Below are 57,671 nucleotides of genomic sequence, written 5' to 3' on the forward strand. Positions count from 1 at the left end.
ATCGCATTATCCGTAGGTGCTGTATCAACAAGGCTCCCTGTGAATGGTTGTTGCATCATATTTGCTAACCTCGACACCATGACCATTACATTAAAAAGAGATAAAGCAGAAGCTAGTAATTTGACACGTGCTCCTGATAAACGTACTGCATATGCAAGCGTTTCAATCGCATGAATGATTAAAATAAATAAAGCAATCATGATTAATTTTTCTGTTATTAAATCCATATAAGTACCTACTCTGAGCTTTCTAACGATTTAATATTGTAACGCTTATTCAATAAAATAGTTCCAATTGAAAAAATGTGCTGTCCACGCCATAAAAGGTAATTATAAAAGGCGAGAGGTTGATTATTTCCAATGTGGAGAAGTGATGAGTGACTACCCTAGCCATAAAGAGTAGTAAACACCTTTGTTTTATTTGAAAAATTTTTCTAAAAAACATTTTAATGGGTTAGAATTGAAGGCTACTTGAATCTTCTTGAATAGCGATACAGATGACCTCTAAACTGATCTGTGTTCGCCCAGAGGAAAGCTGTAACCTGCACGGAAATTTTTCAACACTATGAAAAAACTTACCCTAAGAAAGGGTAAGTTTTTTGTTACTACAGTTGCTTTACCATTAATTTTAATAGATCATCCTTCCTCGGATAATAATTAGCTTAGCTTCCAATTTCCCCTTCGCCTTTTTAAGCCGCTCTTCTAGACCAAATGACAACAGGAATCAATACTAACGACAATAGCCCTCCTGCTAAGGACAACGCTGCATAGCTTGAATTCGCCACTACCATACCTGATAGCGCACCACCTGATGCACCTGCCAATGCCACAAAGACATCCATTTTGCCCTGTGTTTTTGCACGGGTAGAAGGCTCCGTCGCATCAACAATTTGAGCAGTTCCACTAATTAAGCCGAAGTTCCAACCTAATCCCAGTAAAGAAAGTGCCACAATGAGTAACACCATTGAATCACTTGGTGCAAATGCAGCCACTACGCCAGCAAGAAGCAATGTAATACCTGAAGCTATACTCATTGCCGTACGGCCGATTTTATCAACAAGAATACCTGTGACGAGTGATGGCAGATACATAGCACCTACATGAAACCCTATCACAATACCAACCTCGGCTAATCCATGGCCATGATGTTTCATATGTACAGGTGTCATTGTCATGATGGCCACCATGACAATTTGTGTCAGGACCATAACTGTTGCTCCTACCGCTAGGCCTCTTTTATTGCTAGATATAGGCAAGGATGGTGTTTGATTTTCTTTGTTCATTTTTTGCTTATGTGCCTCTATGGCTTTCGCTATTTCTAGCGGGTCAGGACGCAACATAGTAAACAATACAAGCCCCGCCATAATAAAGGCCAAAGCAGATAATAGAAATGGACCCGCTAGAGCTGGAATACCGATAGACAGCGCCACTTTTCCCATCCATTCTACTAAATTCGGACCTAAAACAGCACCAAACGTGGTCATAAGCATGGTTGTACTAATCGCAGTAGCACGTTGCTTATTATTGGCTAAATCTGTCCCAGCGTAGCGTGCCTGTAAATTAGTTGCCGTACCAGCTCCATAGATTAATAGAGAGGCAAACAATAACACAATACTGTTCATTAAAGTAGCTAGAACTACACCTATTGCACCAAGTCCACCCACTATAAAACCTGTTGATAAGCCTATGCGGCGACCATAACGCTGTGATAGTTTTCCTACAATGAAAGCCGCACCCGCAGAGCCTAACGTAAATAATGCAGAGGGTACACCCGCATAGGCATCCGTTCCAAGCATTTGTTGTGCCAGTAGAGCGCCTACAGTAATACCCGCTGCAAGTCCAGCTCCCCCAAAAATTTGGGATAAGCTAACAACTATAAGTACACGCCTATATAGGTTTTTTAGTTTTTCTGGTGACTCAATATAGGACGCAATTGACTGTTGAGATTTTTCAACCATTTTTCAACCTTCCTTCTCTATGTATATAAAACAAGATTACTTGAATTAATGAAGAAGGAACCGTCTCCATCTAGACAGTTCCTTTCTTTTGTTACCACCTTTTTAGACCTCTACCGTATGCCCCAATTGGTGTAATACATAAAGGACATGCTATTAATGTGCATGCATAACGACTTTCTTTTTCTTCGCGTAAAATAAGAAAGACGTGGTTAAACTTAAGCTTATGATTCCGAATACAAGTCCCATACCACTTAAACCAATTAAATCTAGCATCATGCCTGTCGATAAAAGCACGATTTGAAAGACGACCGAATCAATCATGTTGCGGAATGAGAAAAAGCGTCCATGGAACTGTTTTGGTACTTGCTTTTGGAAGATTACCATTGTCGTTGGGAAAAAACAGCCAACTGAAAAGCCAAAAACGCCAAATGCCACTAAAGCGAAAAATGGAATATCTGCCAGTAATAATAGTAGCTCCATTGAGCCGATAATAAAGGCTAATGAAAAAAGCAGTGTACCCATTTGTACACGGTCAGCAATCATTTTTAAACCAGCTGCACCAAGCATAAATCCGATACCTTCCACCGTATACAATAATCCTGAAATTGTGGTAGATTGATGAATTTCAGATATTTTCATAATCACTAAATTAAAAGAGCCTAAAAATAATGTAGGAATTAACATTAAGACAAGCGTCATCAAGACGACTGGATGCTCTTTGATCATCGGTAACACTTCTTTAAAATTCCCTTTTTCTTTGTTTGTCATCGTTTCAGTAGATGCTTCATCCAATTGCAATAAACTAGTAATGACAAACATGCCTAAATAGACAATAAATGAAATAATATATAACCATTTTAACTCAAAAAAACTGAGCATAAATCCAGCAGCGGCTGTACCGATGATCCTTGAAATGGTTCTCGCATTCATTTGCCAAGCATTTAATGTAATTAAATCCTGTTCCTTCGCAATCATGGGAATAATAGATTGCAAGGCAGGCATATAAAATGCTGCTGCTATTTGCAGCGTGATTAAAAATAGAATCATCCAAATGACCGAATTAGTATAAAGTGCGATAAACATAAATAAAACACTGATGATGCGTCCGATACTCGCCATCTGGACAACCGTTTTTTTCTTCGATTGGTCAATGATACGTCCTGCCATTGGACCAACAACTAAGCCTGCTAAAATACCACAAGAAATAATTAATGATTTGTGAAAGTCAGAAGGTACTACCTCTTGCATAAAGGCTAAATTGCCAATAATGCCAGCCCATAAGCCGAGACCTACGACAAATTCACCTAATAAAATAATCCATACGTTTCGATTTCTCCACATGCTGTTCTCCTTGTTGCTATCATAAAATTTATCGTAACAAAATTTTAAATATTCGTACATAAAAATATAGAAAAATTTGCTAGATGCTACTATTCTTTCTCTTTCTAGTTTATCTTAACGAGTATACTATTTTTCCTAGAAGTAGTACTCATTCAAAAGTTTGAACTTGTCCTCAAAAGAAAAAACATCGTTTGATGGGCGTATCAAACGACGTTTTTCATTAAGAAGTTTCTAGTTTATGAACAAGTACTTTTTTCCTACGCTCAACGATTTTTTGACAGATGAACGTCACGATAAAAATGAAGCCGACTGTTGTTGCCATCATACCTGCTATAGAGGTATCCCACAATTTCGCTAAATAATAGCCAATGACGGAAGCAGCAGCTCCAAAGAGCATACTATAGACGAACATTTGCTTAATCGTCTTGCTGATTAAGTAGGAGGTTGCAGCTGGCCCAATCAACATGGCAACCACTAAAATGGCCCCTACACTATCAAAAGCTGCCACTGTTGTAAACGAAATCGATGTCATAAAGCCATAATGAAGAAAGACAACGGGAATCCCAATGGTTGCTGCATACACAGGATCAAACGTCGCAAGCTTCATTTCTTTAAAGAATAGGAGTAGGAACGCAATATTAATGACGAGGACGAGCAAAAGCATCCATACAGCCTTAGGCATTGCCAGCCCAAGCAATGTCCATTTATCCCAAGGAACAAAAGCAATTTCTCCCATTAAAACATGCTCAACATCTAAGTGCACATTGCCTGCAAATAAGGTGATGAGGAGAACACCTGCTGCGAACAGAGATGTAAATACTACGCCTATCGCTGCGTCTTCTTGAATACCAGAAGAATGTAATAATTGCACAAGATAGGCTGTTAAAATCCCTGCAAAGGCGGCACCTACCAACATCCAAAAGCCATTCAATGTTTGGGTAATAAGGTATGCCATCACGATACCAAAGAGCACTGTATGACTGATCGCATCTGCAATCATAGACATTCTACGCAAGATGAGGAAGACCCCTGCAATTCCACAAGTTATCCCAACTAACAGTCCCGTGAATACAACCCAAAATTCGATCATCCTACATCACCCTGCTTTCGAAATTGCATTTTCCTACGATATTTACTAATTTGACCAGCTGGACTTATAAAATACGATAGAAAGAATATACCTGCTGCCACTAAGACAATTATAGGACCCGTCGATAACCCTGTTCGAATCGCACTAATAAAGGTTCCTGTTATGCCAGCGATACCTCCAATCGCGGCACTTAAAATGAGCATTGTGCTCAATTTTTTTGTCCATAGCTTGGCACTGGCAGCAGGAATAATTAATAGCGCTGACATTAAAATAACGCCAACAGCTTGTATACCTGTAACAATTGTCATGACAATTAAAACCGTTAATGTTGCCTTTAAAGCCTCTATTGGTAAGCCAATCCCTTTTGCATAAACAGGATCAAAGATCAGTAGCTTCCATTCCTTATAAAGCAAGAGACTGACCATAATAATGATGGTTGCACTAATAAAGAGCCACATTAAATCTGCCTTGGTCATCGTCGCTGCTTTACCGAAAATAAAATTATTCAGACCACTCTGATTCCCCAGTGGGCTACGGTTAACCACTGTTAAAAATACAACACCAACACCAAAAAATACGGTGAGGACTAATCCAATGGCAGCGTCAGCCTTCATTTTTGAAAATGACACAATCCATTGAATACAATACACAGATAATGCAGATGTAATGCCCGCTCCTAGCATTAAAATTGGCAATTCCTTTTGACCTGTTAGCAGGAACGCAAGGGCAATGCCTGGTAATGCTGCATGCGCAGCAGCATCCCCTACTAGACTCTGTTTTTGTAAGAAGGAGAACGTGCCTGTGATGCCTGCTGCAATCCCAAGTAACATCGTTCCGCTCAGTACCCACAATAAGTTACCGCTTAACATTATGTCCCTCCTTACACATGCTGCATCATGAAAAGTTTACCACCATATGTTTTTTGTAATTGCTCTGGTGTAAAAACATCTTCTGTTGCGCCTGATGCTAAAATCGTTTTGTTTAATAGAATCGTATAGTCAAAGTATTCTTTGACAGTTTGAAGATCGTGATGCACAACAAAAATACTTTTCCCCTGTGCCTTTAAATCCTTTAAGATATCAATAATCGTTTTTTCTGTCGCAGCATCTACTCCTGCAAATGGTTCATCTAAAAAATATATATCTGCATTTTGTGCAAGGGCTCTAGCCAGGAATACACGCTGTTGCTGGCCTCCTGAAAGCTGCCCGATGGAACGCTCTGCAAAATCCTGCATGCCAACACTTGCTAAAGCTTGTCGAGCAACAATTTTATCCTGCTTAGACGGTCTTTTAAATAAGCCTGTATGGCCATAACGCCCCATGAGCACCACATCCAACGCATTTGTTGGGAAATCCCAATCCACCGCATTACGCTGTGGCACATAGCCTACGACCAAACTCTTTGGCTCAAACATCTTCCCTAAAATTTCTACCTTTCCTACTTTATTGGGAAGCTGATTTAAAATGGCCTTTAAGAATGTGGATTTCCCTGCACCATTTGGGCCAATAATGGCAGCTAGATGACCTGTAGGCACTGTTACACAGGCATTTTCCAATACTGTTTTTTTATCATACGCCACTGATAGATTTTCCACTGTTAATGCATACATTTTCTTCACCTACTTTAATGCATCGACGATCGTGTCGATGTTATGTTGATACATACCTATATACGTACCTTCTGTTGTTCCTTCAGCTCCCATAGCATCGGAGAATAATTCCCCACCGATGACAATGTCGTGGCCTTTTTCCTTAGCCCCTTCAATGACAGCTTTCATCGCCTTATCGGACACACTGGATTCTATAAAAAGAGCCTTAATCTTATTTTCTACTAAGAAATCAACCATCTCTTGAACATCTTTCACACCATACTCTGAATCCGTACTTAGTCCTTGTAAGCCACGTACTTCAAATCCCTGACTTCTGCCAAAGTAATTGAATGCATCATGAGCCGTTACTAATATTCTTTGTTGCTGTGGTATTTCATTCACACGCTTTTCTGCGTAGCTTTGTAAATCATCTAGCTTTTTCAAGTACACTGCTTCATTTGTTTGAAAATCTGCTTTAAATTCAGGGTATTCTTCCTGAAGCTGCGTACTGATTGCCTTGACAACACCTTGCCAAAGCTCAATATCAAACCAAATATGCGGATCATGGAGCATGGCATCCGTATCACTGGCAAGCAGTTGCTTTTCATCTAATGTCTCGCCCACTGCCAGGACCGTTTTATCCTTCGCCATTTGTTCAAAAATATCGAGCATTTGTCCTTCTAAATGTAAGCCATTATAAAAAATGACTTCTGCTTTATCCAATTTCGATAAATCACTTTGAGTCGCCTTGTAGAGATGGGGATCTACGCCTGGACCCATCAATGCCGATACCTGTAAATGATCGCCACTGATTACTTTAATCGCATCTGCAATTTGTCCAGTGGTTGCGACCACAATGCCTTCTTTTTCACCCTCTGTTTCTGCTGAACAGCCAAATAATAGAAATGAGAGTGATAATACCATCACGCCTAACCATTGTTTCATTTTCCTACCTCGACTTTCTCATTTTTAAGCAATTGTTTGAAAAAAGTGCTAAACAACAACGTAACCAATCGGCGGACAAGCCGTATATTGTTTGTCATGCCCGCCCTCTAATGGTTTTGAACGCTAATCTCACAGCTTTTTTTCATACAATGCCTTAATTTATATTCATTTTCCTGATAAGCTGGCGCCAGCTCATCCAGAAAAGTATTAACATCATCCCTGCGCCTACTGAATCGGTCAGTTTCCATACGATTGCTAAAATAATTAAAATGACCATTGGAAGAATCGTCAGCTTGAAATCACCTAAATCTTTCATTCATACACTCTTCTTTCTCCACAGATATTTTGTTTCCCTTAGGAAAAATATATGCTTAATGAAAAGAAAATTCAACTACTTTATGAAAATTTCTTTTAAAAAATTTTTTTCTTATGTAAAAATTAGTTTGGCCCAAACAAAAAATCCCCAATGCTAACATTAGAGATTTTTTAATACATAGATTTATGTGAATAAACGTTCATTCTTCTTTTTCTAACGGTTTTCCTATAAATTCAAAGGCATAAATATGTGTTTTCGTTAATTCAATAATATCCTTGATTAAAGCTTCTTCTGATTTTTCATAACCGCTTGCAATCCATTGCATCATCAATCCATAAAAGCCGTAGGAAGTATAATGCTTGAACATGTTCATATTGACAGGCTGCTGATTGATCGTCTCAAATTTAAATTGCTCTTGATAAATTTTTGTAATCGTTAAGGGCATACGAGTATGTAACCCAGGAATCGTGTCTTCCACATTCAGCAGCTCGAAAAACAAACGATGCTTATAAATGTAATGAATAATATTAAAGGATGGTGCCTTCAATTTTGTCGTATATACCTTTTCCCCATATAGGTAGGGTTCACCTACTGCTACTTCCAGACCATTCAGCATCTGTTCTAGTAAATTCTCTGCCAGCTCAAATTTATCTCGAAAATGCACATAAAAGGTACTTCGGTTATAGCCGGCTCGTTCTACAATATCCTTCACTGTAATGGCTTGAAAACCATGTTGTTTCATTAAATCGACAAACGCCTCAAAAAAATGACGGCGGGTTCTTTCTTGTCTTTGTGTCCATTTTGGCAATTTTACTTCCCCCTTTTAGACATTTCAGGGACATATGTCTACTAGTTAGATATTTACTACGACATTAATGATTGTTTCCGTTTTCAGGCGTTTTACAATAAAAGTACACCGTGATTTACACAGTGTGCAAGAAAAATGATTGTTTAAGGGAGTGTCATGTATGGGGAAATTACAAGATAAAGTCGCAATTATTACAGGTGGTGCTTCTGGTATCGGTGCTGCAACCGCTCAATTATTTGTAGCAGAGGGAGCAAAAGTGGTGCTTGTGGACCTAAACGAGGAAAAAGGCCAAGCATTTGCAGCCGAACTACAGGCAACAGGCGCAGAAGCCATGTTCATCAAAGCAAACGTAACGGATGAACAGGAAGTAGCTGCTATTTATCAAACAACGATTGAGGCATTTGGCAAAGTCGATGTCCTTTTTAATAATGCAGGAATTGGTCGTGTTACGCCAACTGAGGAGCTTCCTTATGCGGAATGGCGTCAAACTGTAAATGTAGACTTAGATGGTGTATTTTTAATGGCGCAGGCTGCCATCAAAGAAATGCTAAAAGCGAATGGTGGTACAATCGTTAATACAGCTTCGATGTATGGTTGGGTTGGCTCGCCAGGATCAGCTGCTTATAATGCAGCAAAAGGGGGTGTGATTAATTTAACACGTTCATTAGCATTGGAATTTGCTACGCGAGGTATTCGTGTTAATGCCCTATGTCCAGGCTTTATTGATACACCGATTATCCCAGAAGAAAGTAAGGAACCATTACGTCAGATCACACCTATGCAACGACTAGGACAACCAGAGGAAATGGCAAAAGCTGTTTTATTTATGGCTTGTGACGATTCAACGTTTATGACAGGGAACACATTAACAGTAGATGGTGGCTACACAGCCCAATAATGACGTTTAAAATAATCGCTTCCCGACAAAGGGCAGCGATTATTTTTTTCACTAGAAAAATTTGCAGTTTTTATCCATTTCCTGCAAACTATTACTAAAGCGAGCAAGAAAGGATGAAGACGACGAATGAAAAAATTAATCGGTACATTATTATTTTCTATTCTGATTATCGCTAGTGCAGGCAATGTACAAGCTGCTGGCTTTCGAGATGTATCAGAGGATCATTATGCCTATGAAGCTATTTTATGGGCAGAAGAATATGATATTGTTAATGGCTTTACAGACGGTACATTTAAACCGAATGCTACTATTACTGAACAGCAATTAGCAAAACTATTAGCCAATTTTTATGAGCTCGAAACGCCCATCGACGAATTAAAAAAGCAAACGCTTTCGGCAAACTGGTCGGATGAATTCTATAACCAGCTCGCAAGCTACGGGGTGCCTTTAAATGGCTATTTCGACAACCGAATTCGAGCGGCTACTGTGAAGCGCGGTGTAGTGGCACAGGCTATTGCTCATTTAGCTAGCGGTAAGAAGGGATTAGATCAATCTATTCAGTTTTTACTTGATACCTATATTTCTTCTGGGCTAAATCCACAGTATGAAGATCGTAATTTACAAAAGTTTTATGGCGTGACAAACAACATGACCCGTGCGCAAGTTGTCACGATGCTTTATCGTATGGACGAGCGAAATTATTATGAAATTTCAGCGGATGCACAAGCCATACACGAGAATGCCAACAATGTTTCATTAATGACAAGAGCTAAAAATGCCCAAAGTCAGCTCGATAAATCTTTGCAACAAGCAACACCTGGTAAAAGTGCTTGGGAAGGTGTCTATACGTATTATTACAAATGGGGTAAAGGTGCAAACGATTTTAACCGCCGCGATGCCGTCATTTCTAACGCTACAAGTAACAGCTTCTCTATTGCTTTAACAGCAAATGATGGGACAGCTTCAGGTAACGTCAATGGAACAGCCACGATAACAAGCAGCTCAAAAGCCTTAATGAATAAGTCCTCAAACGGCAATCGCTGTGTCGTTGAATTTGAACGTTTAGCCAATAATGCCCTAAAGGTGTCCGAGATTGATTGTCGTGCTGAACGTAATGAAGGCACCAATTTTTCGGGTACCCTCAAGCAGCAATAATTTTAACAGAGTCTGATTCATTCAGGCTCCTTTTTTTTAATTCCCCAGCGTTTGATACTTCTGCTTGGCAATAGCAATAAAATCGAGGAGGCACGGTTGCAAATGCTTATCTTTATGCCAAGCAATATCTGTATAAATAGGAGCTAGCTTTAATGTGGACGGTATCTCTGTTACATGTCCCAATGTCAGTTCTTTTTCTACGACCATTTTAGGTAAAAACGTCATACCTAGACCTGCAATTACACATTGTTTGATCGCTTCAATACTGGCAAATTCAATCATTTGTAAAGGCCTAACCCCTTCTAGCTGAAGCAATGCTTCTAAATGATTACGATAAGAGCACCCTGTTTCAGTTAACAGTATCGTTTCATGCGCTAGTTGTTGAGCGGATAGCGGCTCCCTTCTTTCGATAGGTGCACTGACAAAAATAAGCTGCTCTTCAATCAATCGCTGTCGCTGTAACATCGATGTTTCCTGGTACGTATCTGTAATAAAGGCAACATCTAGATCCCCTGCCTGTAATAGCTTTTTAGCAATGTCCGTTGTATGCACTGGCTTAAAAATGATTTTCACATGGGGGTGAACCTGTTGAAATTGCTGTAAAATGCTGGGCAATCGATAGACACACTGACTTTCCTGTGCCCCTATCTTCAATAGGACTTGCTCCTGCTCGTTGGATATAGCTTTTTTCATTTCACGGTCTAGCTCAAGCATTTTTTTTGCATAATGCTGTAGACGCTTGCCCTCTTCCGTGAGAATAATGCGCTTGCCAAGCCGCTCAAAAAGTTGAACACCCAACTCTTGTTCTAAAGTTTTGATTTGAGCTGTAATACTCGATTGAGCGTAGTCAAGAAGCTGGGCTGTCTGTGTAAAGCTTAATGTTTCAGCTGCTGTAAAAAACGTTTGAAGCTGCTTAATATCCATCACTTGAACCCCTTTATCTATTTCTTCGATAGTTTATTTTTAAACATTCATCCTTTTCGATAATAAAATCCAATATACACTAGTTTGTAACTGAAAGAAAGAAAGGGCTGCCAAATGTAGTGACTGGCATTTAATCCTTTTATCATATAAAAAGAAACGAATTTGGAGACTTCTTTCATCCAAATACGTTTCTGTGTATACTGCTATAAAAATAGTAAATAATCTAACAGCCAATAAGATCGTCTGATAGTTGGCTCGTTCTTTTCTATACCAGCACCTATTGCAATTCTTTTCTAAGATGGTCAGCTGCAGACAACGCTTTGAGATCTTGAATAATATCGCCTGGCTTGTTTCCTTCTCCTAGAATATACCCCTCAAAGGTTATCCCAACAAAATCAAAAATATGTTGAAATTGCTGAATCATTGGTAACCCCTTTATATAAGGCTCATCTCCACCAACTGCAATAACATACGCTTTTTTAGAAGACATTGAGGCTTTAAAATCAGGATAATTCGGGTCTCTTAAGGTTTGTGACCATCGATCTATAAAGTTCTTCATCGCTCCTGTCATACTATACCAATAAATAGGCGTAGAAAAAATAAGAATATCATGCGGAAGAATACGGTCAATGACGGCATTATAATCATCGCTGACATCTGAGAACCCCTCCTCAGCATGACGCTTATCGATTATTGGCTGAATGACACAATCCTTTAGATAAATTTCTTCAATCATTAGGCCTTGAGTGGCTAATTTTGTTAAAGTCTCTACATTCCCATTCGGACGATTGCCACCGTAAATAACTGCTATTGACATTTAGATGATCCCCGCTTCCTTGAAGTTTTTACTATTGTTCCCGGATACCTATATCTTATTATGTATTTACAATTCGATAAAGATGATTATTTCGATAAAATCAATCGAAAAAAGTGATTTTAAAGGAGATTGCTGTTTTGCCTTCCTTTGGCAAAATGTATAAAGCTATAAACACTTTTTTGGCTGTATTGAGATAGGCTGGGCGTGGCTAAAAATGTGGCCTCTATCCCCTATTCTGTATTAATTATCTTGAGGAAAATCAAAATATCTCTTGTAAGAGAGAAAAATGAATACTGCCAATGCGCGTGATAAAGATATGCTAAAGTTAAGGGAAGCAATAGTTGCTTTATTGACCCAAGCATTAAATTTATTTAATTATTTGACGTAAAATGATGCCTACTATTCTTGTTTTCTAAAAATTTGTCGTACATTGCAAGTTAGTAGTCACTGTTTGCTAGTTACAAGGCGTGATTGAAAAGATACTATATAAACTGTCCCGTTCAAACAAAGCAGGACAAAATTTACGATATGAACAATAAATATACATGATGAAGGAGCCTCATATTGATGATGTTACAGACCTCTAATCGCATTAAAATGCCGTTGGGATTTTGGGAAGGGTTACGTCAAGTAGGGATAGCCCCGCAAGACGTGGTTTGAAAAGCACGACTACCTATTACAATCATTAATGAACCTGTCGTCTCTATAACTCAATATTTTTCAATTTGGCAGGCTTATTCCGATATCATTGACGACACTGCTAAAGGAATCATCAAACTAGCGACTAGCTTTGAACCAACTCATTACCCCCCTACTGTCCTAGTAGCCTACCATGCACGTGATTATCGTGATGCCTTAAAGAGAATGGCACGGTACAAACAACTGTGTCCGCCTGAAAGCTTGCGTATCACTGAGGAGGGTGAGGAATGTACAATCGAACTAGAATGGTCGTATACTGAGCAACCTGGTCCTCCTATGCTTATTGGTATCACACTTGCATTTCTTCTTGAGCTTGGACGTCGGGGGACAGGTCAACCGATCGCAGCAAAGTTCGTTGAATTTTCACATGAAATGGGCGATGTACAGACGCTTGAAGATTATTTCGGTTGCAGTATCCTAATTGGAGCAAAGTGTAACCGGTTGACGATACACCGCGAGGATCTGGATCGTCACTTTGCCTCATATAACTTGGAGTTGCTGGAAATGTTGACCCCTCTTCTGGATCAATCGTTGAATGTGCACCAACATAGCAGCTCCATCACTGAGATGGTTAAATGGATAATAAAACGTAGCTTAGCAGGAGGACGCCCTGACATACAGACAGTCGCGAGCGAGCTAGGAATGAGCGACCGTACCTTGCAGCGCAGGCTTACTAACGAATGCACGAGCTTTAAGTTTTTGTTAACACAAGTTCGACAGGATCAGGCCCGCGAGTATCTAGCAGACCCCTCGCTTGATATTAAAGATGTCGCCTTCTTGATTGGATACGAAGATCAAAACTCATTTTACCGTGCCTTCCACCTATGGGAAGGTGATACGCCTTCAAATTGGCGTTCTAAACATGTAGGAACAAATTAGATAAATATAAAATTTTGAAACACAAGACCAATAGTCAGACTTTCAAAAAAGTTGGCGTTTTTATTTTTACATCCAGAAAATCAAAATAGATAGAGGAGCAATGTAATATGGATATAGGATTGAACAATAAAACAGCTTTAGTGACCGGATCTACAAGAGGTATAGGTAAAGCAATCGCTATCGAACTAGCCAAAGAAGGTGTGAACGTACTAATAAATGGGCGAAATGATGAAGAGGTACAACGCACTGTAAATGAAATTAAATTAGCTTATCCATCTACTTTTCCACAAAATGCTACAGCCAATATTGCTGATATACATCAAAGAGAAGCTTTATTTGAAAAATATCCGTGTATTGACATTTTAATTAACAATATGGGTATCTATGAAATTATGCCATATGAAGATGTTGATGATGATACTTGGGAAAAATACTTCCGTACTAATGTTCTTGCGGCAAATGGATTATCTAAATTTTACTTACCAAAAATGTTGGAAAATGATTTTGGTCGCATTATTTTTATTGCCAGTGAAGAAGCAATTATGCCCTCGGGACAAATGCCTCAATATTGCATGACAAAAACGATGCTATTATCTTTGTCAAAAAGCCTCTCTAAATTAACAATAGGAAAAGAGGTTACAATTAATACAATCATGCCAGGACCAACACTCTCTGAGAATGTGTATCAAATAATTGATGGTATGTTTCCTAACCAAGACATGAGTTTTTCTGAGAAAGAGAGAGAATTTATGATGACAAACCTACCTCAATCAGAAATCCAAAGATTTATCAAACCAATCGAAATAGGGAGAATAACTACATTTGTATGTAGTCCATTTGCATCTGCATTTAAAGGATCACCGATTCGTATGGATGGTGGTATGGTACCGACAATTTTCTAACATTATCCTCGTCCCCATCATGATAAATCGCATGGCTGCATATTGCTCGATGAAGGAGCAGAAGTAGCCTCTTGGAAAATATATTTCCACGACGTAAAAAGATTTACCTAATTACGGTATACAGAATGATAATAAACGACCTAATCGCTTACCGCAATTAGGTCGTTCTACCGTCTATGCTTCTACTGAGATATGCTGGAAGGTTGTCACATCAAATAATCCTGTATCTGTTAGCTTTAAAGTAGGAATAACTGGTAATGCCACAAAAGAAAACGTTAATAAAAAATGGAAATCTAATGTTGGATTAAGCGTCTTTAATGCACTGTGCAAGCCTGCTAGCTGCTCCTTTGCCTGTTGAGCTGGTACATCTGTCATCAAGCCACCAATGGTTAATGGCATCTCCGCTAGAATTTGGCCATCCGCAACGATCACAAAGCCCCCTTGGATTTCCTGAATGCGTGTAAGCGCCAGGACCATATCCTCATCATTTGTTCCTACAACAAGGGCATTATGGGAATCATGAGCTACTGTTGTGGCTACTGCTCCTTTTTGTAGGCCAAAGCCTTTGACAATGCCTAGACCTGTCGTGTGTAACTGATGATGACGTTCGATTACGGCTAATTTTAATAGATCTTGTTCTACAGACGGAACAAAGACCCCTTCCTTTACAGGGACATCCATTATTACATGATTTGTAATCAGCTGATTTGGCACAATCTCCATCACATTCGCCTTTGTACCCTTTGTGAATGCTAGTTGTAGCCTATCCTTTGTAATGGTCGGTAAATGGACAGATTGATAGATATGAGCAGGCACAACTGGCTCTTGTCGATTTGTCAGCATCTCACCATTTTCAGCCACTTTCTGCCCATTTTTCCATACAGCCTTTGCCTGCATCGTCGACAAATCCTCTATTAACACAAAATCTGCCTTATAGCCTGGTGCAAGTACACCTCGATCTAATAAACGATAGCATTCTGCTGTGTTTACCGTTGCTAACTGGATTGCTTGCAATGGTTGCATCCCTTCAGCTATTGCCATGGCGATATCATAATTGATGCTGCCCTCATCGATTAACTCATCCACATATTTATCATCTGTACAAAATCCAAAGCGACGAGCATTGTGTGACTGGACAGCTGGCAATAAGTCACGTAAGTTTTTCGCGGCTGAGCCCTCTCGGATTAGTACATACATCCCCTGCTCTACACGGTCAATCGCTTCTTGAGCCGTTACACACTCATGATCTGTGTGAATACCCGCAGCTCGATAGCCTGTAATTTGTTCGCTTTGTAAGCCTGCACAATGCCCATCAATGACTAAATTTACTTCCTGCGATAACAAAATTTTCTGAAGCATTTCCTCTTGCCCATTTAACACCGCTGGGAAATCCATCACCTCAGCTAATCCACGAACCTGCTCATGTTGTAGAAATGGTGCCAAATCCTTAGCTGTTAGTGTAGCGCCTGCATTTTCAAACTGTGTACCTGGCACACTTGATGGCAGCATCACAAAAATATCCATATCTGCCTTTTGTGCATCATCGAGCATAAATTGAATGCCTTCCGCTCCTGCGACATTGGCGATCTCATGAGGATCTGTCACCACGGTTGTAATACCATGAGGAAGTAAAACGCGACTAAATTCTCCAGGTGTCAACATAGAAGATTCAATATGTATATGACCATCAATTAATCCGGGAATGACATAGCCTCCTGCCGCATCCTCTTCCTGTTTAGCCTGAAACTTATTAGTGCGATCTAGAGCAACAATCATACCATTCTTCACAACGATATCTGCTTTTTGCCATGTTAACGAAAAAACATCCGCAATTTGCGCATTTCTCAGTATAAAATCTGCCTCTAATTTTCCTTGAGATGATAATACATTTTGTGTTAGCTGCTGTAATTTTATCGACATAACCTATACTCCTTTTTCTTTTAAGAACTATCATGCCAAAAAGATACTAATCATTGCAACTATTTATCGTTATGTCAGTAAAAAAACGACCATTGATCAATGGTCGTTCGAAAATTCTAGCTCTTTGGGTGGTTGCCCTTTTTTATTCATCAAGCGCATACGAATAGGCTCAATTTTTAATGTCACCATTTCATCCTGATTGCCAACAAAGATACTTGTAAAAAATTCGGCTAGTTTATTTTTTATCCCTTCTTCATGTACTTCCGTAAGCTTGCCTTCTATTTCCACATACGTATCACCAAAGCCACCATTTTCGTAGCCATATAAAATATGGGTATATGGATTTTTGCGTAGCTCTTCCATTTTTTCTGAATGTTTATTCGTCACTGTATACAACACAAAATCTTCATGCTGGAACGTCATGTAACGTGAGTACGGTTTGCCATTTTCTACAGTTGCCATTGTCCCAATCTTTTCCCGATTTAACACTTCTAAAATTTCATCACGTACAGAAGTCATAGTATCCCATCCTTTCATCTACATATCTATTTTGCCCTCTCCCAAGAAAGCTAACCGTCTTTTTTTGAAAAATGTGAAATGACAATCTTCGGGCATATTGAAAATCTATTGTTATAATAACTGGATGGACAACAGGAATTTTCGAATGAATGAGGGTTAAAAATGAAACAAGCTTTTTTCACGCGCTGTTTGTTTTTCATAACAGGCATTATCGTGCTTTCTTTTGGGATCACATTAACAATTAAAGGCCAACTTTTTGGTGTGGGCTCATGGGATGTACTACATATTGGCTTAACAAAAACATTGGGCTTATCAATCGGTTCATGGTCCATTATTTTGGGACTTGCTATTTTAGCGTTTGATATGCTGATTACGAAAAAGTTCCCTTTACCTGGAACGTTTATCGATATGTTTTTGGCAGGCATTTTTATTGATATTTTCAACTATTGGTTACCTGATATTGATGGTTTTTGGATGCAACTTATATCTTACCTTACAGGGTTAGTGTTACTAGGCTGGGGCTGTGGGATGTATATGGTGGCGAATTTAGGTATTGGACCACGTGATACACTTATGCTGATGATGGTCCATAAGCTTGGCTGGAGTGTGACCCGCTCTCGTACAACAATGGAAGTAACAGTTGCAATTATTGGCTTCCTACTTGGCGGTCCTATAGGCATCGGTACGGTGTTTATGGCATTTGGACTTGGACCAATCGTACAATTTGCCTTATCCTATAACGAAAAATTATTTATGCGATGGACAGGCGTGAAAAGCGCTGTTGTCTAAACTTTAATGACAATGCATTTTTGCATTGTCTTTTTTTACAGTTGAAATATACAGTGCAACTATATATAATCAAACTATATAGTCCAACTGTATATTTGAGGTGAAGATGTGAAAAAACATAAATTATTACCTTTATCCGAAACCATGCATTATATTCTACTGGCCTTACGTGAACCGCTACATGGCTATGCTATGATGCAAAAAATTGAGGAAATGAGTGCTGGTACAGTCCGAATTGCTGCAGGTACGATGTATGGAGCCATTGACAATTTATTGAAATATCATTGGATTACACCTGTTGAAACCCAGGATACAAGACGCAAGGTTTATCAAACGACAGAAGAGGGTCTAGAAATATTAGCCGCAGAGCAACAAAGATTGCAGCGCATTTTATCTTTATACGAGGGAGCTGGCGAACATGATAAAGTTTAAAATCTTTTTTGATATCGAAAAGGAAGAGCGTTGGTTAAACGAAATGTTAGCCAAGGGTTGGATATGCTCCAACATAAACTCGGCAGGTATTTATACATTTCAGCCTACTGAAGATCTTGAACAAGTTATTCGGATTGATTGTCAGCAGGAGCTTCGCAAAGAAAAGAAAGCGACCTATAAGCAATTACATGAGGATTTTGGCTGGCGTATAGTAAAAGAAAAATCATATGATGGCACTTTTTATTGGACAAAAAGTAAAGATGGTAATGATGAATTATTTTCAGATCATGATTCCCACATTGCGAAATATAAACGTTTAATGAAACAAGCAAGCAACTGGGCCATACTGTCATTTATCTTCTTAATGATTTTTTATGCCAACGATAGTTACTACTCCCTTTTCAGTATAAAAAATGCGTATTTTACACCTGGTTTATGGGAGAAAGAAGGGTTTTCTTTCCTTTTTGCCTTTTTATTTGAAACACCCTTTGCCATCGGGCGCTTTATCCCACCATGGCTATTTTTAGTAACTTGTAGTATTTACATCACTTTATATTATCGTTACCGAAAATCGATACAGCAGTTTAACCAATAAACGGTAAGGAGCCACTTACGAAATGTAAGATGGCTCCCTCTTTCTCTATCCTCTTGTTTCATCCGTATTTTGCCCTGTCGCTTCAAGCACTTCAGGTGTATCGTCGACTGTATCATCTTCCTGTACATTTTCAGCAGCTGGTGGTGTGATGGTCACCAGTGTATAGTCATCCTCATGTAAAATTTCAAACGGAAACTGTTGGCGAATATCCCCTACATAAAGAGAAGTGCCAATCGCAACATTCGTGGCATCTATTTCAATGGTTTCTGGAATTTCAGTTGGCTTCACTTTAATGCGAACCTCACGATTAGGCTGAAGCAGGAAGCCTCCTTCTGCCACTCCTACAGCATCACCAATCACGGTTACCGGAATATCGACTTCTAGCTCCTCAGACATATTAATGGACTTGAAATCAACATGCTTTACATTACCCTTCAATGCACAGCGCTGCACTTCTGTTAAAACAGCATTGATGCGCTCTCCTTCCACATCGAGTTGAAAGACACTTTTCGTACCATGTGCAGCCAATATTTTCGCAAAAGCTCTAGCATCTAACGTAATGGCTGTCGGCTCCATTTGAAAACCGTAAACAACACCAGGAATAGCCCCATTTTGTCGAAGCTGTGTTAGTGACGAATGACGCCCTTTTTGACGTTTATTAGCAGTTAGAACCATATTCATCGAAGATTTCCCCTTTCATGGAAACTAGTCTCATAAAAGGTTTTGCCTTTTCCCCTATTTTTTATACCTTTGTCTATAATTAAAAATACCTCTTCGAAATGAACAATATACATTTGCACAGCAGATACATAGATGTTGTACGAAAAGGTAACAAACCTGACTCTGTTTCCGTTTTAGAAAGTGCTATTGTAGATTTAGAACGGTTCATGGATGTTAGAGAATCTAGATACCCAGGCGCTAAAAAATCCCCCTTTCCTTTTTGTTAGCGTCTATGGAGGTGTTGTAAGACCCTTATCTAGAAGAGCTATTCAAAACATCGTAAATAAATATACATCAGCTTTCTTTAGAAACGGTAAAAGTCCACATAAACTTAGACATTCATTTGCAGTAGATTTTACCCGGAGCGGTGGAGACATAATTTTATAAAGGGATCAATTAGGTCACTCAGCTATTAAAACTACTTCCTTATATACGAACATGTCTTCTAAAGATGGTGAAAAAGTGTTAAATGAGATGGATAAAAGAAGATAAATAATAAAAGCCCAAACCTCTGAACTATCAGTGGCTGGGCTTTATGTAAGAATCGCAGAGTAATTTAAATTTACTTGGTATTCTGGTGTAATTCAGTTTAGTCGTCCTACTGTTTTAACACTATTTCTCACACTAATATGTAAAGTAAACTAAATTAGAGCACTACTTGAACTCTATACCTATTAATTTATGTGTATTTTCCCCATATTGAATTGTACATTCATAATTGATTATTAATACTACCAGTCCATTTTTTGGGTTAGTCTGTTTGCAATATATAGTGCTATCACTGTAAATATAAAGGGAATAACTAAATGGACAAAAGGCACTGAGATTTATTTCTCATACCTTTTGTCATTTCTTATGCTTTATATTTATTAGTAATAAACCTTTTATTTTTTTAAATATTTATCCCATAATCTTATCCCTATTAAATATAATTATCACTGCTGTAAGAATAAAGAGGATTCGATATCCTAAAACTATATATTTACTTTCCTTCTTATATTCTTTTGAATTCAAGAAAACTTCTATCACCATAAAAAGAAAATATAAAGTTGCCAGAATATAAAAATTTAGTTTATGCCAACTCAATAATACTAGTAGAATAATACTATACAAAAGCATTCGTAGAAATTGATTTTTCATATTTAGTTCTCCATATATTAATTTAGATACTAATATCCATTAAAACTTGCATAGCGATAGGGATTAATAGTTGCTATATTACCTTTTTGGCTCATAATATTTCCCCACGTCCTAATACTTGTGATTTTTGAAACATTATCTATTATAGACAGACAATCACTATTAGGATGGTGCTAAACTAACCGTTTTAGGTAGTACATTATGGGAATTAATATATAAAAAGAACTATTTGTAAATACATATAAATGATTAAACCATAAATCCTATACCGCCTAAATTTTGATATTATGTATAGTTTGCTTCTAACTAAAAACCCCTTCATTCACACGAAATAGACTGCAAATAAATTGCACTATCGTGTAGATGAATGGGGAGTTCGGTTTTTTAAATTAACCAGGTTTTGTTCAAAATAAATACCTTAATTCTGATGCTTGTCTAAATATTCCTCTATCATCTTTTGTGCGAGCCTACTATCGGTTATGTTCTGCGTTTTCGCTAACTCGAATAGTTGTTGATGATATTCTTTTTCTAAAACAAGTACAACACGTTTGTCATAGCTAATTACATGTAAGACATATCATTATTCGTTAAACAATATTTCAATTCGTCTCTGAACACCTGGGTTTCAATTTTTGATAATTAACTTTGAAATTGAATCTTTAAAAGTTTTGAGCACCTTATCACATATGTGTTTTTAGGCATATTAAAATAGTATCATGATGTTTCTTAGGAAAAGGCATAAAATAGCAAAGAATCCCATTAAAAATAAGTAGTAGCAAGCATAAAAATTTGAGGCTTGTCGACTATAGAGACTGCTAGCAAGTGAACTCCCCTCTACAATTCTTATGATAAAATATGACATAATCATTAAGACTTGGATATTATTTTTTATGAAGTGGTGTCATAATTGATGCCTTGATCAAAGCAGACAAAATTATGTAAAAGGATTTATTAGAAATGGCTATCTTTAAACCAGTGACAATGATAGAGAAATGACTAAAGAAACAGTTCGAATTTATGAAGTTTGGGTAAAAGTACAAGCATGAAATTGTTTTTTTACAATTTCATGCTTGTACTTAAATCTTTGTATTAATATAAAGTGGACATATCTTCCCAGCTATTTCATTCCGTACATGGAAATAATTATCTTCTCTGTGCTCAATGATTTTTGATTTGGTCCAATAGTTCCACCTTAGGTAGTACTAAACTAGCTGTTTATTCAATACTTCAAATAAGTCGTGTAATTTGTTAATTTCATAATGTGGCTTAATTTCACTTGTGTTTTCGATATTACGGATATTAAACCAGCATGTGTCGATACCCGATAGTAAACCGCCTTTAATATCGGATGTCAACGAGTCCCCAATAATCAGCGTTTTATCTTTATCAAAATCATCGATCCGTTCAAAAACATAATCGAAAAATGCTGGCATAGGCTTTTGATAGCCTGTTTGCTCCGAAATAAAAATGTCTTTAAAATGTGGCGCTAGCTTAGCATCCACAAGACGTTTATTTTGTGTAGCCGTGACACCATTTGACACCACATATAAATGATAATGGTTTGCAAGCTGTGCAATTACCTCATAGGCACCTTCTACATAATGGTGGGCCTCACACAAATATTTTTGGAACAGTGCTTCAAAGTAAGCTCCATCGACTTCTATGCCAAATTCCTTAAAGGCAACAGCAAATCGCGTATTATGTAATGTATTTTTTGTTAATTCCCCACGCTCAAAAGCACGCCACATGGACTCATTAATTTCTTTATATCGCGCAATCATCTCTGGAGTAACTGCTATGTTTTCCTCTTTAAACATGCGGTCTAGTGCTGCATTTTCAGCTAAATCAAAATCTAGTAATGTATCATCTACGTCAAACAATAAGATCTCATATTTCGTCATGTTCATTCCCACTTTCTTTGATGCATTGTGACTATTTACTCTATATCATGATAACGTTTTTTATGAAAAATAACAGTAAAATGTCCTATGACAGAATATTAGAACATATAGGCGCTTTATACAGATGCTTATCCGTCCATTGAAACTAGGGAACTTTCTATATTGGCAAAAAATGTTCGTCTAGCCCTAAAATAGCCCGTTCTGTAATTTCATATTTGAAATTATCGGTGAATATGAGACAATAGATTGCTAGAAAGGAAGATGTACGAAAGATGACGACCTTACAAAAAATAACACCTGTCTTTGATCCTTGGGAAGCTTATTTAGATGTGGAACAGCATGGACAAATGACACTATCAAATATTGAATTTACAACAACAACACTTTGTAATATGCGCTGTGCCCACTGTGCGGTAGGCTATACATTACAAAATAAAGACCCAGAGTCATTACCAATCGAATTAATTTTAAAGCGCCTAGAAGAAATTCCACATCTTAAAACGATTTCGATTACTGGTGGCGAACCGATGATGTCTAAGAAGTCCGTTCAAAACTATGTATTGCCTTTATTGAAATATGCACATGAACGAGGCGTGCGTACACAAATCAATTCCAACTTAACATTAGAGCCTGAACGTTATTTACTGATTGCACCGTATTTAGATGTCCTACATATCTCACATAACTGGGGTACGATCGATGAATTCGTTGAAACAGGCTTTGCTATGATGGAGCGAAAACCGACTTATGAACAGCGTGCAGCCTTATTCCAACGCATGATTGATAACTCAAAAATGCTAGCTGAACACGGCGTTATGGTATCTGCGGAAACTATGTTAAACAAAAAAACTTTACCATACTTAGAACATATCCATAACCAAATCATCCATGAGATGAAATGTGCACGCCATGAGGTGCACCCAATGTACCCATCCGACTTTGCAAGTGCACTCACTTCTTTATCACTAGAGGAAACACGTGAGGCCATTCATCACCTGTTAGATATTCGTGATGACAATACATGGATGTTGTTTGGTACACTCCCATTCTACCCATGTAGCCTGAATGAAGAGGATCAAAAGCTGTTACAACGTCTCCGCACAGCGAAGAATGTCACAATGCGTAATGACCCAGACGGTCGTTCACGATTGAATATCAATATCTTTACAGGTGATGTGATCGTTACCGACTTTGGTGATACACCAGCCCTCGGCAATATTGTACATGACGAACTACCATTGATTTTTGATAAATGGATGGCAACCGACTTGGCAAAATCGCTTAACTGCCATTGTCCCGCAGTCAAATGCTTAGGCCCAAATGTCCTTGTAAAAAATATGTATTATCAAAACACCGCTTTTGTGAGTGGCTCTGCTCGCGTATAGGTTAATGAGAGAAACACCATGTTGAACAACATGGTGTTTCTTTTTACATATGGAGCTATAAATCGTAGGTTATCCGTATACCTGGTCTTTAATGCATCGTATATAATTGTTCGATCGTAAGTGAGGAATCCGCCTCTTGATTTTTCTTGTCTGCGGAAATAATTATTTTCCCTTCATAAATCAATCCACCTGTACATAAATCAACGATAGACAACCACTGTCCATCGCAAACACCATATCATTATGATAAAAAAAATTTTTTTGTTCACAAGATGTATAAAAAATAATAGTCGAGCTATACTATTAAAGATTTCACTTCAAATCCAATGACTAGGAGGGTTAACCCGATGAGTGCGATTGATCGATAACTCAGAAGGACCATCAAAACTGAATAAGCTAAAGTACAGATTTCTTAGGAATATCCTTAAGATCCTATGCGGAAGCGAGGCAGTGTGTCATGGAGCAAAAAATGTAAGTGGTAATCAGACCCGGAAATTAATTTCCGGGTTTTTCTCATTGTAAAGCCACTATTCGAATAAATACACAAAAGCCATATTCAAATGATGAATATGGCTTTTCCTCTTATCGAATTAATTCCTTTGCCAGGAATCTATAGGTATTTAAACGACTTTCTAATTCATATTGATTGCAATTTAGCATCACTTCATCAAAGCCATAGCGTTCTTGCTCAGCGCTTAAAAAAGAAGCAATGTCTTGTGGTGTTCCGACAAGATTCGCCTTGCGATTATTGTCAATCGTCAATTTATCCATTTCAGTTAATGGATAATCCTTCGCTTCTTCGGGTGACATTGTTTGAATGATTTGCCCCTTCATTAATTGAAGACGAGAAATATCAATCGGTTTAGCTAAATATTCCGCTTCTTCTAAGGTTGGGGCAACTGTTGCTGCATAGGTCACAATGATCTGTGGTTTATCCATATAATAAGAAGGCGTAAAATAGGCTTTATAGGCATCAAAGATATCCTTTGACATATTGCCCGTGAAAAATTGTGCATATGAATAGCCTACTCCCAGCTGACCAGCCTGCATTGCACTCTGACCACTAGAACCTAGTAACCAAGCCTCTGGTAATGAAATATGAGCAGGCGCTGCAACGACTTGATCATAGACATGTTCACCTGTTTTTTGATTATTCATTAGCTTTAATATGATTTCTAGCTTATCATACTGTTCTGTGAAGCGTTGTCGTCTTCCCTCTGCCAAGGCATAGATAGCGGCATGATCACCACCAGGAGCTCTCCCCACACCAAAATCAATACGATTGGGTGCCAGCCCCGATAATGTTTTAAAGACCTCTGCTAGCTTATAGGGTGAATAATGCATCATCATGACGCCACCCGTACCAATGCGAAGCCGCTGTGTTTTAGCAGCTAAAAAAGCAGCAGTTACTTCTGGAGCTGAACTCGCCAATGACTGACTATTATGGTGTTCAGCAAGCCACATACGGTGATAGCCAAGCTCTTCACCTAGCAATGCCAGCTGTTCTGTACGTTGAAAAGCCTCTTCTGCAGAATGACCTTTTGGAATCGGCATTTGATCTAAAATACTTAATCTCATGTAAAACATCCTCTCTGTCTCTAGCTCCCCCTTTTACTGTAATACAGTTTGGATGATTTACAAAATAAAAAACCTTACTCATAAGCTAGTTGTTTCTTTTCCCATGTGTGATAGACCATACCAACAAGCTTTTGTTGTTGCTGCTGGTTTAAGACTACATCTTTAAATTTCATTGCCTCTAGGGAAAATTGCTGCGTTTGTTCGTTCACGACAAATTGGAGAATAGCATGTCCTTTTTCGTCTTGAAACGTAATATCACCTGATAATTCTACAACTTGCTCCCCAGTTTTTGCTTCATAATAGCGCCAGTAAGGTTCAAAAAAAGCGTAATTAAACGCATTTCGAACTGTGACATCTGAAAAATTCTCCAAATAGCCTTCCTTTACGGTATCAATATACTCATGATCTGTTATATCTTTTTTTGCATTAAAGACATACCCTACAAGTACTCCCATAAACACAACACAGAGAAATACACGTATATGATTTCCTAAACTCATGTCATCACGTCCCCTTTACGTAAAAACATCATCACCTACATAATACATCAAAATAATGACTCCAAGTAGAATTATTTTGAATTATGCAGAAATTATCGTCATTTAGCATTGGATCACTTCATTTATTTCTATTAAAAAATAGCAGCTAGAGTATTTACAGCCTATTCTCAGTTCGCTACTATCAGATTATTATGATAGAAAAGAGATGACCTTTTGTGCCTTTTGATTTAGATATAAATATTTTATTAATTTTAATCCTCTTCGGTTTTTTAGCAGCCTTTATTGATTCAGTGGTTGGAGGAGGCGGGCTTATCTCATTACCAGCTCTTATGTTCGTTGGTCTTCCACCCTCTGCTGCAGTAGCAACCAATAAATTGGCAGGTACAATGGGTTCCCTTACTAGCACAGTGACTTTTTATCGCTCTGGTAAACTAGATATTAAAGCCGTCTATAAGCTTTTCCCCTTCGTCTTTTTGGGCTCTATGCTGGGTGCTTGGATTGTACACCTAATGGATCCAAGTGTACTAAAGCCATTAATGCTGATTATGCTTGCAGCCGTTGCCATCTATACCATCTTCAAAAAAGACTGGGGCAGTATGACCACCTATAAACAATTAACGCCAAAGCGTTCTATTATTTTTGTTTTCGTGATTACACTTATTGGCTTCTATGATGGCTTTTTAGGTCCTGGGACAGGCTCGTTTCTACTCTTTGCTTTTCTCATAGTTGGCTTTGATTTTTTACAAGCAGCAGGAAACGCCAAATTTTTAAATTTCGGCAGTAATGTAGCTGCCCTCCTTATGTTTATATACTTAGGACAAATCAATTATGCCTATGGACTACCAATGGGTCTTGCGCAAATTGCAGGAGCTATTGTTGGTTCAAAATTTGCCATTAAACGCGGCAGTGGCTATGTACGTAAATTATTTATCGTTGTGACCATTCTATTACTCTTGAAAAATACATATGACTATTTTTCATGATCAGTCGTTATACTAACGTATGCCAATACTATAGAAGGATCAAACTTATCTCAAATGGGGTAAGTTTTTTTCATGGCATCAACTTTTTCCCTCTCCTCGAACGTCTAGTAAATGTATACAATTTGATAATGTTAATAAAGGAGCTTCTTTGGACATGAGAACAAGAAATGCATTTCAACATGAAGAGGTGTTTGTCCAATTCATTCGAGAACAAAAAGAGCGTTTTTATTTGCTCGCGTATAGCTATACAAAAAATGAACAGGACGCACTAGATGTTGTACAAGACAGTATCCAAAAAGCCATGCTTTCATTAGATCGACTTGAAAATGTGACCTATATGAAAAGCTGGTTTTATAAAATAGTTGTCCGTACAGCCATAGATTTTTTACGTAAGCATAAACGCTTACAAGTGACAGATGATGATACATTACAATATTTGACGCCTGCTCAAGAGGATGTTTATGAGAACGTTGACTTGGAGCATGCGTTGGATGAACTCCCGCAAATGTATCGAGAGGTTGTCATTCTCCATTATTTCGAGGATTTAAAACTCGCTGACGTGGCGAACATCCTCGACATTAAGTTGAGTACAGCCAAATCGCGTCTTTATAAAGCATTAAAACTATTGAAAATACAATTGGAAGATGTGAAGGGAGAAACTGCACATGGATAAAAAATTGCAGGAGTTAGAAAAACAATATATGAAAGTCCCGATTCCAAAAGAGCTAGACTTCGTGGTTGAAAGAGCACTTAAGCAAGGTCGAAAAAAGAAAAAAAATCGGACACCTCAATGGGTCCTTGGATCTGCCGCTGCAGCCATGCTATTTACTGCTGGTTTAAATGTAAGCCCTGCAATGGCACGCACACTTTCAGAAATTCCCGTGGTTGGTAGTGTGATAAAAGTATTGACTTGGACAGAATATGAAGTGGCAGAAGATAATTATGATGCCAATATTAAAGTACCTTCTATTGAAAACTTAGAAAATCAAGATTTGGCGAATACATTAAATGAAAAGTATCGTGCAGAAGGTAAAACACTTTACGATGAATTTATGGCAGAAGTGGGCGATTTAAAATTAAATGGCGGTGGTCATTTAGGTATTGATAGTGGCTACGAAATTAAAACCGATAATGAACAAATTTTATCGATTGGTCGTTATGTAGTGAATACCGTTGCTTCTTCTTCAACGGTGATGGAATACGATACGATCGATAAAGAAAACGAAATTTTAATTACTTTACCAATGCTCTTTAAAGATCAGCACTATGTTGAAACAATTAGTGAAAATATTAAAGAACAAATGCGTACACAAATAGCTGAATCGAATCAGGATAAGGTTTACTGGGTGAAGGGTGCTGGCCTTGCCGATGAAGAATTAATGGAGGAATTTACAGCCATTAAACCCGATCAGCAATTCTACATTTCTGATAAAGGCAAGCTTGTGATTTCCTTTGATAAATATGAAGTAGCACCTGGCTATATGGGCGTTGTAGAGTTTGAAATCCCAACAGATGTCTTAAAAGAAGACCTTGTTAGCACAAAATATATTCATTAATTTAGCTTACTTTTCCTATGATGAGGTATTGGATGATGGTGTCATCTAATACCTCGTTTTTTCATGAAACCATACCATTTTCTGCTTATAAAGCCGACTTTTTTTGTCAAAGCTAATATGTATCAATCAATGTTAGAGGGTTTTCAACATGAAAAGTGTAGGATCAATCAGTATTTTACATGTCATCTTCCTATCAATGACTGTTATTGGCTTGAAAAATCATGTAACCATTATTCCTCCACTACTAGATGTGGCCAAAAGAGATGGCTGGCTATCGGTATTATTTGCTGGAGGAATTGTTTTCTTTTGGCTATTTTTATTAGTATATATTCAATCAAAATCGAATCAGGAGCCCATCCGAGATTGGCTTGAATCAAAAATCGGGAAAATTGGCTCTACTATTGTTATTTATACAATTGCTATTTTTTTAATGATTATCGCTGCTTTTACAATGGTTGAAACATTGCAATGGGTTAATACTACATTTTTACCGCAAACCCCTGTGATCATCTTACTATTTATCTACACTATTCTGTGTATTCTTCTTGTGACGACTAGCTTACAGACGCTCGTCATTTTAAACGTTTTTGTATTATTCGGAGTAGTTATCTTTGGCTTTTTCGTTGCCTTTACGAACATGCAGGTGAAAGATTATGAATTATTACGTCCATTTTTTGAACACGGATTCCAGCCTATATTGCGAGGCATGATTTTCCCTGCGTCCGGTTTTATTGAGCTTTTAATGTTGCTATTTTTACAGCATCAATTTAAGGAACGTATTCGCTGGTACCACTTTGCTATTATGCTGGCCATTTTAATAGGACTGACATTAGGCCCATTAATTGGGGCCATTACAGAATTTGGACCGAATGAAGCGGCTAAGCAACGCTATCCTGCCTACGAAGAATGGGGATTAGTGACAATCGGTCGCTATATCGAGCATCTTGACTTTTTCTCCATTTATCAATGGCTGACAGGAACCTTTATTCGTGTTAGTTTCCTTTTGTACATTGTGGCCGATTTATTGAAGATGACAGGAAATCCGAAGCGTATATGGCAAATGCTTGCTCCACCTTTCTTTATTCTTTGTTTACCATTAATCATGCTAAATGAAAGCCTATTTTTAAAAGTTAAAGGACATTATATTCTTGCAGCCACTTTTATTTTTTTCTTTTTACTCTCAATATTTTTCGTAGTCGTAGCTTTCTTGTCGGATAAATCTTCTAAAAAGGGGAAAACTGAAAAACAAGATAGGAAAAGTGGTGAATCATAATGCCTCAGCAAGAACAGGCGCTAGATCTTAGTACGCTCAGAAAATTATTTCAAAAATCGGCAGATATTCAATTTCAGGAATATATGTTTAATCAGCAGAAAGTACACTTTATTACGTGTGATGCTATGATTGATCAACAAATGCTTAATGAAGTGATTATTCAACGTATTCAGTATTTATATGATCATTTGGATGAGGTCCCCTTTGAAGAGAATATCGCAAGGCATCTTCATATTCCAAGTATGCAAAAAGTACAAGACAAGGAACAGCTGATAACTTTTGTCTATAGTGGCTTCTTGTTGTTGTATTTTGATGAAGACAATCTTTTATATGCAAGCAATATTGCCCAAAAGCCGAATCGCAAGCCTGAAGAAACGCGCATGGAGGTTCTTGTTAAAGGGCCCAGAGATAATTTCATTGAAGATATTCGCATCAATATCGCACTATTAAGAAAACGCTTGCCGACCAATTCATTTTGTGTGGAAAAAGTAGAGCTTGGGAAACGATCAAAAACCACCGTAGCCATTCTTTATTTTGAGGATATTGTGGATATGGATATTTTACATGGCATCAAAAAGCAGCTTGCTGCCGTTGATACAGACATTGTTTTTAGTGGCGATTTATTGATGGAACGGGTGAATAAAAATTCCAAGCTTTTTCCGAAGTTTGATTATACAGGACGACCTGATTATGCGGTTCAGGCCTTAGCAAGAGGACGTTTTATTATTTTTGTAGATGGCGTCGCCTATGCCATCGTTACCCCTGTAAATTTGTTTCTCTTACTGAAATCAGCTGAGGATAATGAATATCCTATTATTTTCAGTTCACTCGAACGTTTATTGAGGATATTCGGTATTTTAATTGGATTACTACTCCCTGCATTCTGGCTTGCCCTAACAACCTATCATCAAAATCAATTACCGCTTCAACTACTCGCAACCGTTGTGCAAGCGAAGGTGGGCTTACCGCTCCCTTCTTCGCTTGAAATGTTGCTCATGTTACTGATGTTTGAATTGTTTCGTGAAGCCGGTTTGCGTCTACCCTCCGTTATTGGTGGGACCATCAGTGTTGTAGGCGGATTAATTATCGGTGATGCAGCCATTCGAGCAGGTGTAACGAGCCCTGAAATGATCGTTGTCATCGCTATTTCTACGATTGCCTCCTTTACATTGGTGAATCAGTCACTTGTTACTTCAGTCAGCATATTACGTGTTGCCTTTATCTTTGCTAGTGCCTTTTTCGGTTTGTTCGGTTTCTTTGTTTCTTTATATTTGACACTGCTTTACTTAAGTAATATTCGAATTTATGGCTACTCTTACATGAACCTGGCAACAGATCTAAATTGGGCAACCATTAAAAAATCGATCTTTCGATTATCACCTAAGGGCTATACAGAACGTAATAAAGCACTTGCTCCACAGGATTATACACGAACATCAAAGGGGCATGAAAATAAGGATTCCCAAAATAAATAGCATCCCTTCAAAACTGAAAGGGGTGCTATTTTTGTCCGTTCAAATATTTTGTGCCCTTTCTTTAATAGCATCCAGTACCCTTTCCCAATGACCTTTCATTTCTTCTCGTACTGTCTGATCAGAAAGTTGTTCTTGATGAAAGCTAATGGTCGTTTTATTACGTTCTTTTGGTAAAATACAGATTTGTACGGTAGATGGTTTTGACCACTCTTCCTTTTGCCAAGTCAATCGAAGCTGCTCTAACGGTTTAACAATCCTGATTTCGCCTGTCCCTGTCTTTGAATGGTATTTGTGCCCAGGTTCAAATATAACTGAAGTGCCTTCCCCCAGCCATGTACGTACCCCTTCTGTTGTCGTAATCAATGCCCATGCTTGCTCCTGCGAAATGGGTAACGTCCTTCTAACCCCTACTTGAAAGCCCACATTTTTCGTTTGACCGATGATTTTTTCGTTATCCATTGCTTCACCTCTATTTATGACCTTTATAGTGAACTGTAGTTCTATTCGATAAACTTGCTAAACATTCCTTCTATGTATTCATAAATGAATGTTCAATTTTCCCTATCCATGCCATAATGAATAATTTGATCTGGTACCCTTTGAATATTCGTTGGCATGAGCATTCAATCGTCCCCTCTTTCTACGTAACCTTTAATATGCATGTTAGTGTGCTTTGGCTACAATATGAGTACAGTAAGTAAGGGAAACAACTAAAAAAAGGGAAATTGTTTAAAAACAATCTCCCTTTTCTTTATTTACGTCAATTCCACAAAATCTTTCTGAACGCTTTGTTCTGATTGTCCCTTGCGAAATTGAATATGATGAAGCTTTGCAAAAATCCCATTTTGAGCCACTAGCTCATCATAGGTACCATCCTCTTCAATGCCCTTTGGTGTCACAACTAATACACGATCAGCATTGCGAATAGTTGCCAAGCGATGGGCAATAACTAGCGTTGTACGATTTTCAGCAAGCTCTGTTAATGATTGCTGAATAATCATTTCTGTTTCTGTATCTAAGGCAGAGGTTGCCTCGTCTAAAATCAAGATCGGCGGGTTCTTTAGGAACATACGCGCAATCGCTAGTCGTTGCTTTTGGCCTCCTGATAATTTTAAGCCACGTTCACCTATTTGTGTATCATAGCCCTCGGGCAGCTCTGCAATAAATGCCTCTAGATGGGCTTTTTTCGCTGCCTCTTGAATTTCCGCTTCACTTGCATCTAATTTTCCATAGGCAATGTTTTCACGAATCGTACCTGTAAATAAAAAGACGTCCTGCTGTACGATACCAATTTGAGCACGTAATGACGCTTGTGTCATATTCCGTATATCGATACCATCAATCGTAATAGCGCCTTTTGTCACCTCATAAAAACGAGGAATCAATGAGCAGATTGTTGTTTTACCAGCACCCGAAGGCCCTACAAAGGCAATAGTTTGGCCAGCTTTTACATCAAAGGATATATCATGTAAAACCTGCTTGGATGCATCATAATTAAAATGAACATGATTGAAGGCAATATTTCCATCTAAATGTTTAATAGCCTTGGCATCCTCACGATCTTGAATTTCTGGCTCCTGTTCAATTAATTCACGGAAGCGCTTAAAGCCAGCCATTCCTTTCGGATAAAGCTCTAATAAAGCACTAATTTTATCAATTGGTTTAATCAGAACATTCGTATAGAGCACAAAGCTTACAAGCTCCCCATAAGATAGCTTTCCATTAAAGCTTAACCAAGCACCGACAACAAGCACAACTAGTGTTAAAAGACGCGTCATCATGTAGATACTGGAGTGTGTCCCTGCCATAATTTTATAGGCATATAATTTTGCCGCACGGAAAAATCCATTTTGTTCTTTAAATCGGCTAATTTCAAAAGCTTCATTAGTAAAGGATTTTACAACTCGTACACCAGATACACTATCCTCCACACGCCCATTGACATCAGCAATTTTGCCATACATCGTTTTCCAAGCATTGTTCATTTTTATATTACTAAATGTCACAAGCCATGTTAAAAATGGCACCATAATCGCTGCAATCAAGGCGAGTGTTGGATTGACATTAAACATAATGGCAAAGGCCCCAACAAAGGTCATGATCGCAATAAAGAGATCCTCTGGTCCATGATGGGCAAACTCACCTATATCAAACAAATCATTAGTAATGCGACTCATAATATGACCTGTTTTCGTATTATCAAAGAATCGGAATGATTGCCTTTGTACATGCGTAAATAATTCTTGACGCATATCCGTTTCGATATTTATGCCTAGTTTATGTCCTAAATAGTTAACGATAAAGTTCAATAATGTACTAATGGCATAAACAAGCAGTAATAGGACACTTATTTTCACGATCATGCCCCAATCCCCTGTTGGCAATAGCTCATCGATAAACCATTGAACAGCCAATGGAAACGCAAGCTCTAAGATTGCTACAATAATGGCACTCGAAAAATCGATGACAAACAATCGTTTATGTGGCTTGTAGTAGGAAAAAAATTTTCTATACATGTTTGTCTCCTCTCTAAGTTGTAAAAATTTTGCCTATCTTTTAATAGTACCATTTGTGCAAACGTAACGGAAAAGTATTTTTTCTCCATAGCAGTATATTTTTATTTACTTTTAAAATGTTGCATGTTACTATGTTAGTAAGAATTGAATAGCTTTTGACTTTATTGTCAAAGGGGAGTAGCTAGCAGATGCGATCGATGCATCTGATTTCACATTCGTCATTACATGGTATATTACCATCGGGTGTGATGGCATTTCTTGTCACACAGAAACCTTTCTGTGCAACGAACAGTTAATTGCTTAGCAAGACCTTTGCCTATTTTTTAGGCAGGGGTCTTTTTCTTTTGCTTAAAATAGGGAAAGAATAAGTTAGCAAGCCATTCATTTCTGTTCAACAATTAAAGGAGGCAATAAATTTGGAGGCAATATTTTTAGAATACGCATGGGTACTTGTCGTATTAATTGTACTAGAAGGTTTGTTAGCAGCAGACAACGCCGTCGTAATGGCTGTTATGGTTAAGCATTTACCAAAGGCACAACAACAAAAAGCTTTATTGTATGGATTGGTGGGGGCGTTTGTTTTCCGTTTTGCCGCATTATTCCTTATTACAACGCTCGTTAATTTCTGGCAGATTCAAGCAATAGGTGCAGCTTATCTACTGTTTATGTCTATTAAGCATATTTATGATTCGCGGAAAGCATCTCAAAACTCCGAAGAAATTCAAGAGCCGAAAAAACAATCTGGCTTCTGGATGACGGTTGTAAAAGTAGAACTTGCTGATATCGCATTTGCTGTGGATTCTATTCTTGCGGCGGTTGCCATTGCTGTCACACTTCCACATATCGGTGATTTTGATATTGGCGGTATTAACGCAGGTCAGTTCGCAGTGATGTTCTTAGGTGGTATTATTGGTGTCATCATGATGCGTTTCGCAGCTCGTTGGTTTGTAAAGGTTCTCGACAAATTCCCATCACTTGAAACAGCTGCTTTCCTAATTGTCGGCTGGGTTGGTGTAAAATTAGCTGTATTAACATTAGCACATGAAAAATTGGGTGTGATTCCACACGAATTCCCCCACTCCACTCTTTGGAAAGCTATTTTCTGGATTGTCTTAATTGCTATCGCATTAGGTGGCTACCTAATCGGTGTCAAAAATCAAAAGAAACAAGAACAATAATAATGAAAAATCGCTTCGATTACGATCGGGGCGATTTTTTTATTTTCTTAAAAATATAAAAGAAGGTATTTTCTAATTGAGAACGAATATCAATTATTTTTTGCATGAATTGCTTTAAAAATTAAATTTTTTGTATGTTACTGCCTCTACGCTGTATACTAGTAAAGAAGTCATTTACTGCAAAAGGAGGAAAACTTTTATGTTATCTGAAAAACTACACACAGCTCTTAATGAACAAATGAATTTTGAATTCTACTCTGCGCATGCCTATATGGCAATGGCAGCCTATTGCACAGATCAAGATTATGATGGCTTCGCTAACTTCTTTTTAGTACAAGCAGAAGAAGAACGCTTCCATGCCATGAAATTTTATAATTTCTTAAGTGATATGGGCTACCGCGCAACAATTCAAGGTTTTGAAAGCCCAGGCAATCATTTCGAATCCATTTTAGATGCCTTTAAAACGGCTCTATCACACGAAAAAGAAGTAACACGCCGTATTTACAATTTATCAGACATTGCTTTAGATGAACGTGAGCATGCGACAATGGCCTTCTTAAAATGGTTTATCGACGAGCAAGTAGAAGAAGAATCTACATTTGATACATTAATTCGTAAAATCGAGCGTATCGAAACTGACTCAAACGCAATCTTTATGCTAGATGCAGAATTGGCTACACGTACATTTACACCAGATACAGAAGCATAATATTTCTTATAAAAAATCTGCCATTAAGGCAGATTTTTTTAGGTATCTATCTTGCTTGTGGGATTTTCAAAAGATGCAATAAAAGAGAAACGTTGAAAAATCAACGTTTCTCAGGTTCTTTATGGTTCCCTTACCACTCCATCAAAGGCAGCTTGATAGATTTGATAGATATCTTCACGCTTTAATGGCATTGGACTTCGCGCTAAAATACGCGTTTGTTTTGTAGCATCCTCTGTTAGCTGTTCAAGTGCTGATGCAGGGATATTGAATCCTTGTAATGTTGAGGGAATTTTCACATCTTGAACGAGTTGTTGTAAGGCATCAACACATTTATAGGAAGCCTCTTCTTGCGATAAATAGGATGATGATATTCCCATGGCATCTAAAATATCTTTCATTCGTTTTTCACAGCTTTGACGAATATACCCCATGACATATGGTAATAGTACTGCATTGGAATCACCATGAGCTATATGGAACTGACCTCCCAGGGGATAGGCTAAAGCATGGACGCCTGCTACACCGGCATTGAAAAAGGCTAATCCTGCTAAATAGCTGCCATAACTCATATCTGTGCGCGCTTGCTTGTCTTGTCCATTATGGACAGCTGTTCGGATTGACTGGCTAATTAATCGGATAGCTTGTAGTGCAAGTGCATCCGTTACTGCATTCGCATTTACTGATACGTAGGCTTCTATCGCATGAGTTAACGCGTCTACCCCAGTCGCCGCTGTCACCTTCGATGGTAAGGAAATCGTTAAGGCAGGATCTACAATCGCTACATCCGCTAATAAATAATCATGTGTCACAACATCCTTGGTTGTATCCAGTGATAGCACAGAAATATTTGTTACCTCCGAGCCTGTCCCAGAAGTGGTAGGAATTAAGATTTTAGGTAACCCTTTATTATCTAATGTTTTCGTTCCTGTTAGGTTTAAATAATCTGCAACTTTTCCATCATGTTTTGCTAATACGGCGGCAAGCTTTGCTAAATCCAGTGCACTGCCCCCACCTACACCAATCACCAAATCAAATGGATGCTTTCTCGTAAAATCAACCAGTTTTTCGCCAATTGCAAGCGGAGGCTCTGGTGCAATATCCGTATAAATGGTTGTTGTATAGCCTTTCTCAATCAAAGGCTTTTCAACATTGTCCGTTAGACCTATTTCTTTTAATAATGGATCTGTCACGATCAAAATATTGTGAGCGTTAAACTTCTTTACCTCTAGCAGAAGCTGACTCAAACAGCCCCAGCCAGTATAGCTAGCAGGCGTAAAGGTTAATTTATGCATGGCTTCTCTACTCCTATCTATTCATAATAGCCTTCCGTTGATTTCCTAAATGATTTAAATTGAATAGGATCATGGCCAAACCATACCTGTGAATTTGTTTCATTTGCTAGTCTTCGAATCCGTTCCACTGTTGTATTATAACCTACAGAATCGTAGATAATGCCTGGTGGCTTGACAGGAGGCCCAAAGCTTTCTGCCGTATAAATGGCATCTGAAGCTAAAATAATACCACCTGTGTCAGGCATTTGAATATGCAAACCTAGCATTCCCCAAGCATGACCACTACCAAAATTTAATACTTGTATCCCTTCAGCTAGTTTTACATGATCCTCGCCACGTTTGATTAAGCGCCATTGTAGATTGTTTTTAATCCACATATCAATGTCACCCCAAACATAGGCACCGTCTTTCACGTTTCTAGCATATGTTTGTAATGTGCCATTAAACTCATCTTCCTGTACAATAATTGTGGCATTTGTAAAGAGTTCTAAGCACCCTGCATGGTCGAGATGCAAATGGGAAGCAACAACATATTTGATATCCTCTGGACGAACATTTAATTCTTCTAGACGATGATGTAAATAGCATTCTTCTGGCATATTAATAGGAAATGCTTTTTGCGTAAATTCACCCCATCGCCCTTCTGGACCCATCGAGTTTGGATTGCATGCTGTATCAAATAGAATTTTGCCTTCTGGATGATCAATCAATACTGTATAAACAGGGAATTCAACAAATTCATTTGGCTGGTTTGGATGATCGATGGTTGCGGGATTGTGCATCGCAATCATATAATTTTTATCCATTCGCATCGTACCATTGTCCATCACATACAATTTTGGATGTTGTTTAATCATTTTCATTTTCCCATCTCCATTCGTGATTATTGGTTATTCCAAATTACTAGCTTCATTTCCGTCATTTCTTCTAACGCATATTTAATGCCTTCACGGCCTGTGCCGCTTTCCTTTACACCACCATATGGCATGTGATCTACTCGATAAGTAGGTACATCATTAATGATGACTCCACCAACGTGCAATGCTTTTGTAGCCTGAAAAGCTGTCTGAATAGAAGGAGTGAAGATGCCTGCCTGTAGGCCATAGTGAGAATCATTGATAGCCGCTATCCCTTCATCAATGGTGGATACCGTATTAACGATAACAACAGGTGCAAAAATTTCTTCACAGGATACACGACTCTGTGGTTGAACATTATATAAAACAGTAGGCAATAAAATATGATTGTCAATGTGACCACCTGTAATTACTTGTGCCCCTTCAGCTACTGCCTCTTCAATCCATTGATAAGCACGCTGTTGTTCAGCTTGTGAAATCATCATAGCAAGATCTGTTTGATTATCCATTGGATCACCAATTGTAAGCTGCTCTATTTTTTCCTTCAGCCGTATTAAAAATTCCTCCACCATACTTTCCATGACATAGATACGTTGTAAAGAAATACAGACTTGACCTTGGTTGGAAAAGGCCCCCATCACAACGCGATCCATAATACGCTCTAGCTGTACCCCTTCATCGATAATTACGCCTGCATTGGAACCTAATTCTAAAGTTACTTTCTTCAAGCCTGCACGATTGCGTAGAGAAATCCCTACCGCTGGACTTCCTGTAAACGTTATCATCTTAACATTTGGATGTGCTAAAAATGCATCGCCTACTAATTTACCTTGTCCAGTTACAAGATTAAAGGCACCTGCTGGTAAATTTGTTTGCGCCAATAATTTTGCCAAAAAATGAGCGGATAATGCTGTTTGTGTGGCAGGTTTCAATACAATCGTATTGCCTGCAGCTAATGCAGGTCCAACTTTGTGTGCTACTAGATTTTGCGGAAAGTTAAATGGTGTAATCGCAGCCACAACACCGATTGGCTCTCTTAATGTATAAGCAAAGCGCCCCTCTCCATTTTTTGATGCATCCATTGGAACCATTTCACCAGTAAGTCGCTTTGCTTCTTCTGCCGCAAATTTATAGGTTTCAACTGTGCGATCAATTTCAGCGTAAGCATACTTTAACGGTTTGGCTGATTCCATTGCAATGATACTTGCTGCTTCATCTCTATTTTCTGCAAAAAGGGTGGATAACTGCTCTAATATCTCTGCTCGTTGAAAAGCAGTTAATGCAGCCATTTGAGGAGCTGCAGCATGCGCACTTTCAATGGCCTCCTGTACATCTTTTTCAGTGGCCATCGCAAAGTGTGCCAATACCTCTTGTGAATAGGGAGCATGGATCTCCATCCATTCAGCAGTCATCTTCCATTCTCCATTAATCCATAAGCCCTTTTTCAATCGTAATTCACTCCTTTCTTTTTATGGTTACGTATTCATTTCAGAAAATAAAGAAATGAATACGTAACCATTTTGGTGTAAAAAATAAACTGATGGTCTATCAGTTTATTTTACACGTTGTATTTCTTGGGAAAATCTTAACAGACTCTGTTTGTCTAATGCAAGTACTTTTTTTCTCCATTACCTCAAATAATTTTTCGATAGCAATAAAACCTAAGTTCTCTTCTGATGTTAAACCTACTGTTGTTAAGGCAATAGAGTGATGTTTACTAAGCTCTACATTATCAATACCAATGATATTAAAATCTCTCGGAACCTGAAAACCTCTCTCTAAACAAAGATTCAATATTTCAATGGCAATGGCATCCGTAGCAGCACAAATAGCTGTTGGTCTTTTTTCGAGTTGTAAAAGCTCTGCAAACGCACGTTCAATATCCATTTTATTGGTGTTCGTTAAAAAAGTAGGCACTAATTTTGCATCTAGCCCATAATCCTGTAAAGCTTGTTCAAATCCCAGATAGCGTCCATAGAAGGTACTCATTTGATGTGGACCCCCTATCCAACATAAAGAGTCATGCCCTAATGATAGGACATGCTTGGTCGCAAGGTAACCTGCTTGAACATTATCAATTTCTACAAAATGTCTATTCTCTTTATGCTTACGGTTAAACATAATAAATGGAATAGCTAGTTTTTCTAGTTTATAAAATAAATCATCTTGATACAACATAGAAGACAATATAATTGCGTCTGCTTTCGTTTCTAAAACTGCATTGTAGATTGAATTAAGATTATCCTCTGTGCCAAAATAGACATTAACTTTATAGCCACGTGCATTAACATAATTCACGATGGCTGTAGTTGTATCAACAAAAAAAGGGTTGTGTAAGGGCCCCGAAATCAATGTAATAATACCTGTTTTTTTCTGAACAAGCGATCTTGCTATATCATTTGGCACATAGTTTAGTTCCTCTATCGCCTGCATTACTTTTTCAATTGTTTTTGGCTTTACAAGCTCTGGTGTATTCAATACTCTAGATACAGTTGTTTGTGAGACACCAGCATGCTTCGCCACATCTTTTGAAGATACCAAAAAAACCACCCATTTCATCATTGTGAAGCTATATTATATCATCTATAGAATACTGATTATAGTGATGATTCCTTCTCTACCTTAACGCTTTCGCTCATATGGCTTTGCAGCTTCACTCGCTTTAAAGTTATAAACAGGTTTAATAACTTTGACAATATCTACAGTTTCCCTAATCGCAGAAGTAATTTCTGTCATCGGCTTATAGGCCATTGGTGCCTCATCCAATGTTTCTTCATTGACTGATGTTGTCCAAATCCCCTGCATCGTATCTTTAAAATCGGCCATATTCAAAGCTTTTTTCGCTGCGCGTCGTGAAAACATGCGTCCTGCTCCATGGGGGGCTGAATAATTCCATTCCGCATTGCCTTTCCCTATACAAATCAGAGATCCATCCCGCATATTCATTGGAATAACTAGCTTTTCATCTTTATTTGCACGAACAGCCCCTTTGCGAAGCGTCATCGTTTCTGTATCGATATAGTTATGAATCGTATCAAACGTATCTGTAAAATGCCAATCCATCTGTTTAGCAATGGTTTCTGCAATGGTCCAACGATTCATCCGTGCAAATTGCTGTGCAATCTTCATATCATGGATATAATCATGGAAAGCTTCCCCCTCTAAATATGACAAGTCTTTCGGAACGAACGGTGTTTGTTCTTTATAGGCTTGTATCATGGATTGAATCTCTTGTTGTCGTCCTTGCTGTTTCATTGCCTCTATTTTTTCTGTCAAATCTTCTCGACGTAAATTTTCATAAGCTCTTTTTTGATGCCAATTAGCAACCTTTGCCCCTACATAGCGTGACCCCGTATGGATGAGCAAATAGTGCTGATCATCTTCATCTTTGGCAAGTTCAATAAAATGGTTGCCTCCCCCAAGTGTACCTAATGACAAGTTCGTATAGTCGTCTTTCAAGCCGCTTGCTCGAAATTGTTTACCTTCAAACTCTACAAAATGTCGGCTTGGCGATACTTCTTTATGAATATCCTGCCCACTTGGTACATATGTGCGAATGATGGCATCGAGTTGAGCAAAATCAACTGTTGTTACGTCAAGTTGTGCTACAAATACACCACACCCCACATCAATGCCGACAAGATTGGGTACAACACGGTCTTGCAATTGGATGGTCGTGCCAATGACACATCCTTTACCCGCATGATAATCTGGCATAATACGTACTTTAGTGCCTGCCATAAAAGCCTGGTCTGTTAATTCTTGAATCTGATCAACAGCTGTTTGTAATGCTGTTTGCGCAAAGATTTTTGCATTCGTGAAGCGTCCATTTATTTCAATCAAGTGTATCCCTCCTTACTACTTATACGTAAAACTGGAATGATTTGTTTCATATCATAAAGAAAACGTTCTAAAAGCATGCTACTTTTAGAACGTTTGGTGAAAACCTAATCTTCATATTGTACAACTAATTTTTTAGGTATTTCGGGTATATCATTTGATTTTACATCTTCTTCCCTTAAGTCAAGCATTTGCAGGGGATATTTTTCTTGCACCTCAAAAGGTATTGCAATACTTTCCATTTTATTATTCATTTGACTTCTTGCGAGTAAGCCATTGTTTGATAAATCAATGGCTAAAATAGCCTGCACAGATTCCTCAAGCATGGCAATATCCTTCGATTTCAACGGCATTTGCTCATTCATTAAAAATGGTTGAAGATGCTCTTTTATATAACCCTGTGCTTCGATTAAGCAAGAAAATTCATTTAATTTTTCAGCATAGCGCTTTAACTGACGCTTATCTTTTGCACGCTGTTGATTTAGTTTCTGTACCTTTTGTTCAATACGGCTCATGCGTACTTTCACTAAATCAATCAAAAAAGGCTGTGTATCTCGAATCGCCTGTAGCATTGAAACCTCTGCTTGTTGTACCTTGGCATATTGGGCGACACAAACCTCTTGCTGCTCATTGAGTTTTTGAACACGCTCTTTGAAAAATTCATTTTGCGTATGTTGGCCAAAGAAAGCTTTCATAAGACCTTTACCATGAATTTTTTTATGTTGTGCATCTAAACGCTCATATTCGCGTAAATACTCACTGTGCATGTTGCGGTATTCACGCAACATTTGTTGATAGTGCACAGCAATTTCAGTAAATTCTTCCACCTTGGAATCGTGTAAATAATCATGTTGCGCTATCGTTTGTAATAGCTGATACAGTGTTTGAACCTGTTTAAACGTGTTCGCTACCTGTTCATATTCTTGCTCATATTCTTTGACAATTGCTAAGTCACGTTGATAGCGAGAATATTCATATTGGGTATCGCCTGCATATTTTTCAATATTCTCTACAGCAGATTGAAATGGATCTCGTTGTGGAATTACAGTTAATTCGAAGCGGAATCGTTCAAGCCATTGTAAGAAGCGAATTAGGATGGCATATGTTTTTTTATCACTATTTTCAGCCACACGATGAATGTGAGCAATTAATTGATCATACTGACTTTTTTGCCAAAGCTCATGACTGTCTGTTTGTTTGGCTACTAGTGCATTAATTGCTGAAATCCCTATAAAATCACTCATCAAATGACCAATACGTTGTTGTTCAGAGTCCATAAATGCTGTGGCATGTTCCTCATCATCGATGCCGTTGATGACACATAAAGGTTCAACACCTTTATTTTTTAACGTTTCAATCAAGAGAAGTTCAGCATCCATTGCCATTGAACCAGCGCGTAACACCCAGAAAATTTCATCAACACGGTTCATAAGCGCCTCTGAAAAATAAGCCATTTCTCCTCCGCCTGCTTCTAATGACACAGAATCAATTATTGTCACGGATTTTAATAAATCATTTTTCAAATAGACTTCTAGATAATCTAAGTGTTCACGTAAAATCTGGGAAGCAAACGTATCGCCAGTTGTTAGTAGCTCTAATTTACTGAGATCAAATACAGCGACAACACCATCTAAAAAATAAGCTTTAATCTCTTCTTGCTCGCCGTAGCGTATAAACGTATTTACACTTGTTGGATGCTGATCATCTACCGATAATATTTCGCGTCCTAGAAGTCCATTCACAAGTGTTGTTTTGCCCACCCGCTCTTTTCCAACTATTAAAATCATCGTCTGGTTATTGGCATCTTGAATGATTCGATTTAAATGTTTTGCTGTATCTTTCACATATGTATTTTGGACGATGATGCCATACAAGTGTCGTAGTTGGTCAACAAATTGCGGCAAAATATTATTCGCTGAGGTTGTATTTTTGATTGGCGTATTGTCAATGTTCGTCATCCTCAAAACCTCTTTTCGTATGTATCTATAAGACCATTATAAATGAAACTATGGCTTTTCTAATACATGGATTGATGAAAAGAGGACAATATACTTATACGTTTATACGACAAATAGGAATTCATCCTTACACCTATTTCCTGTCTGCTTCATATATGATTGCTACACAGACTAAAGGGAATAGTCCCAGCTATGAGTTTAGAAGTATTAGGCTTGGAGATTTCTCTCCAAGGTTGCTGAATATCTGACCTTTGTCCTATCCCTCCAAACCAGCCATACGTGCATAAACAGCTCCAAGTAATGGCATTCCACCTTGGGCACCTAGTTTCTCTACAGATAAGGAAGCAGCGATATTAGCAAAATATACAGCCTCATCCAACGATTGCCCTTCTACTAAAGCATAGGCTAAAGCACCATTAAAGGTATCACCTGCGCCCGTTGTATCCACGACTGTTGTCATATAACCTGGAACATGAATTGGATAGGAGCCATCGAAATAACGTGCACCATCACTTCCTAGCGTCACGATTAATTTATTAGGATATTTTTCTAAAACTTGTTCCACTGGCTCGTTAAAAATTTCAGCACATTCTGTCTCGTTAGGTGTTAAATAGGTAATATCGTCCATCCACTGCACATCAAAATTGGCTGCTGGAGCAGGGTTTAACAGTATCGGAACATCCGCTTCTTTACATAAATGAATGGCATGGGCTGTCGTCTCTTTAGGGATTTCAAGCTGTATAATTACCAAGTGACTTTTTTGTATCAACTCTTTTGAAGCTTCAAGATGGGATATGCTTAGATCATAATTAGCTCCAGGTACGACAACAATTCGATTATCGTTATTGTAAATAAGTATATTAGCAATGCCTGTAGGAGCAGTGGTGCTTTTTACAATGGCGTTTGTCTGAATCTGCTCTTGCTGTAAAGCAGCATGTAATGTCTCACCAAAATGATCATTCCCTAAACAGCCAACCATCGCCACCTCACTGCCAAGACGAGCTGCGGCAACTGCTTGATTAGCCCCTTTTCCTCCTGGAACTGTTTGAAACGAGTTACCTAGAATGGTTTCCCCCTGCTTTGGAAAAGCATTCATTTGTACAACTAAATCCATATTTAAACTTCCTATAACTGTAATCATAGAATTCCACCTTTCATCTTTTGATCAAACAAAAAACAACTGAAATGAGTAGTATCATTTCAGTAGCTTAACAATATAAAAATTCGTATAAACTAAAAACCTATCGACTGTTTTAGGGATGCCCTAAATTCTTTCACTTACTGTAAATCGATACGAGCTTCTTTTACTCGTTAAATGAAAACGATCTAGTCACTCAGGCTATCTTCCTGTTATGCGAAGCAATGCTTCAGATGACGCTTTCAAAAACTGGCTGGATTTGTCCTTTAATATACAAATATTATTATAATGATAACATAGTGCCACCTTCGCATTTGATGTTTCCTTTATTATAAATAATTTCATATAGGAAATGCACTACAAACACAAAAAAACTGAAGACAACATAAAACTTGTCTTCAGTCATATCAATTAATAGGCTACTCGCTTCGCCTCATATGCGGCAATGTGGTCCTCATATTTAAAGGTTAAGGCGATTTCATCCCAGCCATTCAGTAACGTTTCTTTATAGTATGGGTCAATTGTAAAATGATAGACTGTACCATCTTCCCCTGTTACGGTTTGCTCTGCAAGATTTACTTCCATACTATAGGGCTTTGCTAAGCCTTTTGCTAAAATAGCATCACATTCCGATTCTGTTAGCTTAATCGGTAAGATACCGTTTTTGAAGCAGTTATTATGGAAAATATCTGCAAAAGAAGGTGCAATCACAACGTTAAAACCGTAATCTAAAATTGCCCATGGTGCATGTTCACGAGAGGAGCCACAGCCGAAATTATCTTGCGCCACTAGAATTTTAGATTCTTTAAATTCATGTTTATTTAATACAAAGTCAGCTATTTCATTCCCTTGTGCATCGAAACGCCAATGGTAAAATAAAAACTGTCCAAAACCTGTACGCTCAATACGTTTTAGAAATTCTTTTGAAATAATTTGATCGGTATCAACATTTTTTCGATCAAGTGGTGTGATGACACTCTTTACGATATTAATTGGTTCCATTTTTCAATCATCCCTTCCCAGTAAAGCAAGACTTACACTGTTTCCTTCACAAATTCACGTACATCGACGAAGTGACCTGCAATCGCAGCGGCTGCTGCCATTGGTGGTGACACTAAATGTGTACGAGCTCCAGCGCCCTGACGTCCTTCAAAGTTGCGGTTTGAGGTAGAGGCACAGCGTTCTCCAGCTGGTACGACGTCATCATTCATCGCAAGACACATCGAGCAACCAGACTCTCGCCATTCAAAGCCTGCATCCATAAATATTTTATCTAAACCTTCTGCCTCTGCTTGTTTTTTCGTTGTATATGAGCCTGGGACAACGATGGCTGTGACCTTGTCATGCACCTTACGCCCTTTGATGACATCAGCAGCTGCACGCAAATCACTAATGCGTGAGTTTGTGCAGGAGCCAATGAAGACATGCTGGATGTCAATGGATGTTAATGGCTGACCTTCCTCTAAGCCCATATAGGCAAGTGCTTTTTGAAGTGCCGCCTTGTCAGATTCATCCTCATAATCTGCTTGTGTTGGAACATGCCCAGAAACACCCGTACCCATCGATGGGTTTGTTCCCCACGTAATGATTGGTTCAATTTCTTCAGCTTTTATAATACGAACCGTATCGTACGTTGCATCCTCGTCTGAAGCAAGACTTAACCAATAAGCGGCTGCTTCTTCAAATTTTTCTCCCTGCGGTGCATATTTGCGCCCACGAATATAATCGACTGTTGTTTGGTCAGGTGAGATAAGCCCTGCTTTTGCGCCTGCCTCAATGGACATATTACAAATCGTCATCCGTTCTTCCATAGATAGTTTGTGGATAGCCTCTCCAGTAAATTCCACAATATGTCCTGTACCAACACCAATACCGAACTTGGCAATGATGGCTAAAATAATATCCTTTGCTGCTACCCCAACTGGTAGCTCCCCTTCAACACGAATCTCCATTGTTTTTGGCTTATTTTGCCATAACGTTTGCGTTGATAATACATGCTCCACCTCTGATGTACCAATACCAAATGCAATGGCACCAAAGGCCCCGTGAGTCGATGTATGAGAATCACCACAAACAATGGTTTTACCAGGCTGTGTTAATCCAAGCTCTGGTCCAATAACATGGACAATCCCTTGGTCAGGGTGACCCATGCCTGCTAACTCAACGCCAAATTCCTCAGCATTTTTAGCTAATGTTTCGATTTGATTGCGTGCAATGGGATCATGGATAGTTGGTAAATTTTTTGTCGGTACATTATGATCCATTGTCGCAAAGCTTAAATCAGGACGACGCACTTTACGTCCGTTCATGCGTAATCCTTCAAAAGCTTGCGGAGATGTTACTTCATGAATTAAATGAAGATCAATATATAACAGGTCCGGTTTGCCCTCTTCCTGATAAACAACATGTTTATCCCAAATCTTTTCAATTATATTTTTACCCATTGTCTTCACCTGTTTCTTTAAATATATGTTGTCATAATACTTTGTGATACAAAGCTAGTATCAATTTCGTTAATTACCTTATCTGTCCATTCATTCGTCGATAAAATGCGACTGCCGTCACGAGCAAGATCGGCTGTAAAGTAGCCATCATCAAATACTGCACTTACAGCGCGTTCTATTTCTGCCGCTTCTTCTTTTAAGCCGAATGAATATTGCAGCATCATCGCTACGGATAAAATGGTTGCAGCAGGATTTGCTACACCTTGCCCTGCAATTTCTGGTGCTGAGCCATGTACTGGTTCATATAAGCCAAAATTATCACCACGAATAGATGCGGATGGTAAAACACCAAGAGAACCAGTAATAACAGATGCTTCATCACTTAAAATATCACCAAACATATTCTCAGTAACGACTACATCATAGTGTCCGGGATTTGTAATAAGTTTCATTGCGACAGAGTCTACTAGGTTATGTTCTACGATTACATCTGGATACTCTTTTTTCTTTGCTTCTACAACTTCACGCCATAAGCGACTTGTTTCAAGCACATTCGCCTTGTCAACAGAGCATAACTTGCCCCCACGTAAACGTGCTAACTCAAAGGCATTTTCAACGATACGCTCCACCTCTGCTTTAGAGTAAACGGTTGTATCAATTGCGCCATTTTCAGTACGCATACGTGGTTCCCCGAAGTATACGCCGCCTGTTAGTTCACGTACAATCATTAAATCAACGTTCTCAGCCACTTCACGCTTTAATGGTGAAGCATCTAGTAAACTCGGGAACGCCTTTACTGGACGTAGATTAGCAAATAAATCGAAGTGTTTCCGAATTCGCAGTAACCCTTTTTCTGGGCGTAATTCAGGAGGGTTTTGATCCCACTTTGGACCACCTACAGCTCCTAATAAAATCGCATCACTATTTTCACACATCTCGATTGTTTCATCCGGTAAAGGATTATTGTGCTGGTCGATTGCAGCACCACCAATTGTTGCATATCCTAAATGAAATGTATGATTAAATCGTTTACCAATCACCTGTAATACACGTACAGCAGAAGCAACAACCTCTGGCCCAATTCCATCACCGGGAAGTACTGTAATTTTTCTCTCCATCGTCAAAACACCTTTCTTTGTATAGCGTATTCGCTAATTTAGTAAAGACGCTCACCTACCTTTTATCGAGATGAGCGTAGTCATTACGTCTAAGCGTAATTTTGGGTTAATTGATACAATACGCCATGACATCATTGCATCCGACTTGTGAATGGTACTTCATACAATTCACTACCTCAGCAACCTACACAGGATGTGCGCGAAGGCTTGCTTGTATTAAATGACGATTAATAGCATTTAAATAAGCTTTTGCCGATGCTTCTAAAACATCTTGAGAGGAATTACGGCCTGTAGTCGAAACCTCATCATAGCGAATATTAATTACTGCTTCACCTAGTGCATCTCGTCCTTTGCCAACCGATGTCACACGGTAATCAATGACATGTACAGCTCCAGATACAAGTTGCTCCAGTGTATTAAAAATTGCTTCTACTGAACCAGAGCCAGTAGCCACAACGGTTTTCTCTAGTCCCTCAGGTGTAAGCACAATAGCTGTCGCTGTAGGAATATTTTCAGTCCCATATTGCACCTGCACCATTTTCAAATCAAAGAGTGGTACATCTTCTACTTGAATTTGTTGCTCAGTAAGAAGAGTAAGTAAATCTTCCTCTGTAATCTCCTTTTTACGATCAGCCAATTTTTTAAATTCCACAAATGCTTTGTTCAACTTTTCATCAGAAAGATGGAAGCCCATTGTTTCCGCACGATCACGGAAGGCTGCACGACCAGAATGTTTCCCAAGAACTAATGGTATTTCACCTTCGCCGATTAAAGCAGGTGAAATAATTTCATAGGTTTCTGGATTTTTTAAGACACCGTCTTGATGGATGCCCGATTCGTGGGCAAATGCATTTCTTCCTACAATCGCTTTATTTGGCTGAATCACAACATTTGTCAATTTACTGACTAATTGAGACGTACGTTTAATTTCTTGCAACTGAATGCCCGTTTCCACCTGATAAATGTCCTTGCGAATATGAAGTGCTACAGCAATTTCCTCGAGTGCCACATTACCTGCGCGTTCGCCGATACCATTGATTGTTCCTTCGACTTGTGCAGCACCATTTTCTATTGCGGCAATCGTGTTAGCTGTTGCCATCCCTAAATCATCATGACAATGGGCGGAGAATTTTACGTTGTCAGCACCTTTGACATTTTCCAGTAGGAACTTAAATAATGCACCATATTCTTGCGGGGATGCATACCCTACAGTGTCTGGAACATTAATCGTTGTTGCACCAGCAGCAACCACTTCGTTCATAATGCGCACTAAAAATTCACGATCAGAGCGGAATGCATCCTCAGCAGACCATTGTACAAGTGGGAAGAATTTTTTAGCGTATTTAACAGCCTCTACCGCTTGCTCCACCACTTGCTCAGGGGATTTTTTTAATTTGTATTCCATGTGGATAGGTGATGTGGCTAGAAAAATATGAATATGTGGCTGTTGTGCTACTTTTATCGCTTCCCATGTAGCATCAATATCCTTTTGGATACAGCGAGCTAGCCCCGTCACAATGGAATTTTTTACTGTACCTGCAATGCGATGGACCGCATCAAAGTCACCGGGTGACGAAGCAGGAAATCCTGCTTCTATAATTGTCACACCAAGGCGCTCTAACTGTTTGGCAATTTCAATCTTCTCGGCTGTGTTTAAGTTGATCCCAGCAGATTGTTCACCATCGCGAAGCGTAGTATCGAAAATATCAATTTTTCGCACTTGTCGCCACTTCTCTCACAACTTTTTCTTTACCTTCGTTGATGAATGGCATCATAGCACGTAGTTTTGCGCCCACTTCTTCGATTTGATGGTTCGCACCAGCTTCTTTGAATTTTGTATATTCTGGACGACCATTTTCATTTTCTTGAATCCAACGACGAGCAAATGTACCATCTTGGATATCTGTTAATACGTCTTTCATACGAGCTTTTACAGACTCATCGATGATGCGTGGTCCTGCCACATAATCTCCCCACTCTGCTGTATCTGAAACTGAGTAGCGCATTGTTGCCATACCGCCCTCAAACATTAGGTCAACAATTAATTTAAGCTCATGTAGTGTTTCAAAGTAGGCTAATTCTGGTTGATAACCAGCTTCTACTAATGTTTCGAATCCTGCTCTTACTAGCTGTGTTGCGCCACCACAAAGTACCGCTTGTTCACCGAATAAATCTGTCTCTGTTTCTTCTTTGAATGTTGTTTCAAGAAGCCCACCACGTGCAGCACCGATTCCTTTACCATACGCAAGCGCTAAATCTTTTGCTTGGCCTGTAGCATCTTGGTGAATAGCGAATAGTCCTGGTACCCCAGCACCTTCTTGGAATTGACGACGAACTAGATGTCCTGGTCCTTTTGGTGCTACTAAAAATACGTCAACGTCTGCTGGTGGTGTAATTTGACCGAAATGGATATTGAAGCCGTGTGCAAACATCAATGCTTTACCAGCTTGTAAATGTGGCGCAATTTCCGCTTCATAAACTGCTTTTTGGCGCTCATCAGGTAGTAGAATTTGGATAACATCTGCTTCTTGTGCTGCTTCAGCCACTGTTTTCACGTCAATACCATCTGCTTTTGCCGCATCGAAGGATCCACCTGGACGAACCCCTACTACTACGTCAAAACCTGATTCTTTAAGGTTTAAAGCATGTGCATGACCTTGTGAACCGTAACCGATAATTGCGATTTTCTTTCCTTTTAATACGTCCTCGTTGATATTTTGCTCATAGTACATTGTAGCCATAGTTAATTTCCTCCTAGAATATGTTTTGTTTTTATAGCTTTAAGATACTTGCTCTGTCTATAAAGCTATTCATTTTTATATGCAAACTATTTTAAAATAGAGAGCTGCGGGTTTGAGACTTTTTGTGTTTCACGAACGGAGGCAGTTGCTCCTGTACGTGTAAGTTCTTTAATGCCATATGGTCGAATGAGTTCGATAAAGGCATCAATCTTCTCTGGATGTCCTACTACTTGATACGTCACAACATTTTTGGCTGTATCAATAATTTGGGCGCGGAACGGTTCAACAATTGAATTCATTTCCAAGCGTAAATTTGGTGGGGAAATCACCTTTACTAGTGCTAGCTCTCGCAGAACAATCGATTTATCGGTAATGTCATTGACCTTTAACACATCAATTTGCTTGGATAACTGTTTCACTAGCTGCTCAATTTTGCGTTCGTCCTCTATGTTGACAACGAAGGTCATCTTTGAAAAATTCGGTTGCTCCGTATGACCTACTGTAATCGATTCAATATTGAACTGACGCTTCATCAATAAACCTGTCAAACGGTTTAATACACCACTTTGGTTAATCACGGTTACGGTAATTACTCGCTTCAATTCTTTTTCACCCCAATCATTTCATGTAAGCCTGTGCCAGGTGCTACCATTGGGTAAACACATTCAAGCTGTTTCACTCGACAGTCAATTAATACTGGCTCATCAGACAGCAGTGCCTCACGGAAAATAGCCTCTGCTTCATCGATTGTGTTAATACGATAGCCTTTAATGTTATAAGCATCCGCTAACTTAACAAAATCTGGTTGGATCGGCATAAGTGATGATGAATAGCGCTCTTCATAGAATGTTTGTTGCCATTGACGCACCATGCCTAGACAGCTATTATTCAAAATCACTATTTTTACTGGTAAGTTAAATTCCTGTAGGATGGATAGCTCCTGTGCCGTCATTTGGAATCCTGCATCTCCTACAATCGAAATAACTTTTTTGTCTGGCTTCGCAAATTGGGCGCCAATTGCGGCCGGGAAGCCGAAGCCCATCGTACCAAGTCCACCAGACGTTACCCATGCATGATCATTATTTAAATGATAATATTGCGCTGCCCACATTTGATGCTGCCCAACATCTGTCGTCACAATGGCATTCCCTTCAGTAATCTTGTGCACTAATTGCAATGCCTCTTGTGGTAGGATTTCTTGTGTATTTGTATCCTTGCAATACCATAATGGATATTCCATCGCATGATTCCTTAAATAAGCTAACCAATCAGCTGTATCAGGACCTTGGAAATCCTTTTTCAACAGTGCCTTTAAAGCCTCCTTGGCATCAGCAACAATTGGAATATCTGTCGGTACATTTTTGCCAATTTCAGCAGGATCAATATCGATATGGATAATCGTTGCATTTGGTGCAAATGTAGCTAAATTACCTGTTAGACGATCATCAAATCGTGCTCCAATATTGAGTAATAAATCCGATTTTGTGATCGCTGTATTTGCTGTAGCTGTACCATGCATCCCAGCCATTCCAAGGAATAAGTCATGTTCACCATGGATGGAGCCCAATCCTAGCAATGTGTTCGTTACTGGAATACGATATTTTTCTGCGAAAGTCGTTAATTCCTCACGTGCATCCGCAAAAAGAACACCTGCACCTGCTAAGATGATTGGGTTTTTTGCCAATGAAATGGCTTGAATCGCCTTTTGAACTTGTAAATAATTTGGTTTATATGTTGGCTGATAGCCTGGTAAATAAATTTCATCAGGTGCTTGCGGTGGATTCTCTACATCAAACAACATTTGGGAAACGTTTTTTGGGAAATCCACGACAACTGGTCCCTTACGACCTGTGCTAGCGATATGGAAAGCTTCCTTCACAATACGAGGAATATCATTGACATCCTGTACCTGATAGTTGTGCTTTGTAATTGGTGTTGTAATCCCCATAATATCGGCTTCTTGGAAAGCATCTGTTCCGATCACAGATGTCGCAACCTGTCCTGTAAAAACAACCAATGGAATAGAGTCGATCATGGCATCCGCAATACCTGTTACAAGGTTTGTTGCACCAGGTCCACTTGTGGCAATAACAACGCCTGTTTTACCTGAAACACGAGCATAGCCTTCCGCCGCATGAATCGCACCCTGTTCATGTCTTGTTAAAATATGACGAATTGGATTTTTATACATCGCATCGTAAATTTGTAATACGGCTCCTCCTGGATAGCCAAAGACGATTTCAACACCTTGATCGTGCAATGCCTGCACTAATACATCTGCACCGTCCTTCGCTTGATAGGTTTGGTCAGCTGTTGCTGTTGGAGCTAATTGTTCTTGTTCATTGATTGAAACATTCGCACTCATCAAATTTTGCCTCCTTCATTTCTTTCAAACTCACACATCAGTGTTGTAGATTAGTGAAGTGTCAATAGCTGGATTGACTATTCCTCTCATCCTTTTCGTTGAGAGGCTGTTCAATTGCATTGTGAAAATAATAAAAAGCCTTTTTCTCCACACGCAAAGAACTACCTTACGTAGGGATGAAAAAGACTTTCCATGGTACCACCCTTTTTTATAGCAAATAATTGCTACCTCGCGAATAAATGACTGCATTTATGCACCAATGCGAAAGACATCGCATCCAATATAGTGTCATAAAACATTTATTCATTAATAACGAGCACTTTCGATTATGCCCGGAGCTATCTAATGGTGTAAACACGTTTAATAGCCCACTCCGAGGGGATGTCGGATCTAGTTATATCGCCGGCTTCCAGCACGACCGGCTCTCTGGTAGATACAAGGCTCTAGAACCTTTAACCTCATCAACGTTTTTATTTATCTAGTTGTTAAATTTTCATTACGCCGCCAGTGGAAGCGCTCGTCACTAATTTTGAATATCTTGCTAACCAACCACGTTTGATTTTTGGCTCAAAGACTGGTAATTTTGCACGACGTTCAGCTAAAACTTCATCTGAAACTTGTAAATTAATCGTACGATTTGGTAGATCAATTTCGATAATATCTCCGTTTTCTACTAAAGCGATTGGACCGCCTTCAGCAGCTTCTGGTGAAATATGGCCAATTGAAATACCACGAGATGCCCCTGAGAAACGACCATCTGTAATTAATGCAACCTTTGTACCAAGGCCTCGACCTTGAATTGCAGATGTTGGTGCAAGCATTTCTGGCATCCCTGGGCCACCCTTAGGTCCTTCATAGCGAATGACGACTACATGGCCCTCTTTCACCGTTCCATTATCAATGTTTTCCTGCGCTGCTTCTTGTGAATCAAAGACGATTGCCTCACCCTTGAATACTTTAATAGAAGGATCAACTGCCCCTACTTTAATAACAGAGCCATCAGGTGCGATGTTACCGAATAAAACCGATAATCCACCTACAGCACTATATGGATTGTCTTTTGTTCGAATGACTTGATCATTCGTGATGTGATAATCTTTGACAAGCTCACCCATTGTAACGCCTGCTACGGTTGGACGGTCTGGATGAATAGCACCTGGAATAGATGTTAATTCATTGATAATGGCACTAACTCCACCCGCTTTATTAATATCATCCATTGAAATATCTGAAGCAGGCATGATTTTTGCTAAATATGGCACTCTTTCTGCTACTTTATTAATATCTTCAATGTTGTAATCTATCTCGGCTTCATTGGCAATTGCTAATGTATGGAGAACTGTATTTGTGGAGCCCCCCATTGCCATATCAAGAGCAAAAGCATCATCAATTGCCTCTTTTGTAATAATATCGCGAGGTTTAATATCTTCCTTGACCATGCGGATTAATTGTTTAGCTGCTTCTTTAATCAGCTTGTGACGCTCTTCAGAAGTGGCAACGATTGTACCATTTCCTGGTAAAGCAACACCGAGCATTTCCATTAAGCAGTTCATTGAGTTTGCTGTAAACATCCCTGAACATGAGCCACATGTTGGACAAGCATTATTCTCAATATCCAGCAGCTCTTCCGCAGACATTTTTCCTGATTTGTGCGCTCCTACACCTTCAAACACAGATGTTAAGGAAAGCTGTTTCCCTGCTGCAGAAGTTCCCGCCTCCATTGGACCACCTGAAACAAAGATAGATGGTACATTCGTACGAACTGCTGCCATAAGCATTCCGGGTGTAATTTTGTCACAGTTTGGAATATAAAATACGCCATCAAACCAATGTGCATTAATAACTGTCTCAGCTGAGTCTGCTATAATTTCACGACTTGGTAAGGAATAACGCATACCTATATGCCCCATTGCAATACCATCATCGACGCCAATTGTATTAAATTCGAATGGAATACCACCCGCTTCAATAATAGCTTCTTTCACTACATCAGCGAACGTACGTAAATGAACGTGACCTGGTATTATGTCGATATAAGAGTTACAAACCCCAATAAATGGTTTGCCTAGATCTTTTGCTTTTACTTTGCCTGTTGCATATAAAAGACTTCGATGTGGCGCTCGATCTACGCCTACTTTAATCATGTCACTTCTCATTTTAAACGCCCCTCATTGCTATCCATACTATGTTCGTCGCTATAGACAAAATGTTCTGTCTTTTTAATTTTTGTTTATAGAGTAACAGTCTCTTAGATGATAACTGCTGTAACGAACGTGTTAAATTGTTGTTATCATAGTACGAAAAAAAGGTCTCGTCAACAGTATTTTTTGAATTGTTTAAACAATTCAAAAAATCTGTCAAAATTGAAATCGTTTACATGCTGATTAAGCATCAGTTTTATCTCGCTTTGATAAAAATTTTGACATTTCGTTCAAATTTTAATTTTTTAATAATAAACAAAAATGAGTGAATAAATATCTGCCATATATTTGAATAAGCTAAATCACAGAATCAGAGAGATAACGCTTACAATAGAAACAATTTTTTTAAGTATCCTGTAAAAAATACTTGTTCAGGATCATATTGGTGTCGAATGCTTAAAAACTTCTCAACCTCTGGATACAACGCATGAACCATTTGCGCTGTTAAATGATGTTGTTTTCCCCAGTGAGGACGACCTTCATATTTTTGCATCAATGTATGCACCCATTTAAAATAAGGCTCTTCTGCCATTCCCTTATACATATGAAAGGCGATAAAAGCCGACTCACGCCCTTGTGTTGGACTTAAAAAACCTGCTTCACCTGCAGTTGTTCGACACTCTAAAGGAAAATGAACATTAAAAGTGCCTTTTTTAAAGGTTGCATGGATTTCCTCTAAACAAGCTTCAAAATGGGGTAAAGGGATGGCATATTCACTCTCTTGGAACTTCACGCTTCGAGGTGAAGGATAAATTTCATAGCTTATCCCTACTTTTTCACTTTCTACCACATTGGCAGCCGCTATCTTGCTCATAGCACCAATTAAACGTGGTTTCCATTTACAAAGCTCTGACATCGCAAAGAAGGCCCCATTTTCTACTATTTGTAGCTTTAACGTTTCTATTCTTTTATTCCATTCACTTTGAAAGACAGGCGCGACTGCATTCATCCGTTTTACTTGTATTGTTTCACTACCAGGGAAATAAAACCACTCCACATGACGATGCTGACGAATATCCTCGGCAAATAGCGAGAGACCATTTGTCAACGTTTCTCTTGCCCCAATATAATGCAAACCATATAGAGGCATGACCTTAATCGTTACTTTGACAAGAACACCAAGCATTCCGAGAGATACATGCAGCGCTTCAGATAAATCATCCATCCCTCTCCTATGTTCCTGATAAGTCCCAGTGCCGTCTACAAACCCCCATGCCTCGACAGCTGACGAAAGAGAACCAAGTGTAACCCCTGTGCCATGTGTGCCAGTTGACACTGCACCTGCAATGGTTTGTTCCTGAATATCGCCCATATTGATTAACGCAAAGCCGTGTTTCGCTAGCATTGGTCCAATTTCATATAGGTAGGTCCCCGCCCATAATGTTGCCTCCTGTCTTTCCTGATTGACACGCATGCTTCACAATTGCTGAAACTTCATCAATAGAGTGTGGTAAATACATTTCACTCGGATAGGAAATAACATTCCCAGCCCAGTTTGTCCACTTTTCACCATTTCGCCATTTTTCTATAGAAAACATTGTCCATCCCCCCTATATGTTGTGTAATGTCCTGCATACTTGTCCCCGCGAATAGCATGCAGGACCTGAAAACGCTCACAAAGCTCTCCAGCCTTCGCATGTCGAAAATAAATGGTATCGCCAATATTGATACTCTTCCCTTTGACCTTAATAGGTGTTTGCACTTCCCCTGCGCCTTCTAGGCTAAGATATGCAAAAGTGGTAGGGTCATAGAATACAGGCAAACGATCCATCCCAATGGCTCCAGAAGCCGTATAGCCTCCCCCATGACAAACAACGATATTTTTTTCAGGCATTCTTGTTACACGTAAGGCAAATCCAGCAGCCTTTTCTAGCTGTAAATGTGTAAATTGATCGAACAATGCTGGTGCATAAAAAGCCGAGCCAACTGTAATTTCCGTTACTTCCTTCTGTTGATTGGTGTACGTCATACTTCCTGATCCTCCACCATTAACAAAGCGTAGATTTGGAAAATAAGCCTTGATATGGGCGATCGCTAATCGACGAAACTGCGTTACTTGCTTTTTGGCTTGTACTTGCATGGCTTCTATGACTCTACCTTTTAAAGCATTTGCAGGACGATTGCCAACCCCTGCTATTTGAGCCTCATAGCCCATCGCTCCTACCACTTCAATTACAGGGGTGTTTTGAATGGTTTGTAAAAAAGGTGTCAACGTTTCAAGAGAAGACA

52 protein-coding genes (2 of these 52 cut by a window edge) are annotated in these 57,671 nt (G+C 38.8%); 15 read left to right on the plus strand and 37 right to left on the minus strand.

Features of this window, described 5'->3' with window-relative positions; translation table 11 throughout:
• From MKZ14_RS13005 to MKZ14_RS13045, 9 genes are all read right to left on the minus strand, one after another.
• Positions 1 to 227 carry the 5' end (the start) of a lipid II flippase Amj family protein gene (locus MKZ14_RS13005; protein WP_016991660.1) on the minus strand. Its footprint begins 589 nt before the window's first position, so the window shows 227 of its 816 coding nt (coding positions 1-227); it begins with the start codon at positions 225 to 227; the stop codon falls past the left edge of the window.
• 461 nt (positions 228 to 688) lie between these two features.
• Complete coding sequence (locus MKZ14_RS13010; RefSeq protein WP_333003922.1) at positions 689 to 1,957, minus strand: MFS transporter; 1,269 nt, start codon at positions 1,955 to 1,957, stop codon at positions 689 to 691.
• A gap of 153 nt (positions 1,958 to 2,110) precedes the next feature.
• Positions 2,111 to 3,298, minus strand: coding sequence for an MFS transporter (locus MKZ14_RS13015; RefSeq protein ID WP_333003923.1), 1,188 nt, complete (start codon positions 3,296 to 3,298; stop codon positions 2,111 to 2,113).
• A gap of 220 nt (positions 3,299 to 3,518) precedes the next feature.
• The gene (locus tag MKZ14_RS13020) at positions 3,519 to 4,388 is read right to left on the minus strand and encodes a metal ABC transporter permease (protein ID WP_333003924.1); all 870 of its coding nucleotides are present in this window, start codon (positions 4,386 to 4,388) and stop codon (positions 3,519 to 3,521) included.
• On the minus strand, positions 4,385 to 5,257 hold the full coding sequence (locus MKZ14_RS13025) for a metal ABC transporter permease (protein WP_312124703.1): 873 nt from the start codon (positions 5,255 to 5,257) through the stop codon (positions 4,385 to 4,387). The genes MKZ14_RS13020 and MKZ14_RS13025 overlap by 4 nt, the downstream gene beginning before the upstream one ends.
• Before the next feature lie 11 nt (positions 5,258 to 5,268).
• Positions 5,269 to 5,997, minus strand: coding sequence for a metal ABC transporter ATP-binding protein (locus MKZ14_RS13030; RefSeq protein ID WP_205444051.1), 729 nt, complete (start codon positions 5,995 to 5,997; stop codon positions 5,269 to 5,271).
• Between the two features lie 9 nt (positions 5,998 to 6,006).
• Complete coding sequence (locus MKZ14_RS13035; protein ID WP_258860471.1) at positions 6,007 to 6,921, minus strand: zinc ABC transporter substrate-binding protein; 915 nt, start codon at positions 6,919 to 6,921, stop codon at positions 6,007 to 6,009.
• Positions 6,922 to 7,075: 154 nt separating this feature from the next.
• Positions 7,076 to 7,237 carry a hypothetical protein gene (locus MKZ14_RS13040; RefSeq protein WP_167334366.1) on the minus strand — a complete coding sequence of 54 codons (162 nt, stop codon included), beginning with the start codon at positions 7,235 to 7,237 and terminating at the stop codon, positions 7,076 to 7,078.
• 199 nt (positions 7,238 to 7,436) lie between these two features.
• The gene (locus tag MKZ14_RS13045; protein ID WP_016991665.1) at positions 7,437 to 8,045 is read right to left on the minus strand and encodes a TetR/AcrR family transcriptional regulator; all 609 of its coding nucleotides are present in this window, start codon (positions 8,043 to 8,045) and stop codon (positions 7,437 to 7,439) included.
• Positions 8,046 to 8,205: 160 nt separating this feature from the next.
• Between MKZ14_RS13045 and MKZ14_RS13050 the strand changes: the two genes are divergently transcribed.
• Positions 8,206 to 8,943 (plus strand): SDR family NAD(P)-dependent oxidoreductase, encoded by a 738-nt coding sequence (locus MKZ14_RS13050; protein ID WP_016991666.1) that lies wholly within the window; start codon positions 8,206 to 8,208, stop codon positions 8,941 to 8,943.
• A 126-nt stretch (positions 8,944 to 9,069) separates the two neighbouring features.
• Complete coding sequence (locus tag MKZ14_RS13055) at positions 9,070 to 10,098, plus strand: S-layer homology domain-containing protein (protein WP_333003933.1); 1,029 nt, start codon at positions 9,070 to 9,072, stop codon at positions 10,096 to 10,098.
• A gap of 36 nt (positions 10,099 to 10,134) precedes the next feature.
• Here MKZ14_RS13055 and MKZ14_RS13060 read toward each other — a convergent pair whose 3' ends face one another.
• On the minus strand, positions 10,135 to 11,022 hold the full coding sequence (locus MKZ14_RS13060; RefSeq protein ID WP_333003934.1) for a LysR family transcriptional regulator: 888 nt from the start codon (positions 11,020 to 11,022) through the stop codon (positions 10,135 to 10,137).
• A 277-nt stretch (positions 11,023 to 11,299) separates the two neighbouring features.
• The gene (locus MKZ14_RS13065) at positions 11,300 to 11,839 is read right to left on the minus strand and encodes a flavodoxin family protein (protein WP_333003936.1); all 540 of its coding nucleotides are present in this window, start codon (positions 11,837 to 11,839) and stop codon (positions 11,300 to 11,302) included.
• Between the two features lie 675 nt (positions 11,840 to 12,514).
• On the opposite strand from MKZ14_RS13065, the gene MKZ14_RS13070 reads away from it, so the two are divergent.
• Complete coding sequence (locus MKZ14_RS13070) at positions 12,515 to 13,417, plus strand: AraC family transcriptional regulator (RefSeq protein ID WP_238542651.1); 903 nt, start codon at positions 12,515 to 12,517, stop codon at positions 13,415 to 13,417.
• A gap of 107 nt (positions 13,418 to 13,524) precedes the next feature.
• On the plus strand, positions 13,525 to 14,319 hold the full coding sequence (locus MKZ14_RS13075) for an SDR family oxidoreductase (RefSeq protein WP_016991670.1): 795 nt from the start codon (positions 13,525 to 13,527) through the stop codon (positions 14,317 to 14,319).
• A 174-nt stretch (positions 14,320 to 14,493) separates the two neighbouring features.
• Here MKZ14_RS13075 and ade read toward each other — a convergent pair whose 3' ends face one another.
• Together ade and MKZ14_RS13085 are read right to left on the minus strand one after the other, a co-directional pair.
• Positions 14,494 to 16,239 carry an adenine deaminase gene (gene ade / locus MKZ14_RS13080; protein ID WP_333003937.1) on the minus strand — a complete coding sequence of 582 codons (1,746 nt, stop codon included), beginning with the start codon at positions 16,237 to 16,239 and terminating at the stop codon, positions 14,494 to 14,496.
• 96 nt (positions 16,240 to 16,335) lie between these two features.
• Positions 16,336 to 16,758 (minus strand): pyridoxamine 5'-phosphate oxidase family protein, encoded by a 423-nt coding sequence (locus tag MKZ14_RS13085; RefSeq protein ID WP_016991674.1) that lies wholly within the window; start codon positions 16,756 to 16,758, stop codon positions 16,336 to 16,338.
• Between the two features lie 162 nt (positions 16,759 to 16,920).
• On the opposite strand from MKZ14_RS13085, the gene MKZ14_RS13090 reads away from it, so the two are divergent.
• The 3 genes from MKZ14_RS13090 (at position 16,921) to MKZ14_RS13100 (ending at position 18,574) form a co-directional block, all read left to right on the plus strand.
• Positions 16,921 to 17,547 (plus strand): YitT family protein, encoded by a 627-nt coding sequence (locus MKZ14_RS13090; protein WP_016991675.1) that lies wholly within the window; start codon positions 16,921 to 16,923, stop codon positions 17,545 to 17,547.
• Positions 17,548 to 17,691: 144 nt separating this feature from the next.
• Positions 17,692 to 17,979, plus strand: a complete 288-nt coding sequence (locus tag MKZ14_RS13095) for a PadR family transcriptional regulator (protein WP_036077461.1) — start codon at positions 17,692 to 17,694, stop codon at positions 17,977 to 17,979.
• Positions 17,966 to 18,574: a DUF2812 domain-containing protein gene (locus tag MKZ14_RS13100; RefSeq protein ID WP_016991677.1), complete on the plus strand. Its 609-nt coding sequence runs from the start codon at positions 17,966 to 17,968 to the stop codon at positions 18,572 to 18,574. Before MKZ14_RS13095 ends, MKZ14_RS13100 begins: the two co-directional genes overlap by 14 nt.
• Before the next feature lie 45 nt (positions 18,575 to 18,619).
• Here MKZ14_RS13100 and MKZ14_RS13105 read toward each other — a convergent pair whose 3' ends face one another.
• Entirely contained in the window at positions 18,620 to 19,255 is a 636-nt protein-coding gene (locus tag MKZ14_RS13105) for a 50S ribosomal protein L25/general stress protein Ctc (protein ID WP_333003941.1), read from the minus strand.
• A 2,381-nt stretch (positions 19,256 to 21,636) separates the two neighbouring features.
• Positions 21,637 to 22,335, minus strand: coding sequence for a YjjG family noncanonical pyrimidine nucleotidase (locus MKZ14_RS13110; RefSeq protein ID WP_016994664.1), 699 nt, complete (start codon positions 22,333 to 22,335; stop codon positions 21,637 to 21,639).
• A 272-nt stretch (positions 22,336 to 22,607) separates the two neighbouring features.
• Between MKZ14_RS13110 and yfkAB the strand changes: the two genes are divergently transcribed.
• Complete coding sequence (gene yfkAB / locus MKZ14_RS13115) at positions 22,608 to 23,720, plus strand: radical SAM/CxCxxxxC motif protein YfkAB (protein WP_339280055.1); 1,113 nt, start codon at positions 22,608 to 22,610, stop codon at positions 23,718 to 23,720.
• Between the two features lie 582 nt (positions 23,721 to 24,302).
• Here yfkAB and MKZ14_RS13120 read toward each other — a convergent pair.
• Positions 24,303 to 25,298, minus strand: a complete 996-nt coding sequence (locus MKZ14_RS13120) for an LLM class flavin-dependent oxidoreductase (RefSeq protein WP_036077325.1) — start codon at positions 25,296 to 25,298, stop codon at positions 24,303 to 24,305.
• A gap of 74 nt (positions 25,299 to 25,372) precedes the next feature.
• Complete coding sequence (locus tag MKZ14_RS13125; protein ID WP_036077327.1) at positions 25,373 to 25,798, minus strand: hypothetical protein; 426 nt, start codon at positions 25,796 to 25,798, stop codon at positions 25,373 to 25,375.
• 215 nt (positions 25,799 to 26,013) lie between these two features.
• Between MKZ14_RS13125 and MKZ14_RS13130 the strand changes: the two genes are divergently transcribed.
• From MKZ14_RS13130 to MKZ14_RS13150, 5 genes are all read left to right on the plus strand, one after another.
• A complete protein-coding gene (locus tag MKZ14_RS13130) occupies positions 26,014 to 26,781 on the plus strand; it encodes a TSUP family transporter (RefSeq protein WP_016994669.1) in 768 nt (255 codons plus the stop codon).
• Positions 26,782 to 26,935: 154 nt separating this feature from the next.
• Complete coding sequence (locus MKZ14_RS13135) at positions 26,936 to 27,454, plus strand: sigma-70 family RNA polymerase sigma factor (protein ID WP_004230723.1); 519 nt, start codon at positions 26,936 to 26,938, stop codon at positions 27,452 to 27,454.
• Positions 27,447 to 28,337, plus strand: coding sequence for an RsiV family protein (locus MKZ14_RS13140; protein ID WP_036077330.1), 891 nt, complete (start codon positions 27,447 to 27,449; stop codon positions 28,335 to 28,337). Before MKZ14_RS13135 ends, MKZ14_RS13140 begins: the two co-directional genes overlap by 8 nt.
• Positions 28,338 to 28,485: 148 nt before the next feature.
• Positions 28,486 to 29,610: a spore germination protein gene (locus tag MKZ14_RS13145; RefSeq protein ID WP_258860805.1), complete on the plus strand. Its 1,125-nt coding sequence runs from the start codon at positions 28,486 to 28,488 to the stop codon at positions 29,608 to 29,610.
• A complete protein-coding gene (locus MKZ14_RS13150) occupies positions 29,610 to 31,085 on the plus strand; it encodes a spore germination protein (protein WP_339280058.1) in 1,476 nt (491 codons plus the stop codon). Before MKZ14_RS13145 ends, MKZ14_RS13150 begins: the two co-directional genes overlap by 1 nt.
• 39 nt (positions 31,086 to 31,124) lie before the next feature.
• On the opposite strand, the gene MKZ14_RS13155 is transcribed toward MKZ14_RS13150, so the two are convergent.
• Entirely contained in the window at positions 31,125 to 31,544 is a 420-nt protein-coding gene (locus MKZ14_RS13155; protein ID WP_339280059.1) for an SRPBCC domain-containing protein, read from the minus strand.
• 296 nt (positions 31,545 to 31,840) lie between these two features.
• Positions 31,841 to 33,601 (minus strand): ABC transporter ATP-binding protein, encoded by a 1,761-nt coding sequence (locus tag MKZ14_RS13160; protein ID WP_339280061.1) that lies wholly within the window; start codon positions 33,599 to 33,601, stop codon positions 31,841 to 31,843.
• A 416-nt stretch (positions 33,602 to 34,017) separates the two neighbouring features.
• Here MKZ14_RS13160 and MKZ14_RS13165 point away from each other — a divergent pair, with 416 nt between their 5' ends.
• A complete protein-coding gene (locus MKZ14_RS13165) occupies positions 34,018 to 34,779 on the plus strand; it encodes a TerC family protein (protein ID WP_016994674.1) in 762 nt (253 codons plus the stop codon).
• A gap of 199 nt (positions 34,780 to 34,978) precedes the next feature.
• A complete protein-coding gene (locus MKZ14_RS13170) occupies positions 34,979 to 35,488 on the plus strand; it encodes a ferritin (RefSeq protein WP_048392396.1) in 510 nt (169 codons plus the stop codon).
• Between the two features lie 119 nt (positions 35,489 to 35,607).
• Here MKZ14_RS13170 and MKZ14_RS13175 read toward each other — a convergent pair whose 3' ends face one another.
• From MKZ14_RS13175 to MKZ14_RS13260, 18 genes are all read right to left on the minus strand, one after another.
• On the minus strand, positions 35,608 to 36,780 hold the full coding sequence (locus MKZ14_RS13175; protein ID WP_054550470.1) for an iron-containing alcohol dehydrogenase: 1,173 nt from the start codon (positions 36,778 to 36,780) through the stop codon (positions 35,608 to 35,610).
• Between the two features lie 17 nt (positions 36,781 to 36,797).
• Positions 36,798 to 37,643, minus strand: coding sequence for an N-acyl homoserine lactonase family protein (locus tag MKZ14_RS13180; RefSeq protein WP_115673339.1), 846 nt, complete (start codon positions 37,641 to 37,643; stop codon positions 36,798 to 36,800).
• A gap of 20 nt (positions 37,644 to 37,663) precedes the next feature.
• Positions 37,664 to 39,085, minus strand: a complete 1,422-nt coding sequence (locus tag MKZ14_RS13185) for an aldehyde dehydrogenase family protein (RefSeq protein WP_339280064.1) — start codon at positions 39,083 to 39,085, stop codon at positions 37,664 to 37,666.
• A gap of 100 nt (positions 39,086 to 39,185) precedes the next feature.
• Positions 39,186 to 40,187, minus strand: coding sequence for a LacI family DNA-binding transcriptional regulator (locus MKZ14_RS13190; RefSeq protein ID WP_231595618.1), 1,002 nt, complete (start codon positions 40,185 to 40,187; stop codon positions 39,186 to 39,188).
• 72 nt (positions 40,188 to 40,259) lie between these two features.
• Positions 40,260 to 41,480: an RtcB family protein gene (locus MKZ14_RS13195; protein ID WP_054550473.1), complete on the minus strand. Its 1,221-nt coding sequence runs from the start codon at positions 41,478 to 41,480 to the stop codon at positions 40,260 to 40,262.
• Positions 41,481 to 41,584: 104 nt separating this feature from the next.
• The gene (locus tag MKZ14_RS13200) at positions 41,585 to 43,435 is read right to left on the minus strand and encodes a dynamin family protein (RefSeq protein WP_339280067.1); all 1,851 of its coding nucleotides are present in this window, start codon (positions 43,433 to 43,435) and stop codon (positions 41,585 to 41,587) included.
• A 256-nt stretch (positions 43,436 to 43,691) separates the two neighbouring features.
• Entirely contained in the window at positions 43,692 to 44,576 is an 885-nt protein-coding gene (gene rbsK, locus MKZ14_RS13205) for a ribokinase (protein ID WP_259950797.1), read from the minus strand.
• Positions 44,577 to 44,984: 408 nt separating this feature from the next.
• The gene (gene leuD, locus MKZ14_RS13210) at positions 44,985 to 45,575 is read right to left on the minus strand and encodes a 3-isopropylmalate dehydratase small subunit (RefSeq protein ID WP_339280069.1); all 591 of its coding nucleotides are present in this window, start codon (positions 45,573 to 45,575) and stop codon (positions 44,985 to 44,987) included.
• Between the two features lie 32 nt (positions 45,576 to 45,607).
• Complete coding sequence (leuC, locus tag MKZ14_RS13215) at positions 45,608 to 47,017, minus strand: 3-isopropylmalate dehydratase large subunit (RefSeq protein ID WP_339280070.1); 1,410 nt, start codon at positions 47,015 to 47,017, stop codon at positions 45,608 to 45,610.
• A 17-nt stretch (positions 47,018 to 47,034) separates the two neighbouring features.
• The gene (gene leuB, locus MKZ14_RS13220; RefSeq protein WP_004231422.1) at positions 47,035 to 48,135 is read right to left on the minus strand and encodes a 3-isopropylmalate dehydrogenase; all 1,101 of its coding nucleotides are present in this window, start codon (positions 48,133 to 48,135) and stop codon (positions 47,035 to 47,037) included.
• Between the two features lie 184 nt (positions 48,136 to 48,319).
• Positions 48,320 to 49,855, minus strand: coding sequence for a 2-isopropylmalate synthase (locus tag MKZ14_RS13225; RefSeq protein ID WP_339280072.1), 1,536 nt, complete (start codon positions 49,853 to 49,855; stop codon positions 48,320 to 48,322).
• Entirely contained in the window at positions 49,842 to 50,876 is a 1,035-nt protein-coding gene (ilvC, locus tag MKZ14_RS13230) for a ketol-acid reductoisomerase (RefSeq protein ID WP_016991908.1), read from the minus strand. The genes MKZ14_RS13225 and ilvC overlap by 14 nt, the downstream gene beginning before the upstream one ends.
• Positions 50,877 to 50,962: 86 nt before the next feature.
• A complete protein-coding gene (gene ilvN, locus MKZ14_RS13235; RefSeq protein WP_016991907.1) occupies positions 50,963 to 51,478 on the minus strand; it encodes an acetolactate synthase small subunit in 516 nt (171 codons plus the stop codon).
• Complete coding sequence (gene ilvB, locus MKZ14_RS13240; protein ID WP_333003981.1) at positions 51,475 to 53,241, minus strand: biosynthetic-type acetolactate synthase large subunit; 1,767 nt, start codon at positions 53,239 to 53,241, stop codon at positions 51,475 to 51,477. Before ilvB ends, ilvN begins: the two co-directional genes overlap by 4 nt.
• Positions 53,242 to 53,726: 485 nt before the next feature.
• The gene (ilvD, locus tag MKZ14_RS13245) at positions 53,727 to 55,397 is read right to left on the minus strand and encodes a dihydroxy-acid dehydratase (RefSeq protein WP_036077358.1); all 1,671 of its coding nucleotides are present in this window, start codon (positions 55,395 to 55,397) and stop codon (positions 53,727 to 53,729) included.
• Between the two features lie 370 nt (positions 55,398 to 55,767).
• A complete protein-coding gene (locus tag MKZ14_RS13250; RefSeq protein ID WP_339280073.1) occupies positions 55,768 to 56,856 on the minus strand; it encodes a D-arabinono-1,4-lactone oxidase in 1,089 nt (362 codons plus the stop codon).
• Positions 56,798 to 56,980: a hypothetical protein gene (locus tag MKZ14_RS13255; RefSeq protein ID WP_339280074.1), complete on the minus strand. Its 183-nt coding sequence runs from the start codon at positions 56,978 to 56,980 to the stop codon at positions 56,798 to 56,800. Before MKZ14_RS13255 ends, MKZ14_RS13250 begins: the two co-directional genes overlap by 59 nt.
• Positions 56,968 to 57,671 carry the 3' portion of an amino acid deaminase/aldolase gene (locus MKZ14_RS13260; protein WP_339280075.1) on the minus strand. It continues 472 nt past the right edge of the window, so 704 of the gene's 1,176 nt are visible here — the last part of the coding sequence; its start codon lies beyond the right edge, outside the window; it ends in the stop codon at positions 56,968 to 56,970. Before MKZ14_RS13260 ends, MKZ14_RS13255 begins: the two co-directional genes overlap by 13 nt.

The sequence above is a fragment of the Lysinibacillus sp. FSL P2-0066 genome, assembly GCF_037969495.1.
Taxonomy (GTDB): domain Bacteria; phylum Bacillota; class Bacilli; order Bacillales_A; family Planococcaceae; genus Lysinibacillus; species Lysinibacillus boronitolerans.

What these genes read in the sequence shown, in the direction of transcription:
- MKZ14_RS13010 (WP_333003922.1), bottom strand. Translation starts at nt 1,957, where the DNA reads ATGGTTGAAAAATCTCAACAGTCAATTGCGTCCTATATTGAGTCACCA.
- MKZ14_RS13015 (WP_333003923.1), bottom strand. Translation starts at nt 3,298, where the DNA reads ATGTGGAGAAATCGAAACGTATGGATTATTTTATTAGGTGAATTTGTC.
- MKZ14_RS13020 (WP_333003924.1), bottom strand. Translation starts at nt 4,388, where the DNA reads ATGATCGAATTTTGGGTTGTATTCACGGGACTGTTAGTTGGGATAACT.
- MKZ14_RS13025 (WP_312124703.1), bottom strand. Translation starts at nt 5,257, where the DNA reads ATGTTAAGCGGTAACTTATTGTGGGTACTGAGCGGAACGATGTTACTT.
- MKZ14_RS13030 (WP_205444051.1), bottom strand. Translation starts at nt 5,997, where the DNA reads ATGTATGCATTAACAGTGGAAAATCTATCAGTGGCGTATGATAAAAAA.
- MKZ14_RS13035 (WP_258860471.1), bottom strand. Translation starts at nt 6,921, where the DNA reads ATGAAACAATGGTTAGGCGTGATGGTATTATCACTCTCATTTCTATTA.
- MKZ14_RS13040 (WP_167334366.1), bottom strand. Translation starts at nt 7,237, where the DNA reads ATGAAAGATTTAGGTGATTTCAAGCTGACGATTCTTCCAATGGTCATT.
- MKZ14_RS13050 (WP_016991666.1), top strand. Translation starts at nt 8,206, where the DNA reads ATGGGGAAATTACAAGATAAAGTCGCAATTATTACAGGTGGTGCTTCT.
- MKZ14_RS13055 (WP_333003933.1), top strand. Translation starts at nt 9,070, where the DNA reads ATGAAAAAATTAATCGGTACATTATTATTTTCTATTCTGATTATCGCT.
- MKZ14_RS13060 (WP_333003934.1), bottom strand. Translation starts at nt 11,022, where the DNA reads ATGGATATTAAGCAGCTTCAAACGTTTTTTACAGCAGCTGAAACATTA.
- MKZ14_RS13065 (WP_333003936.1), bottom strand. Translation starts at nt 11,839, where the DNA reads ATGTCAATAGCAGTTATTTACGGTGGCAATCGTCCGAATGGGAATGTA.
- MKZ14_RS13075 (WP_016991670.1), top strand. Translation starts at nt 13,525, where the DNA reads ATGGATATAGGATTGAACAATAAAACAGCTTTAGTGACCGGATCTACA.
- ade (WP_333003937.1), bottom strand. Translation starts at nt 16,239, where the DNA reads ATGTCGATAAAATTACAGCAGCTAACACAAAATGTATTATCATCTCAA.
- MKZ14_RS13085 (WP_016991674.1), bottom strand. Translation starts at nt 16,758, where the DNA reads ATGACTTCTGTACGTGATGAAATTTTAGAAGTGTTAAATCGGGAAAAG.
- MKZ14_RS13090 (WP_016991675.1), top strand. Translation starts at nt 16,921, where the DNA reads ATGAAACAAGCTTTTTTCACGCGCTGTTTGTTTTTCATAACAGGCATT.
- MKZ14_RS13095 (WP_036077461.1), top strand. Translation starts at nt 17,692, where the DNA reads ATGCATTATATTCTACTGGCCTTACGTGAACCGCTACATGGCTATGCT.
- MKZ14_RS13100 (WP_016991677.1), top strand. Translation starts at nt 17,966, where the DNA reads ATGATAAAGTTTAAAATCTTTTTTGATATCGAAAAGGAAGAGCGTTGG.
- MKZ14_RS13105 (WP_333003941.1), bottom strand. Translation starts at nt 19,255, where the DNA reads ATGAATATGGTTCTAACTGCTAATAAACGTCAAAAAGGGCGTCATTCG.
- MKZ14_RS13110 (WP_016994664.1), bottom strand. Translation starts at nt 22,335, where the DNA reads ATGACGAAATATGAGATCTTATTGTTTGACGTAGATGATACATTACTA.
- yfkAB (WP_339280055.1), top strand. Translation starts at nt 22,608, where the DNA reads ATGACGACCTTACAAAAAATAACACCTGTCTTTGATCCTTGGGAAGCT.
- MKZ14_RS13120 (WP_036077325.1), bottom strand. Translation starts at nt 25,298, where the DNA reads ATGAGATTAAGTATTTTAGATCAAATGCCGATTCCAAAAGGTCATTCT.
- MKZ14_RS13125 (WP_036077327.1), bottom strand. Translation starts at nt 25,798, where the DNA reads ATGAGTTTAGGAAATCATATACGTGTATTTCTCTGTGTTGTGTTTATG.
- MKZ14_RS13135 (WP_004230723.1), top strand. Translation starts at nt 26,936, where the DNA reads ATGAGAACAAGAAATGCATTTCAACATGAAGAGGTGTTTGTCCAATTC.
- MKZ14_RS13140 (WP_036077330.1), top strand. Translation starts at nt 27,447, where the DNA reads ATGGATAAAAAATTGCAGGAGTTAGAAAAACAATATATGAAAGTCCCG.
- MKZ14_RS13145 (WP_258860805.1), top strand. Translation starts at nt 28,486, where the DNA reads ATGAAAAGTGTAGGATCAATCAGTATTTTACATGTCATCTTCCTATCA.
- MKZ14_RS13150 (WP_339280058.1), top strand. Translation starts at nt 29,610, where the DNA reads ATGCCTCAGCAAGAACAGGCGCTAGATCTTAGTACGCTCAGAAAATTA.
- MKZ14_RS13155 (WP_339280059.1), bottom strand. Translation starts at nt 31,544, where the DNA reads ATGGATAACGAAAAAATCATCGGTCAAACGAAAAATGTGGGCTTTCAA.
- MKZ14_RS13160 (WP_339280061.1), bottom strand. Translation starts at nt 33,601, where the DNA reads ATGTATAGAAAATTTTTTTCCTACTACAAGCCACATAAACGATTGTTT.
- MKZ14_RS13170 (WP_048392396.1), top strand. Translation starts at nt 34,979, where the DNA reads ATGTTATCTGAAAAACTACACACAGCTCTTAATGAACAAATGAATTTT.
- MKZ14_RS13175 (WP_054550470.1), bottom strand. Translation starts at nt 36,780, where the DNA reads ATGCATAAATTAACCTTTACGCCTGCTAGCTATACTGGCTGGGGCTGT.
- MKZ14_RS13180 (WP_115673339.1), bottom strand. Translation starts at nt 37,643, where the DNA reads ATGAAAATGATTAAACAACATCCAAAATTGTATGTGATGGACAATGGT.
- MKZ14_RS13200 (WP_339280067.1), bottom strand. Translation starts at nt 43,435, where the DNA reads ATGACGAACATTGACAATACGCCAATCAAAAATACAACCTCAGCGAAT.
- rbsK (WP_259950797.1), bottom strand. Translation starts at nt 44,576, where the DNA reads ATGATTACAGTTATAGGAAGTTTAAATATGGATTTAGTTGTACAAATG.
- leuD (WP_339280069.1), bottom strand. Translation starts at nt 45,575, where the DNA reads ATGGAACCAATTAATATCGTAAAGAGTGTCATCACACCACTTGATCGA.
- leuC (WP_339280070.1), bottom strand. Translation starts at nt 47,017, where the DNA reads ATGGGTAAAAATATAATTGAAAAGATTTGGGATAAACATGTTGTTTAT.
- leuB (WP_004231422.1), bottom strand. Translation starts at nt 48,135, where the DNA reads ATGGAGAGAAAAATTACAGTACTTCCCGGTGATGGAATTGGGCCAGAG.
- ilvC (WP_016991908.1), bottom strand. Translation starts at nt 50,876, where the DNA reads ATGGCTACAATGTACTATGAGCAAAATATCAACGAGGACGTATTAAAA.
- ilvB (WP_333003981.1), bottom strand. Translation starts at nt 53,241, where the DNA reads ATGAGTGCGAATGTTTCAATCAATGAACAAGAACAATTAGCTCCAACA.
- ilvD (WP_036077358.1), bottom strand. Translation starts at nt 55,397, where the DNA reads ATGAGAAGTGACATGATTAAAGTAGGCGTAGATCGAGCGCCACATCGA.
- MKZ14_RS13250 (WP_339280073.1), bottom strand. Translation starts at nt 56,856, where the DNA reads ATGCGTGTCAATCAGGAAAGACAGGAGGCAACATTATGGGCGGGGACC.
- MKZ14_RS13255 (WP_339280074.1), bottom strand. Translation starts at nt 56,980, where the DNA reads ATGTTTTCTATAGAAAAATGGCGAAATGGTGAAAAGTGGACAAACTGG.